This window comes from Bradyrhizobium sp. JR4.1 (assembly GCF_040548605.1).
Classification (GTDB): domain Bacteria; phylum Pseudomonadota; class Alphaproteobacteria; order Rhizobiales; family Xanthobacteraceae; genus Bradyrhizobium; species Bradyrhizobium canariense.
The window spans coordinates 1-40,494 of sequence record NZ_JBEPRY010000042.1 but is presented as its reverse complement, the minus strand read 5'-3'; the positions used below and the strand labels follow the sequence as shown (position 1 = coordinate 40,494).

General features: G+C 64.9%; 33 protein-coding genes. 18 read left to right on the top strand and 15 right to left on the bottom strand.

Annotated elements, in window-relative coordinates; translation table 11 throughout:
- Positions 1–554: 554 nt before the first annotated feature.
- From ABIB90_RS39285 to ABIB90_RS39270, 4 genes are all read right to left on the bottom strand, one after another.
- The gene (locus ABIB90_RS39285) at positions 555–1,226 is read right to left on the bottom strand and encodes a recombinase family protein (RefSeq protein ID WP_354202737.1); all 672 of its coding nucleotides are present in this window, start codon (positions 1,224–1,226) and stop codon (positions 555–557) included.
- A 117-nt stretch (positions 1,227–1,343) separates the two neighbouring features.
- Complete coding sequence (locus ABIB90_RS39280) at positions 1,344–2,090, bottom strand: hypothetical protein (RefSeq protein WP_354202736.1); 747 nt, start codon at positions 2,088–2,090, stop codon at positions 1,344–1,346.
- Positions 2,090–2,467, bottom strand: coding sequence for a hypothetical protein (locus ABIB90_RS39275; RefSeq protein ID WP_354202735.1), 378 nt, complete (start codon positions 2,465–2,467; stop codon positions 2,090–2,092). The genes ABIB90_RS39280 and ABIB90_RS39275 overlap by 1 nt, the downstream gene beginning before the upstream one ends.
- Entirely contained in the window at positions 2,464–3,318 is an 855-nt protein-coding gene (locus tag ABIB90_RS39270) for a ParA family protein (protein WP_354202734.1), read from the bottom strand. The genes ABIB90_RS39275 and ABIB90_RS39270 overlap by 4 nt, the downstream gene beginning before the upstream one ends.
- A 431-nt stretch (positions 3,319–3,749) precedes the next feature.
- Between ABIB90_RS39270 and ABIB90_RS39265 the strand changes: the two genes are divergently transcribed.
- The gene (locus tag ABIB90_RS39265) at positions 3,750–5,093 is read left to right on the top strand and encodes a lysozyme inhibitor LprI family protein (RefSeq protein ID WP_354202733.1); all 1,344 of its coding nucleotides are present in this window, start codon (positions 3,750–3,752) and stop codon (positions 5,091–5,093) included.
- A 327-nt stretch (positions 5,094–5,420) separates the two neighbouring features.
- Here the strand turns inward: ABIB90_RS39265 and ABIB90_RS39260 are convergent, their stop codons facing one another.
- Positions 5,421–6,374 (bottom strand): alpha/beta hydrolase, encoded by a 954-nt coding sequence (locus ABIB90_RS39260; RefSeq protein ID WP_007596595.1) that lies wholly within the window; start codon positions 6,372–6,374, stop codon positions 5,421–5,423.
- A 1,027-nt stretch (positions 6,375–7,401) separates the two neighbouring features.
- Between ABIB90_RS39260 and ABIB90_RS39255 the strand changes: the two genes are divergently transcribed.
- Positions 7,402–8,892, top strand: a complete 1,491-nt coding sequence (locus ABIB90_RS39255; RefSeq protein WP_354202731.1) for an amidohydrolase family protein — start codon at positions 7,402–7,404, stop codon at positions 8,890–8,892.
- 3 nt (positions 8,893–8,895) lie between these two features.
- Positions 8,896–9,825: a CobW family GTP-binding protein gene (locus ABIB90_RS39250; RefSeq protein WP_354202730.1), complete on the top strand. Its 930-nt coding sequence runs from the start codon at positions 8,896–8,898 to the stop codon at positions 9,823–9,825.
- A 62-nt stretch (positions 9,826–9,887) separates the two neighbouring features.
- Here ABIB90_RS39250 and ABIB90_RS39245 read toward each other — a convergent pair whose 3' ends face one another.
- Positions 9,888–10,361: a hypothetical protein gene (locus ABIB90_RS39245; RefSeq protein ID WP_354202729.1), complete on the bottom strand. Its 474-nt coding sequence runs from the start codon at positions 10,359–10,361 to the stop codon at positions 9,888–9,890.
- Between the two features lie 12 nt (positions 10,362–10,373).
- A complete protein-coding gene (locus ABIB90_RS39240; protein WP_354169378.1) occupies positions 10,374–10,874 on the bottom strand; it encodes a hypothetical protein in 501 nt (166 codons plus the stop codon).
- 295 nt (positions 10,875–11,169) lie between these two features.
- On the opposite strand from ABIB90_RS39240, the gene ABIB90_RS39235 reads away from it, so the two are divergent.
- From ABIB90_RS39235 to ABIB90_RS39220, 4 genes are all read left to right on the top strand, one after another.
- The gene (locus tag ABIB90_RS39235; protein WP_354202728.1) at positions 11,170–12,852 is read left to right on the top strand and encodes a methyl-accepting chemotaxis protein; all 1,683 of its coding nucleotides are present in this window, start codon (positions 11,170–11,172) and stop codon (positions 12,850–12,852) included.
- Between the two features lie 11 nt (positions 12,853–12,863).
- The gene (locus ABIB90_RS39230) at positions 12,864–13,547 is read left to right on the top strand and encodes an aspartate/glutamate racemase family protein (RefSeq protein WP_007596583.1); all 684 of its coding nucleotides are present in this window, start codon (positions 12,864–12,866) and stop codon (positions 13,545–13,547) included.
- A 127-nt stretch (positions 13,548–13,674) separates the two neighbouring features.
- Entirely contained in the window at positions 13,675–16,980 is a 3,306-nt protein-coding gene (locus tag ABIB90_RS39225) for an acetyl-CoA carboxylase family protein (protein WP_354202726.1), read from the top strand.
- A 109-nt stretch (positions 16,981–17,089) separates the two neighbouring features.
- Entirely contained in the window at positions 17,090–18,955 is a 1,866-nt protein-coding gene (locus tag ABIB90_RS39220; RefSeq protein WP_354202725.1) for a sigma-54-dependent Fis family transcriptional regulator, read from the top strand.
- Positions 18,956–19,166: 211 nt separating this feature from the next.
- Here the strand turns inward: ABIB90_RS39220 and ABIB90_RS39215 are convergent, their stop codons facing one another.
- On the bottom strand, positions 19,167–19,736 hold the full coding sequence (locus ABIB90_RS39215; protein ID WP_354202724.1) for a flavin reductase family protein: 570 nt from the start codon (positions 19,734–19,736) through the stop codon (positions 19,167–19,169).
- Positions 19,737–19,793: 57 nt separating this feature from the next.
- Complete coding sequence (locus tag ABIB90_RS39210) at positions 19,794–20,891, bottom strand: LLM class flavin-dependent oxidoreductase (protein WP_007596571.1); 1,098 nt, start codon at positions 20,889–20,891, stop codon at positions 19,794–19,796.
- Between the two features lie 239 nt (positions 20,892–21,130).
- On the opposite strand from ABIB90_RS39210, the gene ABIB90_RS39205 reads away from it, so the two are divergent.
- From ABIB90_RS39205 to poxB, 3 genes are all read left to right on the top strand, one after another.
- Positions 21,131–22,045: a 2-dehydro-3-deoxygalactonokinase gene (locus ABIB90_RS39205; protein WP_354202722.1), complete on the top strand. Its 915-nt coding sequence runs from the start codon at positions 21,131–21,133 to the stop codon at positions 22,043–22,045.
- Between the two features lie 13 nt (positions 22,046–22,058).
- Entirely contained in the window at positions 22,059–22,691 is a 633-nt protein-coding gene (locus ABIB90_RS39200; RefSeq protein ID WP_354202721.1) for a 2-dehydro-3-deoxy-6-phosphogalactonate aldolase, read from the top strand.
- A gap of 80 nt (positions 22,692–22,771) precedes the next feature.
- Positions 22,772–24,508 carry a ubiquinone-dependent pyruvate dehydrogenase gene (gene poxB / locus ABIB90_RS39195; RefSeq protein ID WP_354202719.1) on the top strand — a complete coding sequence of 579 codons (1,737 nt, stop codon included), beginning with the start codon at positions 22,772–22,774 and terminating at the stop codon, positions 24,506–24,508.
- Here the strand turns inward: poxB and ABIB90_RS39190 are convergent.
- Positions 24,505–24,870 (bottom strand): hypothetical protein, encoded by a 366-nt coding sequence (locus ABIB90_RS39190; RefSeq protein WP_219683019.1) that lies wholly within the window; start codon positions 24,868–24,870, stop codon positions 24,505–24,507. The genes poxB and ABIB90_RS39190 overlap by 4 nt on opposite strands.
- Positions 24,871–24,938: 68 nt before the next feature.
- Positions 24,939–25,847 carry a PaaI family thioesterase gene (locus ABIB90_RS39185; protein ID WP_354202718.1) on the bottom strand — a complete coding sequence of 303 codons (909 nt, stop codon included), beginning with the start codon at positions 25,845–25,847 and terminating at the stop codon, positions 24,939–24,941.
- A gap of 150 nt (positions 25,848–25,997) precedes the next feature.
- On the opposite strand from ABIB90_RS39185, the gene ABIB90_RS39180 reads away from it, so the two are divergent.
- Complete coding sequence (locus ABIB90_RS39180) at positions 25,998–26,318, top strand: hypothetical protein (protein ID WP_007596563.1); 321 nt, start codon at positions 25,998–26,000, stop codon at positions 26,316–26,318.
- 38 nt (positions 26,319–26,356) lie between these two features.
- On the opposite strand, the gene ABIB90_RS39175 is transcribed toward ABIB90_RS39180, so the two are convergent.
- Together ABIB90_RS39175 and atzD are read right to left on the bottom strand one after the other, a co-directional pair.
- A complete protein-coding gene (locus ABIB90_RS39175; RefSeq protein ID WP_354202716.1) occupies positions 26,357–27,826 on the bottom strand; it encodes an amidase in 1,470 nt (489 codons plus the stop codon).
- 125 nt (positions 27,827–27,951) lie between these two features.
- On the bottom strand, positions 27,952–29,064 hold the full coding sequence (gene atzD / locus ABIB90_RS39170; protein WP_354202715.1) for a cyanuric acid amidohydrolase: 1,113 nt from the start codon (positions 29,062–29,064) through the stop codon (positions 27,952–27,954).
- A 399-nt stretch (positions 29,065–29,463) separates the two neighbouring features.
- On the opposite strand from atzD, the gene ABIB90_RS39165 reads away from it, so the two are divergent.
- From ABIB90_RS39165 to ABIB90_RS39150, 4 genes are all read left to right on the top strand, one after another.
- The gene (locus ABIB90_RS39165; RefSeq protein ID WP_007596557.1) at positions 29,464–31,800 is read left to right on the top strand and encodes a Tex family protein; all 2,337 of its coding nucleotides are present in this window, start codon (positions 29,464–29,466) and stop codon (positions 31,798–31,800) included.
- Between the two features lie 298 nt (positions 31,801–32,098).
- A complete protein-coding gene (locus ABIB90_RS39160; RefSeq protein WP_354202714.1) occupies positions 32,099–32,596 on the top strand; it encodes a hypothetical protein in 498 nt (165 codons plus the stop codon).
- Between the two features lie 97 nt (positions 32,597–32,693).
- On the top strand, positions 32,694–33,386 hold the full coding sequence (locus ABIB90_RS39155) for a response regulator transcription factor (protein ID WP_219683023.1): 693 nt from the start codon (positions 32,694–32,696) through the stop codon (positions 33,384–33,386).
- A complete protein-coding gene (locus ABIB90_RS39150; protein WP_354202713.1) occupies positions 33,373–34,446 on the top strand; it encodes a sensor histidine kinase in 1,074 nt (357 codons plus the stop codon). The genes ABIB90_RS39155 and ABIB90_RS39150 overlap by 14 nt, the downstream gene beginning before the upstream one ends.
- On the opposite strand, the gene ABIB90_RS39145 is transcribed toward ABIB90_RS39150, so the two are convergent.
- On the bottom strand, positions 34,443–34,814 hold the full coding sequence (locus ABIB90_RS39145) for a response regulator transcription factor (RefSeq protein ID WP_007596549.1): 372 nt from the start codon (positions 34,812–34,814) through the stop codon (positions 34,443–34,445). The two genes, ABIB90_RS39150 and ABIB90_RS39145, sit on opposite strands and share 4 nt — an antisense overlap.
- Positions 34,811–35,677: a S1C family serine protease gene (locus ABIB90_RS39140; RefSeq protein WP_007596547.1), complete on the bottom strand. Its 867-nt coding sequence runs from the start codon at positions 35,675–35,677 to the stop codon at positions 34,811–34,813. The genes ABIB90_RS39145 and ABIB90_RS39140 overlap by 4 nt, the downstream gene beginning before the upstream one ends.
- Before the next feature lie 193 nt (positions 35,678–35,870).
- Here ABIB90_RS39140 and ABIB90_RS39135 point away from each other — a divergent pair, with 193 nt between their 5' ends.
- The 3 genes from ABIB90_RS39135 to ABIB90_RS39125 all read left to right on the top strand — a co-directional run bounded on the left by ABIB90_RS39135 (position 35,871) and on the right by ABIB90_RS39125 (position 40,334).
- Positions 35,871–36,836, top strand: coding sequence for a VOC family protein (locus ABIB90_RS39135; protein WP_354202712.1), 966 nt, complete (start codon positions 35,871–35,873; stop codon positions 36,834–36,836).
- 64 nt (positions 36,837–36,900) lie between these two features.
- Positions 36,901–37,776 carry a dihydrodipicolinate synthase family protein gene (locus tag ABIB90_RS39130; protein WP_219683027.1) on the top strand — a complete coding sequence of 292 codons (876 nt, stop codon included), beginning with the start codon at positions 36,901–36,903 and terminating at the stop codon, positions 37,774–37,776.
- A 233-nt stretch (positions 37,777–38,009) separates the two neighbouring features.
- Positions 38,010–40,334, top strand: coding sequence for a xanthine dehydrogenase family protein molybdopterin-binding subunit (locus tag ABIB90_RS39125; RefSeq protein ID WP_354202711.1), 2,325 nt, complete (start codon positions 38,010–38,012; stop codon positions 40,332–40,334).
- Positions 40,335–40,494 lie beyond the last annotated feature (160 nt).

Sequence of the window (40,494 nt, the reverse complement as noted above, 5' to 3'; positions counted from 1 at the left end):
AGTGCTCGCTGCGACGATGAAGCCGAAAACCGAGGAGTCCGACGAGCTCTAACGGTTAACTGGAAAGATCAGCGCGCTGCGGCCTACCGCGTAGGCTTACACTGTGACCGGTCCACCGGGCCGAACAGCAGGCTCGACTAGGATCGCCGCCATATCTGTGCAAACGGCTCATGATCTAGCTTCGGGTGGATAAGGGGCATCCCCGCGAATGCCCCTGTAGGACTCTAGGAAGCCCGTGGGCGCCTTTGACGCTACGCCCAGGCAAGACCGCGGCTCGCTGTAGCGCCCACCAGAGGACTCCGCTGAGTCCCCCAGCGGCATCGGCGCCAGTGAGCTCTTGCGGTGCGCCTGTTCCTATTGAGCGCGGGCATGTTGGGCCCCGCACGGTACTCCTAGCGAAGCACACCGCCCTGTTCAGCTGAGCAGGGGGCCAAAGGCTTTAGCCCGAGCTTTTCGAAGCCGGGGCCCCAGCAACGATAGGCCGAGGGGCCCACCGGGAGCCGGAGTCCCTTAGCTGCCGATTAGCTGGGCAGCAGCTGGCTGCCGTTTCCCGTTCAAGCCCGTTCCAGAATGTTTGCGATGGACTGCGCGTACCAGCGCCCGCCGCGCGCCGTAGGGATACCGCGCGCATTCAATGCTTCTGCCACCTGCCTGAGCGTGCTCGCACCCGCCTTCTGTGCCTCGCGGATGATGGGGAGGACGTTGGTAGCATAACGGTCAGCTTCGGCCTTCACGGCCTCCACTGCGCTCTTACGGGCCACGTTGAGCTTCGGATTGCCCAGGGTGACGCCACGGGCCTTAGCAGCCGAGAGGGCCTGCCGAGTGCGGGTGGAGATGAGCGCGCGTTCCTTCTCGGCGAGAGCGGCAAACAGATGCAGGACGAATGGGTCAACGTCCGGACCAAGCTCGGCCACCACAAAGGGCACCTTGTGCGCCATTAGGCCCGAGATGAAATGAACATCACGGCTGAGACGGTCCAGCTTAGCTACAGCTACGTGGCATCTGAGCTTCCTTGCGGCAGCGAGGGCCGCCTTTAGCTGCGGTCGGCGGTCCAGAGCATCAGCGCCCTTGCCGGTCTCCACCTCCACGAACTCACGCACTACCGTGAACCCCTCAGCCTGAGCGAAGTGAGCGAGCGTCTGCCGCTGCGCTTCTATGCCCAGCCCTGAGCGCCCCTGTTGGGAAGTCGAGACTCGGATGTAGGAGATTAGGGTGCGTTCGGTCATCACAGCAGCCTCCAGAAACGTCTGTAAAAGACCTTATCGAGCATTTAGATTATAGACAAGCCGCTTCTCGGGATCCCGGGGATTCCAATTTGCATAGCGCGCGGTCTTTACGACCCGCTACGGGGATCGGATGTTCACGCCTGCAGATTGGCGCAGCGCGGTGCGCTTTGATGCGCTTATGCTGAGACCTAAGATTTCGCGCAAGGGTGTAAGTTTCGTTCCTTGCAGATGCTGGCTGTGAATCGAGGCCATCAGCAAGGAGATGCCTTCGACAGTCCGCTTTTCCCTTGTGGACCACATGGATGCTTTGATTGGATCAACGCTCCAGAGCAGCACGTCTGCAACAGGGTCGGTCATGCGAAAATCGACCGCCGATCCGTGAACGGCCTTAGACAACAATGCGTACTCGCTCTTTAGGAAACCGAGGCCCGACACATTTTCTGGTATCGACGTCAAGCGTGGGTGTTTTTCAAGGTACTTGATCAAATCGGTGAAGCCGATGATGAACTTACCGGCCTCCCAGAGTTCCAGCTCAACAGGATGATCATTATAATAGATTGAGCAGAGTACGTTTTCGATGCTGCTGCGCAAGGCTTGCAGAGCAGCACGCCAAGCGCCGACCGAAGCATTCACATGTGAGACGAGAGCATCATTGTGAGCTTCGAGAAAAAAAGCAGCGCTTCCTTTGCTGTAGTGCGGCGCCACTAAGTACGCCTTTAGCGCTTGAAGGGCGCTCAGCCTTCGATAGCTATCCTGATAGATGGGGTTCGCATGAAGGTGCTTCCAATTCTGCGTAGCCTGCGCCGTCCAATCTTTGAAAAAGGCGGCGTGATTAGCGTCTATCTCGTTCAGCAGTTGTGACATCACTTCAGCAGAGCGTTGAGCGCCGACATCAGTTCGGGATTTACCTCAGACTTGGTACGCTGAACCGCATGCCTGAGTTTTCGTCGCGCCTCGGGGTCTTGCTCCAGATGCCGCAGTATCTTGCCCACGATGTCGCGAGTGGATTCTGTGTTTTTGACTTCCAGAGGAAATTTGTACTCTTCAATCACAGCGCGCCACTGAGCCTTGTCAAATTGCGACAATGCCACCAAGGCACCTAAGGCCATCGGAACGTCGGCGGCGCTCGGTTTCGGTCGCGACGGTGGTCGCAAGACCAAGTTCTCTAGCTCCACATTGGGAGCGAGCCGTAGTGCTTCCGCCAAATTGGTAAGAATTTTTGCTATCTCGTGAGTTTTCATTTGGTCTTCAGCTTTGCCAACAGTTCGTCACCCAGAGCGGTAAACTCGCCAATCGCGGTATTATCAGGCATTCCAAAAATCGAACAGTTCTTAGCTGCAGACTCTGCGACAGAAGTCCGCTCGCTGATCTGGGTGGAGAATACCATGCCTGGAAAGAGGGCCTGAAGGGTTTGTGCCGTTTGAGTTCGAAAAAAGGACGTGCGTCCCACACGCGAGATAATAATCCCGGCGTGAACCAAAGGGTTCTCCAAGTCTTGCGAGAGCTTGGCGATTCTAGTCAGCAACAGAGCGATCCCAAGGCTCGACAGGAAATCCAAAGAAACTGGCACGACGTAGTGAGTGCTGATTGCCAGAGCGTTTTGAGTTGGAATTGTAAGGTTGGGCGGGCAGTCGCATACCACCACATCATAATTGCCGAGCACGTCCTTGATGGCTCGACGGAGACGTGTTTCGCGCGCTACTTCAGAACTCAAATCTAGATCGATGGTGAAGAGGTCCAAGTGCGATGGAATCAGATCAACGTTCTTGAAGACACTTTTGATTATCACATCCTGTGCGGTTTTGAGCTTACCTTCGGCGCTCGTATGCTGACGGACGCCGAGAAGGTTCGCCACAGTCCCATGTGCAGTGGCATGCTTTTCCCAATCTGGAACGGAGATGCACGAGAACGTCGCGTTTGTTTGCGGGTCTAGGTCAATGAGAAGTGTCCGAAGACCTTTTCTGCCGCAGTGAGCGGCAAAATTAACAGCGATGGCTGTTTTGCCTACTCCTCCTTTGAGATTCACACACGAAATTACGACAGGTTGTTTAGGCGCTGGCTTCGTTGGAGCCTTTTTTACTGGTTTGGACATGCTCTTCCTTCAACCCCCAAGGTTGCACCGAGGCTAAACGGCCATCGAGAAGCTGTAAACCGGAGGAGCCTCAGTCGCCGACCCTGTCAACAGCCTTGCGGAGCGCGGGGCGTTTCGATGCCCCGGGGTCCCTCGGCTACGAAGGCGGCTAGAACAGGGGACGCCTCGATGCACGGCCGATCTTGAGATTCTTTGCGATGGCGGATGCCCCCATGCCTTGTGCCCGCAACGCTTCCGCGCGCCTTTTGCATCTGCAATGCTCTCAAGCTGACGCTCTTCGCAGATTGGCTCGCCCGCTGCTATAATGGTGTCGATGGCAAGCGCGCGGTTTTCACAGCTGTTCCTTGAGGAGGAACCTGCTCTCAGCTTGTTCGCCCCAGACAGGCTGCATTAGAGATTGGTTGCAGTCGAGGCGGGGTAGAACGATGCGAGTGGCAATTCTTCTTGGGTTGGGTCTTCTAATACCTCAGTTGGCTAACGCGGCGAGCTTTGACTGTGGGCGGGCCGTTACGTCCATCGAACGCGCCATTTGTTCGCGTCAGGAACTGAATGAACTAGACACCCGTTTAGGCGAAATTTTTCGCAAAGCTCTCTCGCTCCAGGTCGATCAAGGACCGCTCCTCCGCGATCAGCGGGCGTGGTTATCGAACAGAGAAAGAGCTTGTGGCCCACTCGGATCGGGGGGGCTGGAGCAATGTTTACTTGAAAAGAGCACCGCGCGGATAGCAATCCTTGCATCAATCGTGTCCCGAGGTGGCTCGCTGTCATCTCCAAATACCAACGACGTGTGGGCCAGCGTTCCTACGGGCTTCGAAGCAGCGAAAGTAAACAGCGCTCCCACGCCTGTAATCGCCCCAGCAAACCTCCCGCCGCCCAGCAAGGACCCCGTCGTCAAAAGCCCCACTCCGCCTGCGCCCGATGACATACAGGTAACCACCGCAGACAAGATTAATGCCACCTTAGAGGTAATCACTTCACCTCGGTTCTTCTTGACGATTGCCTTCGTGGGCCTTCTGTTCTGGGGTGAAGCACGCGCCAAGCGCACGGCCCAAAGCATTCCGACTAAGCTGGGCAGGTTGGGTCTCGTGTTGCACTGGGCGTCCTTGGTTATCGCGGTGATGCTCTTTGGTGCTGCGGGGCTCGTAGCGACGCAGGCGAAGCACTTCGATGATGGAGCCGTATTAGGAGGGGCAGCGCTTGGCATCTTGGCTCTGGTGATCTGGCTCGTTGGCAAGGCGCTGCGTTACATTCTCACTGCTCCCGCAGAGGCTATTCAATCTGCTTCTGCATCAGTCTCGGTGGCTCCGCGAAAGACACAGCAGGCCGGGAAGGATGCTATGTTCGGGCTAGGCCGCAAGCTGAAGTACTTGCGCGAGGCATTCACGGCAGGTGCAACTAACACCGGCAACATCATCGCTACAGTGAACGGTAGGCTAGTGCTCAACTGGCATGGGACAGCTTCTCAGCGGGACGGCATCTTAGAGATGCTCCCGAGAATGCGCGATAAGATGATGCCGGACGTGGAAATGGGGACGTTCGCGGACGGCCTTATTGCGAGCATCCACGATGAGGGTATGTCGTCAGATAGTACCGGCAGCAACATTCAGACTATGGCGATGCTGTGGAGGGTGTTCACGACCAGGCTCAAAGACATCACCTATGGCGATCTGATCAATCACGCGAATATGCACTGCGCCTTTCAACTGCATGAGCAGCCCGGTGATCAGTTCAAGATCACTTGGAAGATTAGCGTGATGGAAGGGAGAACACCCTAGAAGCTGGCAGCGGCCGTCCTGTGTGGCGCTTGGTTCGCCTACGGATGGGAGCCGCAACCTTCGTGGCAGTCGGACTGGTCGCCCTCGGTGTCGCGGCGATTAGCGCAGGCGACCCGAGTGGACTTGCTGGTGGTCACAGCCGGTGGTACGAACGAACGGACAGCTGCGCTGATTTGTGCTTATTTTTCAATGCGGGCACTCGGGGCTGGTCGTCTCCCCTAGGGAGCGCCATTTCTCCTGCCAGACCGGGCACTTCGAAAACCGGCCATTTCCGCTTGTAGCCCCCACCGGCGTGCGCAGTTCGCACGGCTCGGCGCGGGCGCTCTCCTAAGCGATCGTGCCGTCGATCGAGCGGCGGATCACCCGCTGTACTTCTGCATTCGACAGAAACAGATCGTGGTTGATGATGCCCCAGCCCTCCTGCGAAGCATCGACCACGCGCACACCGAGCTGCGCGATGACGGCTTTCTCGGCGGCGCCGACCCTGGTCATTCCACCTGCAATCTGTCCCGACAGCGCCAGGGCGCGATCGTTCGTGGAGGCGATCACGGTGATCTTGCCGGCAAGCGGACCGATGCGGTGGATCGCAGACGAGAACACGTCCATGTCGATATCGGGCGCGGCAAACACCACCGCGCCGATCTTGCTCGTCACTGTGTCGCCGTATCGCGCATAGAGCTGACGCAGGCTTTCGAGCGACAGCATGGTTCCCATGCTGTGCGCAACGATGTTCACGCGGCCGGTGCCTGGCGCCGACACGAGTGCGGAGAGCACGCGCTCAAACTCGTCGCGGGACCACATCGCACTGTCGCGGTCATAGGCATAGTCGAACAGTCCTGCCTTGGAAGGCCAGGAGAACACCATGGTCCGGCCGCGGAACTTGATCCCGTCGGAGAGATGGGCGCCATCGAGCACCGCCGTCTCGAACGTCTGCTTGAAGCCGTGCACATAGATCAGCACGTCTCCTCCGCCGGCCTGCGCGACGAGATCGCCGGCGTCGGCCGACACCGGTTCGACCCGGTCAAGGCGCCAATCGCCAATTCCAACCGAGGCGAGAGAAAGACGGCTCTCATCCGGCGCCCCCAGCTTCGCCCGCGCGACTGTCATGGTCGTCGCGCGCTCCGGGCCGAACCAGGGCTTCGTGCGACCGCCGTTCACCGGCTTGCGCGTGGTGGTGACGAGCAATGTGGGGTCAAGGGATAGCGATGACGCGTCGAAACGCGCGCCGGTCGCACCCAAGCCGGCGCATCCGCCGAGCGCGAGGGCGGTCCCTGCCGACATAAATCCGCCGAGGAGAGCGCGGCGCGAAATAGAATGACAGGGGTCGCGTTGCAGAAGAGGCCGAGCGATCACACGAAACCTTTGGGAACTTTTGTCCACCGTAGCGCCCCGCTACATCCCTGAATGACAATGGGGGCGAGAAGACGGCGGAGCTGCTTCGCGGTCCATTGCTTGGCCTTGGGTCAATCACCTCCGCGGGGCGGGCTAGAGTTAAGGTGACGGTGCACAGAACTCGTGCCGCCTTGTAAGCCGCGATCTTCTTGATCTGTGCTGCCTGTCGGGCAACACAGCCGAAGTCCGTCAACCCCTCCTCACAAAAATATTCCACTTTACCGAAATTCGGAAATATCGTATGTGTCGGCCATCCCAGCCCACAAAAAAGGCGGTCGTACGTCGTCACGAACGCGGGTTGGGAGTTGCGGTGGACGCGGGCGGCGTTAAAGGCGGGTGAGTGGCGTGCAGGGCGAGATGAACCTCGTGAGCATGTCACGAACCGCATCGACGGACGGCGCCGAAGCCCTGCGAAGCCTCTTGGCGAAGCAGGGTCAGCTCGCGTACGGCGAAACCGTGTGGTCCCGGCCGTCGTTGCTACGGTCAAGCCTTTGCGAAGGCGTCAGCGCGTCAACCGGCGCGGTGCCGTGCATTTCGCGGAGGTGACGGAGGCAAGAAGGAACTCGTCTCCGGGGAGAGCGCGGCATAGGCCGTCAAACCATCGCGCAGGGAAGGCCTGGTCTCGGCTGCCCTGTGTCTCCCCTGTGCATTGCGTGTGCAATCAGTTCGCATGGGGGTTTTTATGGGTGCCAGCCGGCGCCCGGTCTTCCCTGCGCCCTTTCTTGGAGGGCGTGAAGCGAGAAGCATAGCTCGGGCAAACCTGCCGCGAGACTGCGAGCGCGTGTCCGCGCCCCGCATGCAAATTGCACCCCCCCTTTCGAGCCTTCCTTGCGAGCATGATGCGTCGGCATCGGTGGAGGTGGTCGTCCCTCCCGGAATCTGCCTTGATGCGAAATCAGCGTGAGGGAGCGACAATATGAGCGGCTTGGTGATCTCTGGCGGCCGGGTGGTGGATCCCGCCAGCGGAATGGACGCGGTTGGCGATGTGGCGGTGGTGGACGGCAGGATCGCCGCGGTCGGCGCCTCGCTCGGCAGCGCGGAGCGGGTGATCGACGCGACCGGCCTCGTGGTCGCGCCCGGCTTCATCGACCTTCATGCGCATGGCCAGTCGCTCCCCGCCGATCGCATGCAGGCATTCGACGGCGTCACGACGACGCTCGATCTCGAAGCGGGTGTGCTGCCGGTCGGCTCCTGGTATGAGCGCCAGGCGCGGAAGGGGCGCGTGCTGAACTACGGCGCCGCCACCAACTGGGCTTTTGCGCGCATCGGTGCAATGACGGGCTCCAATGCGGAGAGCTCGCTGGAGGCGTTCGGCAACGCCATGCGCGATCGCCGCTGGATGGACAACGTCGCGAGCGATGCGGAGGTATCGGGCATTCTGGAGCGCCTTTCGCGCGGTCTGAACGAGGGCGGCATCGGCATCGGCATCTTGAACGCGTATGCGCCGGGCGCCGGCGTGCAGGAGCTGACCGCGGTCTGCCAGCTCGCGGCCGCGCAGGACGTGCCGACCTTCACCCATGTCGCCTACATGTCGCGCGTTGATCCCGAGAGCGCGGCGGAAGCCTATATCCGCCTGATCGGTTATGCCGGCGCCACCGGTGCGCACATGCACATCTGCCATTTCAACTCGTCGAGCAAGACCGACGTCGAGCGCTGCCGCGTGCTGATCGCGAAAGCGCAGGCGCAGGGCCTGCCCATCACCGTCGAGGCCTATCCCTACGGCACCGGCTCGACCGTGCTGGCGGCGGCGTTCTTCAGCGACCCCGAATTCGTCGAGCGCAACGGCACGGGTTACGATTCCGTGCAGCGGGTCACCGACGGCCATCGCTTCAGCGATCGCGAGGAGCTCTTGAAGGCGCAGGCCGACGAGCCGTCGTCGCTGGTGCTGTGGCACATCCTCGACACCGAGAACAATGCGCATCACCGCGACCTCCTCGACATGTCGGTGCTCTATCCCGGCGGCGCGATCGCGTCCGACGCGATGCCGTGGACGACGTCGGACGGCAAGACCTATACGGGCGATGCCTGGCCGCTGCCGGATGACGCCACCTCGCATCCGCGCTCGGCCGGCTGCTTCACGAAATTCATCCGCGAATGGGTACGCGAGCGCAAGACCGTGTCGTTGCTCGAAGGCGTGCGCAAATGCGCGCTGATCCCCGCGGAAATCCTGTCGCAGAGCACGCCCGCGATGCGCGCCAAGGGAAGGCTCGCGAAGGACGCCGATGCCGACATCGTCGTGTTCGACTACGAGAAGCTCTCGGACCGCGCGACCTTCACGGCGATGAACCGCCCCTCCGAGGGCGTGCGGCACCTCGTGGTCAGCGGCCAGATGCTGATCATAGATGGCGTGCTGGACGTGGCGGCGCGGCCCGGCCGTCCCGTGCGCCGGCCCGTCGTCGGGGGCTGAGACATGCCGGTCCCCATTCTCCTGGTGACGGGCTTTCTGGGGGCCGGCAAGACCACGGTCGTCAACCATCTGCTGGCGCATGCGGAGGGGCGGCGGATCGCCGCTGTGGTCAACGATTTCGGCGCGATCAACATCGATGCCGAGCTGATCGCGGGCGCGAGCGACGGCGTGGTCAGCCTCGCCAATGGCTGCATCTGCTGCTCGCTCGAAGGCGACCTGCTGCACACGCTCGCGACGCTGCTGCGGCGTGATCCGAAGCCGGAATACATCGTCATCGAGACCAGCGGCGTCGCCGATCCCGCCGACATCGTCCGTAACCTGATGGATCCCGTGATCGTGCGCGAGGCGCCGCTGGAAACGGTGCTCTGCGTGATGGACGCGGCGACACCGCCCGCCACCCTGGACGACGCGCTGCATCGTTCGCAATTGCGCGTCGCCGACATCGTGGCGCTGAGCAAGCTGGATCTGGCGAACGAGGGCGCGGGCTCCCGCATGCGCGAGGCCATCCGCGCGCAACGCGTTCCTGCCGTGGTGGTCGATGCGCCGCACGGCGAGATTCCTTCCGCGCTGCTGTTTCCCGCAACCGTCGATCGCGCGCCACCGTTACGCGAGCCCGGACCGAAACGTCCGGCAGAGCAACGCTTCGAAACGCTGAGCTGGACGTCGGACCAGCCGATCTCGCTGGTCCGCCTGCAGCAGGCGATCGGCCGGCTTGCGCCAAAACTCGCGCGGGCAAAAGGCCTGTTCGAGACCGTCGAGCAGCCCGGGCGCCAGATGGTGTTTCAATTCGCCGCCGGCCGCGCCACGCTCGCCCCTGGCGAAGTGCCGATGTCGGGCGCGCCGCGTGCGCGGATCGTCTTCATCGCCGAGCTCGGCGTGCTCTCAAAGGCGGAGCTCGACGGGATCATGGAGACCTGTGTTGCCGATCGGTGAAGCTATCACCTCAAGCGAATTGCGCGAGGCGAGCACGGTGATCTGGCAGGACCGCTAAGGTGTCAGCAGAACGCGAGCGCGTTGACGGCCCTCGTCGTCGCAATCCCGTTCTCGTTGCCGACGAACTGGCAGACGGCGGATTCGAGCTCACCCGGCTGGTTGCCGCGTGCCACCGCCAGCAGTCGCATCAATTCCGTTTCGTCCTGCGACAGGCGCCGGCACGACGGCGGCATGAAGCACAATTGGCAGGGCCGGCCTCTGCGCAGAATTCTGACCAGCGCGGCAACGCGTGCGACCAGCAGCGGGCTGTCGGCGATGCCAGGCGCCTCGTCGGCAAAGCGATAGGCCGCCTCCCAGCAATCGGACGCGCCGGTCGCATAGGCGGCAGCGATGAACCGCAACAGCGAGAGCGTGACGCGGCCAAAATCATCGTAGCTCTCGACATTAGGCCGCGTCGCAAGCGCGGCCTGGAGCGGACAGAGCCGCGCCTGGCCGGCTTCCGTGACGGGCACAAAGCCGCAACTATCATGCATCATGCGCGATCCCGGTCAGTGCAAGGTGGGGCTTCCGACCAGCCAGCTCTTCATCGCCATCGTCCGGTCATGGTCGAAAGACGGAACGTGCCGGTCGGGCAGGATGAGACCCGCCATGCGGAAGATCGTTGCAAGCCCCCGCACCGGCGCGAGAGCCCAATCGGCGCCGACCGGCGGCAGCCAGCATTCGAACTGCTCGCGCGCGATATCGTCGCGCTCTTTCTGCGCGGCGGCGATCGCCCGCAACATGCCGTGCTCGCTGTCGGACATGCGCGGGCAGGTCGGGCAGTGCACCGCGATGGCCGTATGCGCCGTGCAGGCAAAGATCTCGATGATGCATTCCAGCGAAGGCACGGCGTCGCCCACGCGAAAGTGGTCGTAGACTTGCTGGATATCGGCCGCGGTCGGAACAGCGCTTCCGCTGCGCGCCTTGGCCCGAAACCCCCAGATGAAGAGCCGCTCCGCCGCGCTCAGCGCCGGAAGCTCGAGGGACCCTGTCGATGTCGATTGATGCATTGAACCTCTGGCCTCTGGCTGCGCCTACGCCCCGACCGGCGCTGATGATCTGCACCGATCGTTCCGTCAGAGCCCCCTGCAAGTCAACGCTCGGAGGGGCGATGTCGAGGTCTTCTAGTTTTGAAGAGTTCGCATCTCGGATGCAGCCAGCCTCGCGAGCTTGCGAGGCCGTCCGCAGCATGCCGGTAGGATCCTACGGAGTTTTGCGGGTGGTGGGGAACCCGAATGCTTAAAGCTTTGCTAAGGGGCGCGGGATAAACTGGCATATCAGCCCTTCCAATTCTTGCGAGCTCCGATGTTTTTCTCCCGCATCAGTTTCAAGCTGGTCCTGATTGTCGGCATCAGCCTCCTTGGCATGATCGCGCTGGCGCCGATCGCGCTATCGACCCTGCGCGCGCAGATGATCGCGGACCGTGAGGCCAAGACGCAGCACATGGTCGACGTCGGCTACGGCATCCTGGCGCACTACCAGAAGCTCGAGAGCGAAGGAAAACTCCCACGCGAGCAGGCCCAGGCCGGCGCGATCGCGGAGATCAAGAGCCTGCGCTACGACAAGGTCGAGTATTTCTGGCTCAATGACATGACCCCCAAGATGGTCATGCACCCGATCAAGCCCGAGCTCGACGGCAAGGATCTCTCCGGGATGAAGGATCCATCCGGCAACGCGCTGTTCGTCGGCTTCGTTGACGTCGTCAAAAAGCAGGGCGCGGGCTTCTACAGCTACCTCTGGCCGAAGCCCGGCTTCGACCAGCCGGTCGGGAAAATCTCCTATGTGAAGGGCTTTGCGCCCTGGGGCTGGATCATCGGCACCGGTATCTATCTCGACGACGTCGACGCCGTCTTCCGCCAGAATGCGATGACCTTCGCCCTGGTGTGCCTGGTCGTGTTCGTGCTCGTGCTCGGCGCCTCCTTTGTGATCGGCCGGAGCGTGACCCGGCCGCTGGCGAAGATCACCGCGCTCACCGAGCGCCTCGCCTCCGGCGACAGCGCGTTCGACGTGCCCCATACCGACCGTCGCGACGAGATCGGCGGGCTCGCCAAGGCGCTCGCCGTGTTCAAGGACAATGCGTCGGCGGTCGGCCGGATGCACGCCGAACAGCAGGAGACGAAGCAGAAGGCCGACGAGGAGAAGCGCAAGACGATGACCGACCTCGCCGGTAAGTTCGAGGCGAACGTTCAGGCCGTCGTCCGCGACGTCTTCAACGAGGCGCGCGCGATGCAGCAGGCCGCGCAGGGTATGTCCGAGACCGCCGACAAGGCGACCGACCGTGCTAGCTTCGTCGCCACCGCCTGTCAGCAGGCTTCGAGCAACGTGCAGACGGTGGCCTCCGCCGCCGCGCAGCTGTCGTCCTCGATCACCGAGATCAGCCAGCGCGTCGCGCAGGCTGCAAGCGTGGCCGACAAGGCCGCCGCCGACGGCCAGCGCACCAACGACACCGTGCAGGGGCTGGCCGCCGCCGCGCACAAGATCGGTGAGGTCATCGACCTCATCAACCAGATCGCCTCGCAGACCAATTTGCTCGCGCTTAACGCCACCATCGAGGCAGCGCGCGCCGGCGAGGCCGGCAAGGGGTTTGCGGTGGTGGCAAGCGAAGTGAAGTCGCTGGCGAGCCAGACCGCGAAGGCGACCGACGAGATCGGCGCGCAGATCACCGCGATCCAGGCCGAGACCAACCAGGTCGTCGGCAACATCGACAGCATCCGCAAGACCATCTTGGAGGTCAACGAGATTTCCTCGTCGATCGCCGCAGCCGTCGAGGAGCAGGGCGCCGCGACCGCGGCGATCGCCCACAGCGTACGCGAGGCTGCCTCCGGCACCGACCAGGTTTCGCAGAACATCTCGGGTGTGACCGACGCGACGGCGGAGACCGGCCAGGCCGCCGGCCTCGTGCTGCAATCGAGTGGCCGGCTGTCGCAGAAGCTGCAATCGCTGGAAGACGAGGTCAGTGCTTTCGTTGCGGGGGTGCGGGCGGCCTAGTATAGCAGGGGATGAATCAGAGTTCTGATCGGCGCGCGCGCATTCTCCTGATCAATCCGAACAGTTCCGTGGCGACCACTGAGATGATGGTCGCCATCGCGAGGTCGACCGTCGTCGACGGCTTCGACATCGACGGCGCGACCGCAACGCGCGCGCCGCAAATGATCGTGACGCCGGATGCGCTGGATGCAGCTTCCGCCGAAGTTCTGGAGATATCGCAGTCGAACCGGCATGCATGCGACGGTATCATCGTCGCGGCGTTCGGCGATCCCGGATTGGCCGGCATCAAGGCCGCGATGAAACTGCCCGCGGTCGGCATCGGTGAGTCCTCGATGGTGGCAGCCGCCGAGAACGGCCGCCGCTTCGGCGTGGCGACCACGACGCCGCTGTTGGAAGCGAAGATCGACGCTCGGCCGGAAGCGCTGGGTCTGCGATCGTATTACACCGGCGTCCGCTTCGCGGAGGGCGATCCGCAGGAGCTGATGCGCGATCCGGCGCGGCTGCGAACAGCGCTCGCGGGCGCGGTCGAGGCCTGCATCGCGCAGGATGGCGCGGAGGCGGTCATCATCGGCGGCGGGCCGCTGGGCGAAGTCGCGCGCGAGCTTCAGCCGATCTTCACCGTGCCGGTCATCGCGCCGATCCCGTCTGCCGTGGCGCGGATTATTCGCCTCATCACGGCACGCGCGACCGACTGAAATTCCGGCCGGCGGGAACGGTCGTCGGGACCGGCGTTCTTGCCCTTGACGGCCTCGGTTAAAGTGACGAAGCAGAACAATCGGACCGGCCGACCCGCGCTTGGGCACGCGGGCATGGAGACGCTGCATGTCGTTCAAGAAGCTCCTGATCGCCAATCGCGGCGAGATCGCCATCCGCATCGCGCGCGCCGCAGCCGATTCCGGCCTCGCGACGGTCGCGATCCATCCCGCGGACGATGCGCTGTCGCTGCATGTGCGCCTTGCCGATGAGGCGGTCGAAATCCCCGGCCGCGGCGCGCGGGCCTATCTCGACATTGAGGCCGTGGTGAAGGCGGCGAGGAGCGCAGGCTGCGACGCCGTGCACCCCGGCTACGGCTTCCTCAGCGAGAACGCTGCGTTCGCGAAGGCCTGCGTCGATGCAGGCATCGCCTTCGTCGGGCCGAAGCCGGCGGCGCTCGAACTGTTCGGCGACAAGGTTGCGGCACGGCAACTGGCAAAGCGCTACGGCGTGCCAATCATCGCCGGCACCAGCGGGCCCTCCTCGCTGGAGGACATCACGGCGTTCTTCACCTCGCTCGGCAGCAAGCCGGCGATCGTGATCAAGGCGATGGCCGGCGGCGGCGGGCGCGGCATGCGCGTGGTCGAGCGCGCTGCCGATCTCGCGGAGGCCTATGCGCGTTGCCAGTCCGAGGCCAAGGCCGCGTTCGGCTTCGACGGCGTCTATGCCGAGCGGTTGATCCGGCAGGCGCGCCATATCGAGGTGCAGATCATCGGCGATCGCCACGGCGCGATCTCCCACCTCTGGGAACGCGAATGCACCATTCAGCGCCGGCACCAGAAGCTGATCGAGGTGGCGCCGAGCCCGTCGCTCAGCGACGGCTTGCGTGGCCGTATCAGCGAGGCGGCGAAGCAACTCGCCGTGGCCGCGTCTTACGACAATCTCGGCACGTTCGAGTTCTTGGTCGACGGCACTGCCGACGACAGTTTTGCCTTCATCGAGGCCAACCCGCGGCTTCAGGTCGAGCACACCGTGACCGAAGAGGTGCTGGGCCTCGATCTGGTCCGCGCCCAGCTCGCGGTCGTCGCCGGTGCCTCGCTTGCCTCGCTCGGCTTGGCGCAAGGCTCGATCCCGAAGCCGCGCGGCTATGCCATGCAGCTCCGCGTCAACATGGAGACGCTGGACGAGTTGGGGGCGACACACCCGACCGGCGGCGTGCTCGCCGTGTTCGAGCCGCCGTCAGGCCCCGGTGTCCGCGTCGATAGTTTCGGTTACGCCGGCTACAAGACCAGCGCCGCCTTCGACTCGCTGCTGGCAAAGGTCATCGTGCATACGCCGGGTGAAGCCTGGCACGACGTTGTCTCCAAAGCCGCGCGCGCCTTGCGCGAGTTTCGAATTGACGGCGTCGTCACCAACATCGCTTTCCTCCAGGCCGTGCTGGCGCATCCCGATTTCAGGGCTAACCGCATCGCGACAGACTTCATCGATCGCAACATCGGCAAGCTCGTCGAAGCCGCCGATGGCGCGGCCAAACCACTCTATTTTGCGGCGACGGAGCGAAGCGGCGGTCCCGGCATCGAGGCGCATACCGCACAGATCGTGCCCGAAGGCACGGTGATGGTCGCAGCACCCTTGCAGGGAACCATCGTCACCATCCAGGTGAAGGAAGGCGAGATCGTGCGTCCGGGCCAGCAGCTCGCCGTGATTGAATCCATGAAAATGGAACATCTGGTCATGGCCGAGCAGGGCGGCCGTGTCATGAAGCTACTCGCCGGCGACGGTGTCACGTTGATGCATGGCGAGCCGATCATGTATCTGCAGCCGCTCGAGGTTGCGGCTGATGCGTCTGCAACGGAAACCGATATCGATCTCGACCACATCCGTCCCGATCTCGCCGAACTGATCGCGCGCCAGGCCAACACGCTCGACGAAAATCGCCCTGCTTCGGTCGAGCGCCGCCGCAACACCAATCAGCGCACCGCGCGCGAGAATGTCGCGCAGCTCGTCGACGACGGCTCGTTCATGGAGTATGGCAGCCTTGCGATCGCGGCGCAGCGGCGCCGGCGCGAGCTCGACGATCTCGTCAAGAACACGCCGGCCGACGGCCTCGTCATGGGCGTCGCGACCGTCAACGCCGAGAAGTTCGGGCCCGAGGGCGGGCGCTGCATCGTCGTGGCCTACGACTACACCGTGCTCGCGGGCACGCAGGGCCACATGAACCACAAGAAGATCGACCGCATGCTGACGCTCGCGGAAGACTGGCGCGTGCCCCTGGTGTTCTATGCCGAAGGCGGCGGCGGCCGGCCTGGCGATACCGACCGGCTCGGCATGACCGGGCTCGATGGTCCGTCCTTCGTGCAGTTCGCCAGACTCTCGGGTCTTGTGCCGGTCATCGGCGTGGTCTCCGGCTATTGCTTCGCCGGCAATGCCGCGATGCTCGGCTGCTGCGATGTCATCATCGCCGCCAAAAATGCCTCGATCGGCATGGGTGGCCCCGCGATGATCGAGGGCGGCGGGCTCGGCGTCTATCACCCGGCCGAGGTCGGTCCTGTTACGTTCCAGTCGCCGAACGGCGTCATCGACATCCTCGTCGAGGACGAAGAGGAGGCGACATCCGTTGCGCAAAAATACCTGTCCTATTTCCAGGGCGAGGTGACGGACTGGCAGGCCGCCGACCAGCGGCTGCTGCGCCGCGCGATCCCCGAGAACCGCCTGCGCGTCTACGACATCCGCAGCGTGATCGACCTCGTCGCGGACAAGGACAGCGTGCTGGAGCTGCGCCGCGACTACGGCGTCGGCATGATCACCGCGTTGATCCGCATCGAGGGGAAGCCGTTCGGCCTGATCGCCAACAATCCGCGCCATCTTGGCGGTGCGATCGACGCCGATGCCGGCGACAAGGCCGCGCGCTTCCTCCAGCTCTGCGACGCCTTCGATCTGCCGATCGTCTCGCTGTGCGACACGCCCGGCTTCATGGTCGGCCCGGAAGCCGAGAAGACGGCGATCGTGCGCCACGTCTCGCGCATGTTCGTGACAGGCGCGAGCCTGACAGTGCCGCTGTTCGGCATCGTCCTGCGCAAGGGCTATGGGCTCGGGGCGCAGTCGATGATCGGCGGCGGCTTCCACGCCTCGTTCTTCACCGCGGCCTGGCCGACCGGCGAGTTCGGTGGCATGGGCCTGGAGGGATACGTCCGCCTCGGCTTCCGCAAGGAAATGGAGGCGATCGCCGACCCCGTCGAGCGTGAGACCTATTATCGCAACAAGGTCGCCGAGCTCTACGCCAACGGCAAGGCGGTCTCGATCGCCTCCGTGTTCGAGATCGACAACGTCATCGATCCCGCCGAGACGCGGCGGTGGATCATGGCAGGCCTGCGGTCGGTGCCGAAGCCGCCGACGCGGACGGCGAAGAAGCGACCCTGCATCGATACGTGGTGAGGGCGGTGCAGCAATTATGATTGCGCTTCGCCGCGTTCCCGGTTCCCGATTGACATCCCCGCCTGCGGTGCCAGACTTTGCACAATAATACAGGGTGGAGACGTCCGCGATGGCCAGCCTTTCGGCCTCGAACCATGTCGCCCGTGTCTTGTCCGTCGCCAATCAGGTTGCAGACCGCTTGGCCGACGTCGATGCCTCTTCGCGCATTGCCAATTCCTGGCGGCGCTGCCTGGTCAGCCACAAGCTCGATCCCGCCCGCCAAGGCCCGCCGCAGACGCTGACCGAAGCCGAGATCCGGCATGTCGCCGAGCCGATGGAAGAGACGATCCGGCTTGCAACACCGGAGCTCGACGATCTCGCCCGGGTACTCCGCGATGCCGGTTATTGCGTCAACCTGGCGGACGTGAACGCAACCATGCTGTTCAGCCGCCTGCCCGGCGAGGCCGACGCACGACTGTTCATGGACTGGAAGATCTACACCGGCTCGAATTTCTCCGAGGCCTTTGAAGGCACCAATGGGCTCGGCACCGCGCTCGCCGAGCAGAAGCCGATCCTGGTACATCGCGACGAGCACTTTCGCGCGCAGTGGCACATGTTTTCCTGCGCCGTGACGCCGCTGTTCGACCAGGCCGGACGGCTCGCAGGCGCCGTGAACATCACCTCCTGCCGCGAGGACCTCGAACGCACCGCGCATCAGCTCGCGCTGGCGGTGACGATGGAGGCAACGCGGCGCATGGAGGGCGCGATCTTCCGCGGTCATTTCCGCAACGCCTGGATCGCGACCGTGCCGGGCGATGGCGGCAGCGGCCTGCTCGCCTATGATGACGATCGCCGCATCGTCGGCGCCTGCCGTTCGGCGCGCGCACTGCTGGGTCTCACCGACGGCTTGATCGCCTCCGGCATCGATCTGTCGCGCTATGTCAAATTCGACCATCCCGCCGCGCGCGACGCGGACGATCTCGTCGAGCTGCGCCGGGGCGATGGCAGTCCGTTGGGGCATGGCCATGTCGCGCCGCCGCTGCGGCCACGGCCGTCCACGCAGCGTCGTGACGTTCCTGTGGACCCCTTCGATGCGCTGCAGCGCCTCGCTGGCCGCGATCCAGGACTGATCAAGAGTGTAAAGCGGCTCAGACGCATCGGCGATCACAATCTGCCGGTGCTGCTGCATGGCGAGACCGGCGTCGGCAAGGATGTGTTCGCCCGTGCCATCCACGCGGCCGGCAATCGCGCGCGCCACAACTATGTCGCGCTGAACTGCGCTGCGATGCCGGACAGCCTGATCGATGCCGAGCTGTTCGGTTACGAGGCCGGCGCCTTCACCGGCGCGCGCCGCGACGGCTCGAAAGGCCTGATCGTGCAGGCCGACGGCGGCACGCTGTTCCTCGACGAGATCGGCGACATGCCGATTGCGCTGCAGACGCGGCTGCTACGGGTGCTGGAGAACCGCGAAGTCTGGCCGCTCGGCGCGCTGAAGCCCGTGCCGGTCGACATTCGCCTGATCAGCGCCACGCATCGCGATCTCGGCCGCATGGCCGAGGAGGGCGCCTTCCGCACCGACCTCTATTTCCGTCTGCGCGGCATGGAGGTCCGGCTGCCGGCCTTGCGCGAGCGCGCCGACCGCGACGACGTCATCCGCCAGATCGCGCGCGAGGAAGCGTCGAACTGCTCCCTCTCGGACGAGGCCTGGGCGCAGCTCGCGGCCTATCCCTATCCCGGCAACATGCGCCAGCTCCGGCACGTGCTGCGGCTCGCCGGCTGCACGGCGGAAGACGGTGTCATCACCGATGCCGACCTCGATTTGCCGCCGTTTGGTGGAAGGGCGGAGCCGGATCTCGCGGCGGCGGAGCGCGCCACGATCGTGGAGGCGTTGCGCGAGCATGGTGGTCGTGTGATCGAAGCGGCGCGCGCGCTGAAGCTCAGCCGCGCGACGCTCTATCGCAAGATCAAGCAGTTGAAGATAGAGACAGCGCAGTAGCACTCAGCTGCATGCGGCGAGCTTTCTTCCCCTCTCCCCCTGCGGGAGAGGGTGGCTCGCCGCGACAGCGGCGAGACGGGTGAGGGGTCTCTCTCCGCACCTGATTCTCTGGCTTCTGGATTCGCGGAGAGATACCCCTCATCCGGCGTTTCGCGCCACCTTCTCCCGCAAGGGGAGAAGGGAAGAGCGCACCATCAACGCCGCCGCTGCCTTACGAAAAATCGCTCCAGCTCAGATGTCGCGAGTCGAGGTCGCCGACGGTTACGGTGCCGCGGATTTCGTGCGGGGCGTGGAAGCTGCTGCGCAGATACACGAGCGGCGCCGCGCCGTCGGAATGCGATGCGCCGCGCACCTCGCCGACGAAGATCGAATGCGTCGTCGTCTCGAATTCCTGCGCCAGCACGCAGTCGAACGCGGCGACCGCATCGCTCAGCACCGGCGCGCCGGTCACCCCGCGCGTCCATTCCCCGAACGCAAAGCGGTCGTCGCCATTGACGCCCTTCTGGCCGCTGAAGGTCAGCGCCAGCGCCGCGTGGTCCTCGTGCAGGAAGTTGATCGCGAACGCGCCTTCCTCGCGGATACGCGCGTGCGCACTGGCGTTGCGGTTGACACACACGATCAGGGATGGCGGTGAGTCCGACAGTGAGCAGGCCGAGGTTACCGTCAGCCCCGTGCGCTTGCCGTGCTCGGCGCCGACCGTCACCAGCGCGACGGCGCCGGCACACTGGCGCATCGCCTGCTTGAAATCCTTGGCGTCGAAAGCACTGGCGTCCACGCTCACGCGGAAATCTCCGAAATGGATGCGGATGCGGCACGATCGCGCCGCACCCGCGTCGGGTCAAGCCGCCTTCTGCGCGGAGCCGAGATGCTTCAGGCGCGGCATCACCTCGTTCCTCAGCAGCGACAGCGAGTGATGCCAGGCTTCAGCCTTGTGCTTGTAGTCGAAGCCGAACACCAGCAGCACGCCGAAGCCGCCGACCTCTTCGTAGATCTTCTCGATTTTCTCGGCGACGGTCGCGGGCGAGCCGACGATCCAGTTCCGCTTGGCGCAATATTCGACGGTGACGTCGCTATCGGGCACGTCGGGCGCGTGCTTCAAATAGTCCTTGAAGCCGAAATGCCCGAGCAGCGGCAGGAAGTACTCGCCCATCATCCGGCCCATCATGTCGCCGGTCGAGAGCCTCCACGCTTCCTCGTCGGTATCAGCGACGAACACCTCGCGCACCAGCCGCCAATCCGCGCGGTCCGGCTTGCGTCCGGTCTTGGCGGCACCGGCTACGACCGAATCCCAATGACTGCCGACATAGGCCGGGTTCAGGTTGAGGCTCATCGGGATGAAGCCGCGCTCGCCGGCGAGCTTCAGCGTGTCCGAATTCTTCGAGAGCCCGGCGACGCCGATCGGCGGATGCGGTGTCTGCAACGGCTTGATGTGCGGCTTGAGGAAGTCGAACATGGTGTCCGGCTTGGTCACAGTCCAGAACTTGCCCTTGTAGGTCCAGGGCGCGGGATCGCTCCACATCTTCAGAATGATCTCCAGCGCCTCGCGGGTCATGTCGCGGTTCTGTCCGCTCATGCCGTCGACGTTGAACATCGCCCAGTCGCTCGGCAGGCCGCTAGCCGCGACGCCGAAATTGAGTCGCCCCCCGGAGAGGTGATCGAGCATGGCGACGCGGTTGGCGAGCTCGGCGGGGTGGTGATAGGGCAGCAGGAAGCCGCCTGGTCCGATGCGAATATTCTTGGTCTGCATCAGCGCCTGTGCGATCAGAAGGTCTGGCGTGGGATTGGGTTCCCAGGGCGCGGTGTGGTGCTCGCCGACCCAGGCCTCCTGATAGCCGAGCTCGTCGAGCCAGCGCATGACCTGCAGGTCCCAGTCGTTCCCTTCCTTCAGGCCGCACTCCGGCGGGTGCGAAGGCATCGTGAAATAACCGATCTCCATGGGTTTCCTCTCCACAATTGACGCGTCTTGTTGCGCGGTTCACGGATGTGAGCAGAAACGCTTTAGCAAGCGGTGTGCCAGCTCTTCGCGAGTGGTGGGCCAGCGCGAACGGCGCCTCAGACCTGCGAGAAAAGGCTGGTTTGCGGCGGCAATAGCCGATATCCCGGGACAGATTTACGGGGCCTCGTCTCACTGTCGCGAGACGGCGTCTCGGCGGTGAGACGAGGATACGAATCGAGATGACTGAACCTGCCTATGTCGCGGTAGACTGGGGCACCAGCAGCTTCCGACTCTGGCTGATCGACCGCGCCGGCGAGGTGCTGGCCGAGCGCCGCAGCGATGAGGGCATGCTGGCCGCCGCGAAGGCCGGCTTTCCCGCCGTGCTGCAATCGCATCTCGCGGCAGTCGAGGCTCCCGATCATCTGCCCGTCCTCGTCTGCGGCATGGCCGGCGCGCGTACCGGCTGGGTCGAGGCCGGTTATGTCGACACGCCGGCACCACTCTCCGCTGTTCTGAAGCAGGCCGCGCGCGTGCCCGGCGAAGCGCGCGACATTCGCATCTTGCCGGGTATCGCGCAGCGCGATGCAAAAGCGCCGGACGTGATGCGCGGCGAGGAAACGCAGCTGCTCGGCGCGCTCGGGCTCGATGCCGCCGGCGAAGCGCTAGTCTGCATGCCCGGCACGCATTCGAAATGGGTGCGCGTGAAGGACGGCACGGTCGCGCATTTCTCCACCTTCATGACCGGCGAGCTCTTCAGCGTCGTGTCGCGCGAGACGATTTTGTCGCTTGCAGTCGCCGGGGCCGAAGACGCCGAGGATTTCGCGAGCTTCAAGGCGGCGGTGAAGGCCGCGTACGAAGCACCGGCCTTCGCGGCTAATTTTCTGTTCGGCGCGCGCTCGCGTCAGCTCCTGTTCGGGGGCACACCGGCCGCGGCGCGCGAAACGCTGTCGGGCACGTTGATCGGCGTCGAGCTGGCGGCGGGGCTTTCCGGCGCGATGTCGAAAGCTGGCATCACGCTGATTGCTTCGGGGCGGCTCGCGATGCTGTATAGGCTGGCTTTCGACGCGCTGTCGGTCGCCGTGAACCAGGTCGATGCCGATGAAGCGGTCCGCCGCGGTCTGTCGATGGCGGCTGCCGCGATCTGGACGCAATGAGAGGACTGTTGAGATGAGCGTTCCATTCCCAGCGATGAAGCGACCACTGGTCGCGATCCTGCGCGGCGTGAAGCCCGAGGAAACGCAGGCTATCGTCGGCGTGCTGATCGAAGCCGGCATGACCGCAATCGAGATTCCGCTGAACTCGCCGGACCCGTTCCGCTCCATCGCAACGGCCGTGAAACAGGCGCCGGCCGGCGTGCTGATCGGCGCCGGCACGGTGCTGACCACTTCGGATGTCGACCGTCTCAACGATGTCGGCGGCAAGCTGATGGTGTCGCCGAATGTCGACACACAAGTGCTCACGCGTGCACATCAGTACGCGATGGTGACATTGCCGGGCGTGTTTTCGCCCACCGAGGCACTGCTTGCCGCGCGCTCCGGCGCGTCAGGCCTTAAATTCTTTCCCGCCAGCGTGCTCGGCGCGTCCGGTATTGCCGCGATCCGCGCCGTGCTGCCTGCCGGCGTGATGATCGCCGCCGTCGGCGGCGTCTCCGAGCAGAATTTTGCGGAGTACATCAAGGGCGGCGTCACCGCGTTCGGGCTCGGCTCCAGCCTCTACAAGCCCGGCATGACGGCATCGGACGTTGCCGCTCGCGCAAAGGTGACGATTGCCGCCTATGATCGGGCGATTGCGAAAGAGTGAGATCGCAATAAACAAGCCGTGATCCCGTCACGGTCGCGCGTTATCCTATCTTGCTGGACCAGCGGGATCAGGAGACCGACATGGCGATCAACAACGTGGCCGATTTGTTCGTGGCAACGCTCGAACAGGCCGGCGTCAAGCGCATCTACGGCATCGTCGGCGACAGCCTGAATGCGCTGACCGAAGCGCTGCGGCGGCGCGGAACGATCGAGTGGATCCATGTCCGGCATGAAGAGGTTGCGGCCTTTGCCGCGGCCGGCGAAGCGGAGATGACGGGCAGTCTTGCGGTGTGCGCGGGCTCGTGCGGTCCCGGCAATCTGCATCTGATCAACGGCCTGTTCGATGCCCATCGCAGTCGGGTTCCCGTGCTGGCGATCGCCGCACAGATCCCGACCGCCGAGATCGGCAGCGGCTATTTCCAGGAGACCCATCCGCAAAACCTGTTCCGCGAGTGCAGCCATTATTGCGAGCTGGTCTCCGATCCGAGTCAGCTGCCCTACGTGCTGGAAAACGCCATCCGTGCGGCTGTCGGCATGCGCGGCGTTGCCGTCGTCGCCATGCCGGGCGACCTCGCCTTCCGCAGCCCACCGAAGCGCGCGCTGTCGACGGCGCGTGGCCTTGCGCTGTCGGCGCCGAAGGTCGTGCCGCAGGCCGATGAGCTGAAGGCGCTCGCGGACCTCTTGAACGGCGCCGAACGCATCACCCTGTTCTGCGGCCGCGGCTGCGCTGGCGCGCATGCGCCGCTGATGCAGCTTGCGGAAGCCTTGAAGAGCCCGATCGTGCATGCGCTGGGCGGCAAAGAACATGTCGAATACGACAATCCCTACGACGTCGGCATGACCGGCTTCATCGGCTTCTCCTCCGGCTATGCCGCCATGCACGCCTGCGACGCGCTCGTGATGCTCGGCACTGATTTTCCCTACAAGCAGTTCTTCCCGACCGATGCGAAGATCGCGCAGATCGACATCCGTCCGGAAAATCTCGGGCGGCGCTGCAAGATCGATCTCGGTCTTGTCGGCGACGTCAAGCTCACCATCGAGGCGCTGTTGCCGCTGCTCGAGGCCAAGACGCGGCGCAAGCATCTCGACGATGCGATCGCGCATTACAAGAAGGCACGCGAGGGCCTGGACTCGCTCGCGAAGGGCACGCCCGGAGCCAAGCCGATCCATCCGCAATATCTCGCAAAGGTCATCAGCGACCATGCCAGCGATGATGCGGTGTTCACCGCCGATGTCGGCACGCCGACGGTGTGGGCCGCGCGCTATCTCGACATGAACGGCCGCCGCCGGCTGATCGGCTCGTTCGTGCACGGCTCGATGGCCAACGCAATGCCGCAGGCGATCGGCGCGCAGGCCGCGCAGCCCGGCCGCCAGGTGATCTCGCTCTCAGGCGACGGCGGCTTCACCATGCTGATGGGCGATCTGATCACGCTGACCCAGATGAAGCTGCCGGTGAAGGTGGTCATCTTCAACAACGGCGTGCTCGGCTTCGTCGCACTGGAGATGAAGGCGGCCGGCTTCGTCGACACCAATGTCGATCTGGAAAACCCGGACTTCGCGGCGATGGCGCGCGCGATGGGCATCCTTGCAAGGCGCGTCGAGGATCCCGGCGAGCTCCCGGGCGCCATGAAAGAGATGCTGGCCCACGACGGGCCGGCGCTGCTCGATGTCGTCACCGCCAAGCAAGAGCTGTCGATGCCGCCGACCATCACGCCCGAACAGATCAAGGGCTTCAGCCTCTGGGTCTTGCGCGCCGTGATGAACGGCCGCGGCGACGAGGTCGTCGATCTCGCCAAGACCAATCTGCTGCCGCGCTAACCGCGCTTGACCGACGGTACGGGCAGCCGCTCATGGCGGCGCTGGAAGCGTTGCCAGTGCAGCACGATGCCGATCAGCAGCGCCGGCACGAAGCCGAGCGCGATCAGGAAGTGCGGCAGCTGCGCCGGTGAGATGAACGCGATGGCGATGTCGGAGATCAGCCAGAGCGCGGCGAACATCACCGCGAAATCGGTGCGCGGGCAGCGCAGATAGTAGAACACGGCAGTGATGACGACGGCGGGTCCGATGGCGATGCCGATCATCACCGTCGTCAGCTCCTTCGGCGTCAGCGCGTCGAGCACCATCGCTGCCAGCAGCCAGAGCGCGGCGAACATGGCGACGATGTCGAGCGGATGCCGCAACCCAATACCTCTCGCAGAAAACGCACTATCGTTGTGGCCCGGACCTTGGCCGTCAAGGGAAAATGCGCCTATTCCTCGTCGTTTCCGGGCGTCGGCCGCAGCATGAAATGGCCGAAGGCGGTGGCGATCGGCTTGTTCGCATCGTCCTGCCAGGCTCGCGCCTCGAAGGCGACGATGCGCCGGCCCTGCTTCACGATCGAGACGTTGGCGAAGGTGTCGAGCGCGCGGCCGGAGCGCAGATAGTTGACGGTCAGTCCGATCGGCTTGGGCAGTGCGGCGGCGCCGAGCTCGCGCGCCACTCCGAAGATCGCGGTGGTCTCGAGGAAGGCGCCGGTCATGCCGCCATGGATCGCGGGCAGGATCGGGTTGCCGATGATCTTTGGCGAGAACGGCATCGTCAGGGTGTCGTCGCCGTTGACGCGAATGCCGAGGCAGCGCGCGAACGGGCTGTTGGCGAACGGACCGTCCGGATCGTCCGGCGCCTCCAGCGACGGGATGCCGGGCGAATCTGTCCTGCGATCCACGAGCATGTTGGTGCGGTTGGCGCCGATCATGAAACAGGCGGTCGCGGTCGCGACCGGATCGTCCTCGGACTCCTGATAGGCGGTCGATCGCACGAAGGCTATCGACCGCGTGGTGCGGTAGCAGACCGAATGCGCCTTGATGTCGAGCCCGGGCGTTGCCGGCTTCTGATAGTCGATGCGCAAATCAAGCGTCGCGATCGCGCTTGTGCCGTCGAGCGCGAGTTGCACCGCCATGCCGCAGCTCTCGTCCAGCATCGCGGTGACGACGCCGCCATGCAGGACGCCGGTCTCCGTGTCGCCGACGAAGACGGGCCGGTAGGGCAGGCTGGACCAAGCCTCGCGAGGTGCGAAGCGGTCGAGCTGGAGTCCGCTGATCTGGCCGTAATCGGAGCGGCGGCCCTTGATCGCCTCGGCGAGGTCCTCGAACGAAAGTGTGGTCGGTGAGCTGGACATGAGGACGTTCTAAACCAGCGGCGGGCGCGGCGCAAAACCCCGGATGGGCGTCCCGCGGCAGGAGTTCCGAGGCCGGTTTGGCCTCGACAGGGCCGGCCGAAGCAACGATGGTGGGCGCCTCGTTCGTTCGACCAGCCGCAAGGAGTGCCCATGGCCGATCCCGAAATGCCCGCCACCAGCCAGGGGCCCGTCATCATTTCGACCTCGAGCTCGGAGCGGGCGCCGATCATCTATTTCGACGGTGCGTCCTGCTTCGGCCACCACAACGGCGCTATCCAGATCGAGCTTGCTGCGAACCTTCTGATGCCGGTCGGCGCCGCCGTCAGGGTCGACGTGGTCCAGACCGCGCATCTGCGCTGCAGCGTGGCCGCCGCGCTGGCCCTGCGCGAAGCGCTCGACAAGGCATTGGCGATGTACCAGCAGGGTCAGCAGGAGCCCCGGCCGGAGGAAATTCCGACGGTGAAGAACTGAGGCAAGCGGCGGATCGCAAGTTAATGCGATCAACTCGCTCAGCTCACATGCACCTTCGGCTTCCTGCCATCGTTCCACTTGCCGTCGAGCGCGCGCTCGATCTGGGCGGCGAGTTGCAGCAGCAGGCCGTCATTGGCCTGTTTCGCAATCGCCTGGATGCCGAGCGGCAGGCCGTGGTCCTGCGTGGCCATCGGCATCGAGATCGCCGGCATGCCGCAGAGATTGGCGAGCGGCGTGAAGGCGAAGAAGCGCCAGAGATTGCCGAACCAGTCGAGCACGTCAGGATTGTCGGAGATGGTGAGATATTCCCGGGTGCCGACCTTCGGCGTCGGCAGCGCGGTGATCGGCGTCAGGATCACGTCCCACTGCTCGAAGAAGGCGCCGAAGGCGCGTGAGGTCGTGTTGAACACGCCTTGCATCTTCGCCCGCTCGGCGAAGCTCGTATGCCGGCCGGCTTCCCAGATCCGGATGTTCATGGGCTCGATGAGGTCTTCCGGGGGCCGCTCCAGCCCGCGCGCGGCGAGCATGTTGGAGATTACCACGGCAAAATTCGAGATATAGCAGGTGGTCTGCGCCTCGAACGCGGCGCGGAAGTCGAGCTCGGGCAGGCCGTAGTCGACGTGGTGGCCGAGGCCTTCGAGGAAGCGGCCGGCCTTTGCCAGCTCGGCCGCGATCTCTGGCGTCGCGGTGTAGTCGCCCCAGCTGTGCGACAGCGCGATGCGAAGTTTTGACGGATCGCGTTTGATCATCTCGGAGTATGGTTGCGCCGTGGTCCAGAACGGCGTGAACTCGCCCGGCGCCGCTCCCCTGGCATGATCGACGAAGGCGGCGGTGTCGCGCACCGAGCGCGACTGGCAGCCCTGGATCGAGACGAGGCCGGTGAGATCGGACATGTGCGGTGCGAGCGAGAACACGCCGCGCGAGACTTTCAGGCCGATATTGCCGTTGACCCCGGCGGGAATGCGGATCGAGCCGCCGCCGTCGGTCGCATGTGCGATCGGCACCACGCCGGCCGCCACCATTGCGGCGCTGCCGGCCGACGAGCCGCAGGTGGTGTAGTCGGTATCCCAGGGATTGCGCGTGACATAGACGGCGGGATTGTCGGCCGAGCTGCATACGCCGAATTCCGGCGTCGTGGTGCGTCCGATCAGGTTCAGCCCGGCCTGGCGGAATTTGCCGGTCAGGAACGTGTCGGCGCCAGCGCGATTGCCGCGCATCAGCAGCGAGCCCATCTCCTGGAGCCGGCCCTTCATGGTCGGGCCGAGGTCCTTCATCAGGAAGGGCAGGCCTGCGAACGGGCCGGCGAGATTGGCGCCGTCCTTGGCCGGATCGGCGATCACGTCATCGAACAGCTCGACGACGCCCGACAGTGCCGGATTGACCTTGGCAACGCCCGCAGCGGCCTGGCGCGCCAACTCCTTTGCCGTGAGCTCGCCCTTGCGGACGCGCGCGGCCAGTCCCACGCCATCGTGCTGCGCCCATTCGTTCCAGCTCATCGGGAAAGTCATGCGATCCAAACCTCTTCGTGCGGCGCCACCTTAGTTTCGCACGGGAACATTTTAATCAACTGAGGCGGCGCGAAGGGCAGGGTTGCGCGGGATGGAGAGGTAATCCTCCATTGCATGCGCACGCATCAATCCGAGAGCTTTGCGATCACCGCGACCGGCCCGCCGCCAGCGGGGCCCTGGTGCTCGGCGCCGCCGGAGACGTAGACCGCCCCGGTGCCGGCGAGGCCGGCAATCAGGCCGCCGACGGCAGCCCGGGCGTGGCGCGTCGAGCTGATATCGGTATCTTCCAGCATGGTGTGGCGGAAGCCGCGCACGCTGCCATCAGGCGAGGCCTCGGCCTTGGCGAAGATGTTGACGAGTTCGCGGCCGGTCGTCGTCTGCGGCGCGGCACGGAGCCCAACGCCCTCCAGCGCCGCGAGCACGGCGGCCGCGTCGATCGCATCGCTCATCACGGCATGCCCGATCTCGAATTCGCTCGTCGAGGACATCGAATTGCCGAGCACGATGACGACGTTGTGCATCAGCTCGATTCCGGACGAGGTCGAGGCGACGTTCGAAAACAGATCGTAGCGCCGCAGCACGTCGTCGTCTCGTAGGTCGGTTGCGATCTCGCCGAGCGCGACTGCAACCCCGAGCGCGGAGGCGCCGCGCGAATAGGCCATCGAACTGTAGGCGCTGGTCGTCGCCGTCTTGTGGCCGCGCGCATTCGCCGCTTCGACGCGCTCGCTGGTGAGCAGCGGGCATTTGATCTGCACGAAATGGACGTCGGCGGGATCGGCGATCCCGGCATCCGCCATCGCGGCCTTCACGGCCTTGGCTGTCTCCGTGATCTGAGCGGAGCGGCCGAGCTCTTCAGGGAGAAAATCCCGCGTGTGCGCCATGCCGATGCTCAGGCGCTTGCCCGAGATGCCCGGCGGGCGCTGCTGGACGTCCTGGCGCGTGAACACCGTGATGTGCGGGCTAAGCACGCCCTCGGTGCCGCCGGACATCACGAAAGCGATGCGCTGCTCGACCTCCTGCGGCGACAGGCCGAGCTGCGGCGCCAGCGCCGTGCACAGCGCGGCAACGGCATATTCCCGGGTAAAGTCGTTGACGCCGCCATTGCCTTCGGTCTTGCCGAGGATGGCCAGGATGGATGCCGGATCAATCGCGCCGGAGCCGATCATGGCTATCAATCCGGAGACGTCGCCGGGACCTTTGGTGGCGACCTTGAAGACGCCGACCGATGTCGTCCGCATGATAGTCCTCACATGGGGTTCAGGAGCCCGGCCGACAAAACAGCCGCTGAACCGGGGCGCCTGTCAAGGTGTCGAGGCAATCCCATCGTCGTCCTGGCGAGCGCCAGGACGCATGACCCAGGGGGCATTTGGCGAAGTCTCGTCGTTCGGTACGCCTACCGCCTACAATCGATGAATCACGCGCTATGGGTCCTGGCCTTCGCCAGGACGACGATGGAGTATGTGCGTCGTCCTCGCCGCCCCTCACGATTGTGGCGAGATCGCATCGGTTCGACAAAAAATCCCTTGTCGACGATCGTCCGCCGCACCTTGATGAATCAACCCCGATTGGTCCATAAGCGGCGTCCCGCAGCCGGTGGTTCGCCTCCGCGATGCGTGCTTGGATAGAGGGGTTCTCGCGTGGCAAATATCAACCAGAAAATTGCGCAGGAGCTTGGGGTTCGGGCGGAGCAGGTCGAGGCGACAGTGGCGCTGCTCGACGGCGGCGCCACGGTTCCCTTCATCGCCCGCTACCGCAAGGAAGCGACCGGTGCACTCGACGACGCGCAATTGCGCACGCTGGAGGAGCGCCTGGGTTACCTGCGCGAGCTCGAGGACCGCCGCAAGGCCATCCTCGAATCGGTCCGCGAGCAGGGCAAGCTCGATGCCGCGCTGGAAGCCTCCATTCTCGCCGCCGACAGCAAGGCGCGCCTTGAAGACATCTATCTGCCGTTCAAGCCGAAGCGCCGCACCAAGGCGGAGATCGCCAAGGAAGCCGGCCTCGAGCCGCTCGCCAATCAGCTCATGGCCGACCCCACCAACGATCCGAAGGTCGTCGCCGAAGCCTTCGTCAATGCCGAGAAGGGTGTTGCCGATGCCGCTGCGGCGCTCGACGGCGCCCGCGCCATCCTCGTCGAGCGTTTCGACGAAGACGCCGACCTGATCGGCGCGCTTCGCGAAGAGGTGTGGACCAATGCGCGCATGGCCTCCAAGGTGCGCGACGGCAAGAAGACCGAGGGCGAAAAGTTTGCCGATTATTTCGAGTTCTCCGAGCCGCTGACGAAGCTGCCCTCGCACCGCATCCTCGCGATGTTCCGCGGCGAGAAGGAAGAGATCCTCGATCTCCAGATCCAGGCCGAGGCCGAAGCATCGCCGCCGGGCGTGCCGAGCGTCTATGAGCTGAAGATCATGAAGCGGTTCGGCATCGCCGACCTCAAGCGCGCCGGCGACCGCTGGATGATCGACACCGTGCGCTGGGCCTGGCGCACCAAGATCCAGGTGCATCTCAACATCGACCTGCGCATGCGGCTGTGGAATGCGGCCGAGACCGAGGCCGTGCGCGTGTTCGCCTCGAACCTGCGCGACCTCCTGCTGGCCGCGCCGGCCGGCACCCGCGTCACCATGGGACTCGATCCCGGCTTCCGCACCGGCGTCAAGGTTGCCGTCACCGATGCGACCGGCAAGGTGGTGGATACTGCCGTGATCTATCCGCACGAGCCGCAGCGACAGTGGAACGAGGCGCTTGCGATCCTCGGCAAGCTCGCATTGAAGCATCGCGTCGAGCTGATCGCGATCGGCAACGGCACCGCCTCGCGCGAGACCGACAAGCTCGCGGCCGACCTCGTCAAGGGCCTGCCCGACTTGAAGATGACCAAGATCGTGGTGTCGGAAGCTGGCGCGTCGGTCTATTCGGCCTCGGCTTTCGCCTCGGAGGAGTTGCCGGGCCTCGATGTCACCCTGCGCGGTGCGGTGTCGATCGCGCGGCGGCTCCAGGATCCGCTCGCCGAGCTCGTCAAGATCGAGCCTAAGGCGATCGGCGTCGGCCAGTACCAGCACGACCTCGGTCAGGCCAAGCTCGCCAAATCACTCGACGCCGTGGTCGAAGACTGCGTGAACGCGGTCGGCGTCGACGTCAACACCGCCTCGGCACCACTGCTCGCGCGCGTGTCGGGCGTCGGTTCCGGCCTTGCCTCGAGCATCGTGGCACACCGCGACGCCAACGGTCCGTTCAAGTCGCGCAAGGCGCTGAAGGACGTGCCGCGGCTCGGCCCCAAGGCGTTCGAGCAGTGCGCGGGCTTCCTGCGCATCCTCGGCGGCGAGGACCCGCTCGACGCCTCCGGCGTGCATCCGGAAGCGTATCCGGTGGTGCGCCGGATTCTCAGCGCCACCAAAAGCGACATCAAGGCGCTGATCGGCAGCAGCGACATCGTTCGCACGCTGAAGCCGAAAGACTTTGTGGACGAGACGTTTGGTCTGCCGACCGTCACCGACATCCTGCGCGAGCTCGAGAAGCCCGGCCGCGACCCGCGTCCGGCGTTCAAGGCCGCGGTGTTCATGGACGGCGTCGAGGAGATCAAGCACCTCAAGAAGGGCATGATCCTCGAGGGTACCGTGACCAACGTCGCCGCGTTCGGCGCCTTCGTCGACATCGGCGTGCACCAGGACGGCCTCGTGCACATCTCGGCGATGTCCAGGACCTACATCAAGGATCCACGCGAGGTGGTGAAGCCCGGCGACATCGTCAAGGTGAAGGTGCTGGACTTCGAGGTCGCGCGCAAGCGCATCTCGCTGACGCTGCGGCTCGACGACGAGGTCGGCGCCAAGAAGGACGCGCCCGGCATGCAGCGGGACAACAGCTCGCGCAATCCGTCCCGTATGACCTCGTCGGCCCCGCGCCAGCAGGAATCTTCCGGCGGCGGCGCCCTCGCGGAAGCGCTGCGCCGCGCGGCCGAGAAAAACGGCGGCAAGCGGGCGTAGCTTCTAACCTCTCCCCGCTCTTCTGCTGGGAGGTGTCGGATCGCTGCTCGATATATCGAGAGTTCTATCCGCGTCGTCATTGCGAGCGCAGCGAAGCAATCCAGAATCTTTCCGCGGCGGGACTCTGGATTGCTTCGTCGCAAGGGCTCCTCGCAATGACGAGGAGAGAGCGCGGGTCCGTCTCCCTAACTTCCGCGTCAGAATCTGGCGCGTTTGTAAGTTGAAGGTGCCGGTCCCTTCCTCTCATCTGATCCTTCTCGCGCGGCAGGTATCGCTGCGCAGCACGGAGGACGCTTCGATGGACAACAGGATTCTCAAAGGCCTTACCGCGGTGTCGATCGCCGCGATGATGGCGCTCGCTTCGCCTGTGCTCGCCCGTGGCGGCGGTGGCGGAGGTCACGGCGGAGGTGGTTTTGGCGGCGGAGGTCATGGCGGCTTTGGTGGCGGCGGACATTTCGGCGGCGGCATGCACGCGGGAGGCTTTGGCGGCGGCATGCACGCCGGTGGCTTCGGCGGCATGCACGTTGGCGGCATGGGTGGCGCCCGTTTCGCCCATGTCGGCGGACCGGGCTTCGGCGGCGCCCGCTTCGCGCACGCGGCGATCGGGCCGCGCTTCGCTGGTTCCGGCTGGCACGGCAGGCCCTTCATCGGCCGCCACGCCTTCTTCCGGCACCACCATCGCTTCTTCTTCGGAGCACCTTTCATCTATGCCGGCTACAATGACGGCTGTTGGCGCAGGAGCTGGACGCCCTATGGGTGGCAATGGGTCAATGTGTGCGGAGACTCTTGGTACTAGCATCGCCGTACCGCACCATTGTCGCGATCGTCATCGGACGGTTCCGCTCAGCCCCGGAACGGGATAGTCTGGTGGCGATCGTCGCGCGGAGTTTGTCATGTCCGGAGGTCACCGCCGCATTCTGGTCGTCGAGGACGACGCGGAAACCGCAGGCCAGCTCGTCGAGGAGCTGACGATTTCCGGCTACGACGTCGATCTCGCCGCCACCGGGCGCGAGGCCCTCAGCCACGGCGCCGCGCGCGACTATGCCGTGATCACCATCGACCGCATGCTGCCCGACATCGATGGCATCAGTGTGATGCGCCAGTTGCGCGACGACGGCATCGCCGCGCCGTTCCTGATCATCTCCGCACTTGGCGAGGTCGACGACCGCGTGCGCGGCTTGCGCGCCGGCGGCGACGATTATCTGGTCAAGCCGTTCTCCTTCACCGAATTGCTGGCGCGGCTGGAGGCACTCGGCCGGCGCAGCGACACCGTTGCCAAGGAGACGATCCTGCGGGTTGGCGATCTCGCCGTCGACCTGATCGCACGTAGCGCGAGCCGCCGCGGCCGGAAGATTCCGCTGTTGCCGCGGGAATTCCAACTGCTCGAATATCTCGTCCGCAACGAGGGCCGCGTCGTCTCGCGTGCGATGCTGCTCCAGCATGTCTGGGATCTGCATTTCGATCCCTCCACCAACATCATCGACGTCTATGTCGGGCGCGTCCGTCGCAAGGTCGATGATGCCCAGGCCTATCCGCTGATCCACACCATCCGCGGCATCGGATATTGTCTCCGTGCTCCTGGCTAAAACGCTCCGCTCCTCGACCTTCCGCCTTGCGCTGATCGCGATCGCAGCATTTGGGCTGATCGTCGCGGCGATCATGGCCTATGTCTATTTCGGCACGATCGCCTATGTGCAGAACCGTGTCGGCGATGCCGGCGATCACAGCGGCTTCACCGCGATGATCGAACTCGCAATGGCCGCTGTCGCGGTGCTGATGCTGGTGCTCGCCGGGCTCGCCGCGGTGCTGGTGACGCGCCGCACGGTCGGGCGAATCGAGGAGATCAACGCCACCAGCCGCGCCATCATGATGTCGGGCCTCGACCAGCGCATTCCCTTGCGCGGCAGTCACGACGAGTGGGACCGCGTCGCCGAAAACCTCAACCAGATGCTCGACCGCATCGAGACACTGATGGGCGAGGTCAAGCAGGTCAGCGACAACGTCGCCCATGATTTGCGTACGCCGCTGACGCGCATGCGGGGCCGGCTGGAGAAGGCCTATCACGCCCCTCGCAACGGCGAGGCCGACGCGGCTCTGATTGGTGACACCATCGCCGATCTCGACGCGGTGCTCGGCATGTTTGCCTCGATCACCCGCATCTCGGAGATCGAGACCCGCGCCCGCCGCAGCGCGTTTCGCACGCTTGATCTCACCGAAATCGCCGGCGAGGTCGTCGAGCTCTACGATGCCGCCGCCGAACAGGTTGCGACGCGGCTCAGCCTCGGCGGCGATCGCGAGGTGGCGATCACAGGCGATCGCGACCTCCTGTTCGACGCCATCGCCAATCTCGTCGACAACGCGATCAAGCACGGCTGCGAAGGCGGGCAGGTGATCGTCACCTGCCGCCGCACCGACGGCGGTGCGACGATCGCGATCGCCGACGATGGTCCCGGCATTCCCACTGATGAGCGCGATCATGTGTTCAAGCGCTTCTACCGGCTCGAACAGAGTCGCTACACCCCCGGTAACGGCCTCGGCTTAAGCTTGGTCGCCGCGGTCGCCCGCCTCCATGGCGCCGAGATTGCCCTGCACGACAACGCGCCGGGGCTGACGGTTCAGCTCAGCTTCCCGCCGCACCTGCCCTAGAGTTCGATCACGCCGCGGCGGGCCGCATGTGCCACCGCATCGGTTCGGCCGGTGGCGTCGAGCTTGTCGAGCAGCGAGCCGACATGGAATTTGACCGTGTGGACGGAAATGCCGAGCTGACGCGCGATCATCTTGTTGGAGCCACCTTCCGCCATCAACGCCAGCACATCGAGCTCGCGCTGTGTCAGCGCGATGTCCTCAGGCATGATGCGCGGATCGCGGGTGACAATCGTCGCGGCCGCCTTCTCGCCGGGTTCGGCGAGGCGAAGCCCGGCGATATGGCCGAGCAGAGCCGCCAGGCGATCGGCAAGGGCGGGATCGTCGATCTCCAAGGCCAGAACGATCTCGGGGGCGATATCCTCGCTCACGCCGCCGGCCTCTCGCCGATCGTGACCTTGAAGCTGACCGGCTCGCCGCCGCGGCGCGCCGCGATATCGACCACCGCGCCCACGCTCGCCGGACCCAGCGTCCGCGACAGTGCACGCACGCCGGACAGTTTCTGGTCGTTGACGGCGACGATGACGTCGCCCTGGCGGATGCCGGCCGCCGCCGAAGGGCCGGCCTTGTCGACATTCATCACCATCGCGCCGACGCCGTCGTCGAGCCGGACCGGCTGCAGCCCGAGGCCGAGATATCCGCGTGCGATGCGGCCGCGCGCCTCTAACTGGGCCGCGACCCGCTCGATCGTCGCTGTCGGGATCACCAGCACACGCCTCGGGCCGAGCACGGCCATGCCGAAGGCTTCGCCCGATGCATCGAGCGCGAGGCCGCCCTGCTGGCTAGAGCGCAAGCGGACGTCGAGCTCGATCCGCGCGTCGATGTCGCCGCCGCGCAAGGAGCGCCAGCTCTTGCCGGACAGCGACACCATGCCGAGCGCGGCGCTCGGCGCATCGCGGTTGGTGGCGACAACAACCGACAACGCGCCGAGGGGCGGCACAATTGTGGCCAGCTTGACCGGGGCAATCGCGCTATCGACGCGCAGCAGTGCGACATCCGTCGTATGGTCGCGGCCTGCGATCGTGGCGGCCGCGGTGCTGCCGTCGGGGAGGCCGATCTCGACGTCGCCCTCGTCGGCCAGCGCCTCGTCGGCGGTGACGATCAGGCCGGGTTTCCAGACGAAGCCGGTGGCGCGGGAGCGATGCGAATGCACGGCGACGACGGAGGGCGCGGTGCGCGCCACGACGTCAGCGAGCGCCGACGATAGGGAGGTCAGGGGAGTTGAGTCGGTCATGGGGGGCTCCTGTAAGCTGCGCCCAATCTGGGATGTCGCGGCCGATTGTGAAACTGGCCGGATGGCCAGGAAATGAGCAGGGAAAGCTGGTCCGTAAGACCACGGCCGACGAACATGTGATTGGGAGCCGCTCACGGCAACGTGTAGCAATCGAGAAATTGCGCCGCCTCCAGGATTTTAGCGAGCCTGAACGATGACCATCGACCTCACCCGCCGCACCCTGCTTCAACTCGCCGGCGCCACCTCGCTTGCAATGGCGGCAGCGGGCGCGGCGCGCGCTGAGGGCGCACCACAGGGCGGTGGGCCGACCTACGCCAGCCGTACCCCGATGCGGGTCGGCATGGTGACGCTCCGGGTGAAGAATCTCGACAAGGTTGCGGACTACTACCGCGACGTCATCGGGCTCACCGTGATGGAACGCTCGGCAACTGCCGCAAGGCTCGGCACCGCCGGTATCACGCTGCTGGTGCTGGAGGCCCGTCCTGATGCCGAGATCGAGCCGCGCAACGCCGCCGGCCTTTACCACACCGCCTTCCTGATGCCGACCCGCAAGGACCTGGCGCGCTGGCTGGTAGCAGCCGCTTCGCATCGCGTGCCGCTGTCGGGCTTTGCCGATCACCTCGTTAGCGAATCCGTCTATCTCGACGACCCCGAAGGCAACGGCATCGAGGTCTATGCCGACCGCGATCCCTCGCAATGGCAGTGGAGCGAGGGCAGCGTGAAGATGGCGGCCGACGAGCTCAACATTCCCGACCTGCTGTCGCTGACCAATACACGCGTGCCTGATTATGCCAAGGCGCCCGACGGAATGCGCATCGGCCACATGCATCTGCGCGTCGGCGACCTCACGCAGGCTGAGCGCTTCTATCACGGTGCCATCGGCCTGGACCCGACCCGCAGCCGCAACGGCGCCGCGTTCCTGTCGTCGGGGCACTATCATCATCACCTCGGCATGAACGTCTGGCAGAGCCAGGGCGCCGGCCAACGCGACGATCAGGCAACGGGGCTCGCCTGGTTTTCGCTGGTGACGGAGAAGCCGGACCTGCTTGCCGCTCAACACGAACGCCTGCGCAAGGGCGGCGCGAAAGTCACGGCGCTGGCGAATGGCGTGGAGGCGATCGATCCCTGGGGCACGCGGGTGCGGCTGATCAGGGTTTGATCGCGGGCGCGAGCGTTGGTAAGACCGGTCAGGCGCAAGCCAGTTTCCGGGATTTACAGCTGACATGTCCGATTTTCGCGGCGTCTTCCCCTATCTCGTCTCGCCCGTCGCTGCCGACGGCGCAGTGCGGACGAACGTGCTCGCAAGGCTCTGCGACGATCTGATAAGCGCCGGCGTCCACGGTCTGACCCCGCTCGGCTCGACCGGCGAGTTCGCCTATCTCAATGCCGCCCAACGCACCGCGGTCGTGCAGACCACGATCGAGGCGGCAAGGGGACGCGTGCCTGTAGTCGCGGGCGTGGCCTCCACCTCGACGGCTGACGCGGTGGCGCAGGCGAAGGCGTATCAGAAGCTCGGTGCCGACGGCATTCTGGCGATCCTGGAAGCGTATTTCCCGCTCGCCGATGCCCAAATCGAATCCTATTTTCGCGCCATCGCGGATGCCGTGGACATCCCCGTCGTGATCTACACCAATCCGCAATTCCAGCGCTCCGATCTCACCCTCGACACCATCGCGCGCCTCGCCGAGCATCCGCGCATCGGCTACATCAAGGACGCCTCGACCAACACCGGCCGGCTGCTCTCGATCATGAACCGCTGCGGCGATGCCTTGCGGGTGTTCTCGGCCTCCGCCCACATCCCGGCCGCGGTGATGCTGATCGGCGGGCTCGGCTGGATGGCGGGCCCTGCCTGCATCATCCCGCGCCAGAGCGTCGCGCTCTACGACCTCTGCAAGGCCGGCCGCTGGGACGAGGCGATGGCGCTCCAGCGCAGGCTGTGGCGCATCAACGAGGCTTTTGCCCGCTTCAATCTGGCGGCCTGCATCAAGGCCGGTCTGGCCATCCAGGGCTATGACGTCGGCGATCCCGTCCCGCCGCAGGCCGCACTCACCGCCGATGCGCGCAAGGTCGTGGAAGCGGCCTTGCGGGAGCTGGCGTAGCCGATCCCCTCGTCGTCATGGCCGGGCATAGCCGTCCGAAGGACGGCGTCGCTTTCGCTCGCCTATGTCCCGGCTATCCACGCGCTTCCACACGAAAAGTACGTGGATGCCCGGGACAAGCCCGGGCATGACGAAATCGCGGATATACCGCCTAAAAGCGCGGCTGGTATGCCCTTGATCGATCCGCTAAAAGGCGGCCCGCAGTTTCGAAAAGACCCTGAGGACCCCACGGAATGAACATTCTTCCCGGCAATTTGCGTTTCGGAGCGGGGCAGCCCGTCAAGCGTTTGGAAGACCAGCGACTGCTCACCGGGAAGGGACAGTTCATCGACGACAAGCCGGAAGATGGCGCGCTGTGGTTGTACCTGTTGCGCTCGCCGCATGCCCACGCGAAGATCGTCTCGATCGACACGGCCGCCGCCACGGCGATGCCTGGCGTGACCGCGGTCTACACCGGCGCCGACCTCGTCAAGGACGACATCGGAATCATCCCGACCTTGAGTATCTTCAAGCGCCCCGACGGCAAGCCGATGACGGTGCCGCCACGCCGCCTGCTGGCGCACGAAATCGTGCGCTATGCGGGCGAGGCCGTGGCCGCCGTGGTGGCCTCCTCGCGTGCCGACGCGCAGAGCGCGGCCGAAGCGATCGTGGTCGAATATGACGTGCAGCCGGCCGTGGTCGATCCCGTCGAGGCGGTCAAGCCCGGTGCGCCATTGGTGTGGCCGGAGGCGCCCGACAACATCGTCGGCGCGATGAGCTACGGCGATGCCGCCAAGGTGGACGAGGCTTTTGCCAAGGCGGCGCATACCGTCGAGCTCGATCTCGTCAGCCAGCGCCTGGTGCCGTCGGCCATGGAGCCGCGCTCGACCATTGCCGAGATCGACAAGACGTCCGGCCGCCTTCTGCTGCATGTGCAGTCGCAGACGCCCGCCTCGACCCGCGACGTGCTGGCCGAGGCCGTGCTGAAGCGGCCGAAGGACAGCGTGCGCGTCCTGGTCGGCGATATCGGCGGCGGCTTTGGCCAGAAGACCAACCTCTATCCCGAGGACGGCATGGTTGCTTACGCCGCGACCAAGCTGAACAAAAAAATCCGCTGGCGCGGCGATCGCACCGACGAGTTCGTCGGCGGCACCCATGGCCGCGATCTGACCTCGACCGCTTCCTTCGCACTCGACGAGAAAGGCAAGGTGCTGGCCTATCGCGTCAGCTCGATCGGCTGTACCGGCGCGTATTCCTCGGGCGCGGCCAACATCATTCCGCTGGTGCTAGGGCCGTTCGTGCAGACCGGCGTCTACGATTTGCCGCTGGTGCATTTCGAGGTGAAGTCGGTGATGACCCACACCGCGCCGGTCGGCGCCTATCGTGGTGCGGGCCGGCCCGAGGCCGTGTTCATCGTCGAGCGCCTGTTCGACGCGGCCGCGCGAAAAATCGGCATGGACCCGCGCGCGATCCGGAAAGCCAACTACATCAAGCCGGCGCAACTGCCCTACACCAATGCTGCGGGGCAGGTTTACGACTCCGGCGCCTTCGCGCACATGCTCGATCGCGCCGTGAAGCTTGCGGACTGGGACGGCTTTGCCGCGCGCAAGAAGGCCGCGAAGAAGAAGGGCCTGCTCTACGGCCGTGGGCTCACCTCCTATATCGAATGGACCGGCGGTCGTGCCCACACCGAGAAGGTAAGCCTGCACGCGACCGCGCAGGGCCGTGTCGTCCTGCATTCCGGCACCATGGCGATGGGGCAGGGGCTGCAGACCACCTACACCCAGATGATCTCCGACACGCTCGGCATTGCCATGGACAAGATCGACGTGGTCCAGGGCGATACTGATCTGGCGATGGGCTTCGGCAGCGTCGGATCGCGTTCGCTGTTCGTCGGCGGCACGGCGGTCGCGGTCTCCTCCAACGATCTGATCCAGAAGGCGCGCGAGAAGGCGGCGAACGTGCTGGAGACCTCGATCGAGGACATCGAATACCAGGGCGGCATGCTCACCGTGGTCGGCACCGACCGCCGCATCAGCCTGTTCGACATTGCCGAGAAAGAAGGCGGCGCGAAACTCAGCGTCGATTCCGAAGGCGAGGTCGACGGTCCGAGCTGGCCGAACGGCACCCATATCTGCGAGGTCGAGATCGACCCCGAGACCGGCGTGTCCAAGGTCGTGCGCTACACCACCGTCGACGACGTCGGTGTCGCCGTGAACCCGATGCTGGTCACCGGCCAGATCCATGGTGGCGTGGCGCAAGGCATCGGGCAGGCGCTGTACGAGGGCGTGTCCTATGATGCCGACGGCCAGCTGCTCACCGCGAGCTACCAGGACTATTGCATCCCGCGCGCCGACGACGTTCCGCCGATCGTGGTGACGCTCGACGATTCCGCGCCCTGCCGCACCAATCCGCTCGGCGCCAAGGGCTGCGGCGAATCCGGCGCCATCGGCGGCCCGCCCTGCGTCACCAACGGTGTGATGGATGCGCTCGCCGAACTCGGCATCACCCAGCTGAATACGCCGCTGACGCCGCAGAAGATCTGGCAGGCGATCCGGGATGCGAAGGTGGGCGGTTAGCGGCCATTGTCGTGCTGGCTGTCGCCACAAATCCAACTCGTGGGGGGGGGGGGGGGGGGGGGGGCCCCCCCGGGGGGGGGTAAATTTTGGGGGAAAAAACCCCCCAAAAAATTGAAAAAAAATAAGGGGGGTGTTGGAGGTGGCGGGCGCGGAATTTGTT

Excerpts from the sequence above, each read along its gene's own strand:
- ABIB90_RS39140 (WP_007596547.1), bottom strand. The coding sequence starts at position 35,677 with ATGACCGACTCAACTCCCCTGACCTCCCTATCGTCGGCGCTCGCTGAC.
- ABIB90_RS39210 (WP_007596571.1), bottom strand. The coding sequence starts at position 20,891 with ATGGAGATCGGTTATTTCACGATGCCTTCGCACCCGCCGGAGTGCGGC.
- ABIB90_RS39225 (WP_354202726.1), top strand. The coding sequence starts at position 13,675 with ATGTCGTTCAAGAAGCTCCTGATCGCCAATCGCGGCGAGATCGCCATC.
- ABIB90_RS39205 (WP_354202722.1), top strand. The coding sequence starts at position 21,131 with ATGACTGAACCTGCCTATGTCGCGGTAGACTGGGGCACCAGCAGCTTC.
- ABIB90_RS39270 (WP_354202734.1), bottom strand. The coding sequence starts at position 3,318 with ATGTCCAAACCAGTAAAAAAGGCTCCAACGAAGCCAGCGCCTAAACAA.
- ABIB90_RS39130 (WP_219683027.1), top strand. The coding sequence starts at position 36,901 with ATGTCCGATTTTCGCGGCGTCTTCCCCTATCTCGTCTCGCCCGTCGCT.
- ABIB90_RS39175 (WP_354202716.1), bottom strand. The coding sequence starts at position 27,826 with ATGACTTTCCCGATGAGCTGGAACGAATGGGCGCAGCACGATGGCGTG.
- ABIB90_RS39185 (WP_354202718.1), bottom strand. The coding sequence starts at position 25,847 with ATGTCCAGCTCACCGACCACACTTTCGTTCGAGGACCTCGCCGAGGCG.
- ABIB90_RS39275 (WP_354202735.1), bottom strand. The coding sequence starts at position 2,467 with ATGAAAACTCACGAGATAGCAAAAATTCTTACCAATTTGGCGGAAGCA.
- ABIB90_RS39285 (WP_354202737.1), bottom strand. The coding sequence starts at position 1,226 with ATGACCGAACGCACCCTAATCTCCTACATCCGAGTCTCGACTTCCCAA.
- ABIB90_RS39255 (WP_354202731.1), top strand. The coding sequence starts at position 7,402 with ATGAGCGGCTTGGTGATCTCTGGCGGCCGGGTGGTGGATCCCGCCAGC.
- ABIB90_RS39280 (WP_354202736.1), bottom strand. The coding sequence starts at position 2,090 with ATGTCACAACTGCTGAACGAGATAGACGCTAATCACGCCGCCTTTTTC.
- ABIB90_RS39240 (WP_354169378.1), bottom strand. The coding sequence starts at position 10,874 with ATGCATCAATCGACATCGACAGGGTCCCTCGAGCTTCCGGCGCTGAGC.
- ABIB90_RS39230 (WP_007596583.1), top strand. The coding sequence starts at position 12,864 with ATGAATCAGAGTTCTGATCGGCGCGCGCGCATTCTCCTGATCAATCCG.
- ABIB90_RS39160 (WP_354202714.1), top strand. The coding sequence starts at position 32,099 with ATGGACAACAGGATTCTCAAAGGCCTTACCGCGGTGTCGATCGCCGCG.
- ABIB90_RS39180 (WP_007596563.1), top strand. The coding sequence starts at position 25,998 with ATGGCCGATCCCGAAATGCCCGCCACCAGCCAGGGGCCCGTCATCATT.
- ABIB90_RS39135 (WP_354202712.1), top strand. The coding sequence starts at position 35,871 with ATGACCATCGACCTCACCCGCCGCACCCTGCTTCAACTCGCCGGCGCC.
- ABIB90_RS39235 (WP_354202728.1), top strand. The coding sequence starts at position 11,170 with ATGTTTTTCTCCCGCATCAGTTTCAAGCTGGTCCTGATTGTCGGCATC.
- ABIB90_RS39245 (WP_354202729.1), bottom strand. The coding sequence starts at position 10,361 with ATGATGCATGATAGTTGCGGCTTTGTGCCCGTCACGGAAGCCGGCCAG.
- ABIB90_RS39155 (WP_219683023.1), top strand. The coding sequence starts at position 32,694 with ATGTCCGGAGGTCACCGCCGCATTCTGGTCGTCGAGGACGACGCGGAA.
- ABIB90_RS39200 (WP_354202721.1), top strand. The coding sequence starts at position 22,059 with ATGAGCGTTCCATTCCCAGCGATGAAGCGACCACTGGTCGCGATCCTG.
- poxB (WP_354202719.1), top strand. The coding sequence starts at position 22,772 with ATGGCGATCAACAACGTGGCCGATTTGTTCGTGGCAACGCTCGAACAG.
- ABIB90_RS39260 (WP_007596595.1), bottom strand. The coding sequence starts at position 6,374 with ATGTCGGCAGGGACCGCCCTCGCGCTCGGCGGATGCGCCGGCTTGGGT.
- ABIB90_RS39220 (WP_354202725.1), top strand. The coding sequence starts at position 17,090 with ATGGCCAGCCTTTCGGCCTCGAACCATGTCGCCCGTGTCTTGTCCGTC.
- ABIB90_RS39125 (WP_354202711.1), top strand. The coding sequence starts at position 38,010 with ATGAACATTCTTCCCGGCAATTTGCGTTTCGGAGCGGGGCAGCCCGTC.
- ABIB90_RS39250 (WP_354202730.1), top strand. The coding sequence starts at position 8,896 with ATGCCGGTCCCCATTCTCCTGGTGACGGGCTTTCTGGGGGCCGGCAAG.
- atzD (WP_354202715.1), bottom strand. The coding sequence starts at position 29,064 with ATGCGGACGACATCGGTCGGCGTCTTCAAGGTCGCCACCAAAGGTCCC.